The sequence below is a fragment of the Megasphaera micronuciformis F0359 genome (genome assembly GCF_000165735.1).
Classification (GTDB): domain Bacteria; phylum Bacillota; class Negativicutes; order Veillonellales; family Megasphaeraceae; genus Megasphaera; species Megasphaera micronuciformis.
In genome coordinates this window covers 799416-857086 of record NZ_GL538208.1, presented here as the reverse complement: position 1 = coordinate 857086, position 57671 = coordinate 799416, and the positions used below count along the sequence as shown (strand labels likewise).

63 protein-coding genes, 2 tRNA genes, 2 riboswitches and 1 other annotated feature (2 of these 68 cut by a window edge) are annotated in these 57671 nt (G+C 46.0%); of the genes, 52 read left to right on the top strand and 13 right to left on the bottom strand.

The window, feature by feature from the left end; translation table 11 throughout:
* The 25 genes from HMPREF9429_RS07820 to HMPREF9429_RS07700 all read left to right on the top strand — a co-directional run.
* On the top strand, positions 1-604 hold the 3' portion of the coding sequence (locus tag HMPREF9429_RS07820) for a segregation and condensation protein A (protein WP_006942935.1). Its footprint begins 122 nt before the window's first position; the window shows 604 of its 726 coding nt (coding positions 123-726); its start codon lies beyond the left edge, outside the window; it ends in the stop codon at positions 602-604.
* Positions 582-1190 carry an SMC-Scp complex subunit ScpB gene (gene scpB / locus HMPREF9429_RS07815; RefSeq protein ID WP_071585518.1) on the top strand — a complete coding sequence of 203 codons (609 nt, stop codon included), beginning with the start codon at positions 582-584 and terminating at the stop codon, positions 1188-1190. Before HMPREF9429_RS07820 ends, scpB begins: the two co-directional genes overlap by 23 nt.
* A complete protein-coding gene (locus tag HMPREF9429_RS07810) occupies positions 1159-1878 on the top strand; it encodes a pseudouridine synthase (RefSeq protein WP_071585517.1) in 720 nt (239 codons plus the stop codon). Before scpB ends, HMPREF9429_RS07810 begins: the two co-directional genes overlap by 32 nt.
* Before the next feature lie 11 nt (positions 1879-1889).
* Entirely contained in the window at positions 1890-3128 is a 1239-nt protein-coding gene (locus HMPREF9429_RS07805; protein WP_006942913.1) for a BaiN/RdsA family NAD(P)/FAD-dependent oxidoreductase, read from the top strand.
* 3 nt (positions 3129-3131) lie between these two features.
* Positions 3132-3800 carry a (d)CMP kinase gene (gene cmk / locus HMPREF9429_RS07800; RefSeq protein ID WP_006942911.1) on the top strand — a complete coding sequence of 223 codons (669 nt, stop codon included), beginning with the start codon at positions 3132-3134 and terminating at the stop codon, positions 3798-3800.
* On the top strand, positions 3797-4408 hold the full coding sequence (locus HMPREF9429_RS07795) for a lysophospholipid acyltransferase family protein (RefSeq protein ID WP_006942906.1): 612 nt from the start codon (positions 3797-3799) through the stop codon (positions 4406-4408). The genes cmk and HMPREF9429_RS07795 overlap by 4 nt, the downstream gene beginning before the upstream one ends.
* Positions 4405-6387 carry a bifunctional 4-hydroxy-3-methylbut-2-enyl diphosphate reductase/30S ribosomal protein S1 gene (locus HMPREF9429_RS07790; RefSeq protein WP_006942905.1) on the top strand — a complete coding sequence of 661 codons (1983 nt, stop codon included), beginning with the start codon at positions 4405-4407 and terminating at the stop codon, positions 6385-6387. Before HMPREF9429_RS07795 ends, HMPREF9429_RS07790 begins: the two co-directional genes overlap by 4 nt.
* A 49-nt stretch (positions 6388-6436) precedes the next feature.
* Positions 6437-7780 carry a DUF512 domain-containing protein gene (locus tag HMPREF9429_RS07785; protein ID WP_269479174.1) on the top strand — a complete coding sequence of 448 codons (1344 nt, stop codon included), beginning with the start codon at positions 6437-6439 and terminating at the stop codon, positions 7778-7780.
* An 11-nt stretch (positions 7781-7791) separates the two neighbouring features.
* The gene (gene der / locus HMPREF9429_RS07780) at positions 7792-9120 is read left to right on the top strand and encodes a ribosome biogenesis GTPase Der (RefSeq protein WP_006942903.1); all 1329 of its coding nucleotides are present in this window, start codon (positions 7792-7794) and stop codon (positions 9118-9120) included.
* A complete protein-coding gene (plsY, locus tag HMPREF9429_RS07775; RefSeq protein ID WP_006942902.1) occupies positions 9120-9734 on the top strand; it encodes a glycerol-3-phosphate 1-O-acyltransferase PlsY in 615 nt (204 codons plus the stop codon). The genes der and plsY overlap by 1 nt, the downstream gene beginning before the upstream one ends.
* A gap of 85 nt (positions 9735-9819) precedes the next feature.
* Positions 9820-10377 carry a 16S rRNA (guanine(966)-N(2))-methyltransferase RsmD gene (gene rsmD, locus HMPREF9429_RS07770; protein WP_232216659.1) on the top strand — a complete coding sequence of 186 codons (558 nt, stop codon included), beginning with the start codon at positions 9820-9822 and terminating at the stop codon, positions 10375-10377.
* A gap of 2 nt (positions 10378-10379) precedes the next feature.
* Positions 10380-10871, top strand: a complete 492-nt coding sequence (gene coaD / locus HMPREF9429_RS07765) for a pantetheine-phosphate adenylyltransferase (protein WP_040774160.1) — start codon at positions 10380-10382, stop codon at positions 10869-10871.
* A gap of 14 nt (positions 10872-10885) precedes the next feature.
* The gene (locus HMPREF9429_RS07760; protein ID WP_006942897.1) at positions 10886-11350 is read left to right on the top strand and encodes an ATP synthase subunit B family protein; all 465 of its coding nucleotides are present in this window, start codon (positions 10886-10888) and stop codon (positions 11348-11350) included.
* Between the two features lie 82 nt (positions 11351-11432).
* Complete coding sequence (locus tag HMPREF9429_RS07755; protein ID WP_006942895.1) at positions 11433-12248, top strand: TrmH family RNA methyltransferase; 816 nt, start codon at positions 11433-11435, stop codon at positions 12246-12248.
* Positions 12249-12268: 20 nt separating this feature from the next.
* Complete coding sequence (locus tag HMPREF9429_RS07750) at positions 12269-13219, top strand: ribonuclease HIII (protein WP_040774157.1); 951 nt, start codon at positions 12269-12271, stop codon at positions 13217-13219.
* 5 nt (positions 13220-13224) lie between these two features.
* A complete protein-coding gene (locus HMPREF9429_RS07745) occupies positions 13225-14073 on the top strand; it encodes a ChbG/HpnK family deacetylase (protein ID WP_040774154.1) in 849 nt (282 codons plus the stop codon).
* Between the two features lie 21 nt (positions 14074-14094).
* Entirely contained in the window at positions 14095-15027 is a 933-nt protein-coding gene (locus HMPREF9429_RS07740; protein ID WP_006942892.1) for an NAD-dependent epimerase/dehydratase family protein, read from the top strand.
* On the top strand, positions 15020-15472 hold the full coding sequence (locus HMPREF9429_RS07735) for an ACT domain-containing protein (protein ID WP_006942890.1): 453 nt from the start codon (positions 15020-15022) through the stop codon (positions 15470-15472). Before HMPREF9429_RS07740 ends, HMPREF9429_RS07735 begins: the two co-directional genes overlap by 8 nt.
* Positions 15473-15485: 13 nt before the next feature.
* Entirely contained in the window at positions 15486-16772 is a 1287-nt protein-coding gene (locus tag HMPREF9429_RS07730; protein WP_006942888.1) for a homoserine dehydrogenase, read from the top strand.
* A gap of 1 nt (position 16773) precedes the next feature.
* Positions 16774-17703, top strand: a complete 930-nt coding sequence (gene thrB, locus HMPREF9429_RS07725; protein WP_006942886.1) for a homoserine kinase — start codon at positions 16774-16776, stop codon at positions 17701-17703.
* Positions 17700-18521 (top strand): NAD(+) diphosphatase, encoded by an 822-nt coding sequence (gene nudC, locus HMPREF9429_RS07720; protein WP_006942884.1) that lies wholly within the window; start codon positions 17700-17702, stop codon positions 18519-18521. The genes thrB and nudC overlap by 4 nt, the downstream gene beginning before the upstream one ends.
* A gap of 108 nt (positions 18522-18629) precedes the next feature.
* Positions 18630-18837 (top strand) — a binding site (T-box leader).
* A gap of 48 nt (positions 18838-18885) precedes the next feature.
* Entirely contained in the window at positions 18886-21549 is a 2664-nt protein-coding gene (locus HMPREF9429_RS07715) for a valine--tRNA ligase (RefSeq protein ID WP_006942881.1), read from the top strand.
* A gap of 13 nt (positions 21550-21562) precedes the next feature.
* Positions 21563-22876, top strand: coding sequence for a bifunctional folylpolyglutamate synthase/dihydrofolate synthase (locus HMPREF9429_RS07710; protein ID WP_006942880.1), 1314 nt, complete (start codon positions 21563-21565; stop codon positions 22874-22876).
* Positions 22877-22924: 48 nt separating this feature from the next.
* Entirely contained in the window at positions 22925-24169 is a 1245-nt protein-coding gene (locus HMPREF9429_RS07705; protein WP_040774148.1) for an O-antigen ligase family protein, read from the top strand.
* Positions 24170-24252: 83 nt separating this feature from the next.
* Entirely contained in the window at positions 24253-24927 is a 675-nt protein-coding gene (locus HMPREF9429_RS07700; protein WP_006942874.1) for a redox-sensing transcriptional repressor Rex, read from the top strand.
* 76 nt (positions 24928-25003) lie between these two features.
* On the opposite strand, the gene HMPREF9429_RS07695 is transcribed toward HMPREF9429_RS07700, so the two are convergent.
* From HMPREF9429_RS07695 to HMPREF9429_RS07670, 6 genes are all read right to left on the bottom strand, one after another.
* Positions 25004-26662, bottom strand: coding sequence for an acetolactate synthase large subunit (locus HMPREF9429_RS07695; RefSeq protein ID WP_006942873.1), 1659 nt, complete (start codon positions 26660-26662; stop codon positions 25004-25006).
* A gap of 149 nt (positions 26663-26811) precedes the next feature.
* Positions 26812-27189 carry a hypothetical protein gene (locus HMPREF9429_RS07690; RefSeq protein WP_006942867.1) on the bottom strand — a complete coding sequence of 126 codons (378 nt, stop codon included), beginning with the start codon at positions 27187-27189 and terminating at the stop codon, positions 26812-26814.
* A 61-nt stretch (positions 27190-27250) separates the two neighbouring features.
* Complete coding sequence (gene lepB / locus HMPREF9429_RS07685) at positions 27251-27811, bottom strand: signal peptidase I (protein WP_006942866.1); 561 nt, start codon at positions 27809-27811, stop codon at positions 27251-27253.
* A gap of 62 nt (positions 27812-27873) precedes the next feature.
* Positions 27874-28323: a DUF523 domain-containing protein gene (locus tag HMPREF9429_RS07680; protein WP_040774142.1), complete on the bottom strand. Its 450-nt coding sequence runs from the start codon at positions 28321-28323 to the stop codon at positions 27874-27876.
* Between the two features lie 120 nt (positions 28324-28443).
* The gene (locus HMPREF9429_RS07675) at positions 28444-28647 is read right to left on the bottom strand and encodes a hypothetical protein (RefSeq protein ID WP_040774139.1); all 204 of its coding nucleotides are present in this window, start codon (positions 28645-28647) and stop codon (positions 28444-28446) included.
* Positions 28648-28782: 135 nt separating this feature from the next.
* A tRNA-Lys gene (locus HMPREF9429_RS07670) sits at positions 28783-28858 on the bottom strand.
* 171 nt (positions 28859-29029) lie between these two features.
* Between HMPREF9429_RS07670 and HMPREF9429_RS07665 the strand changes: the two genes are divergently transcribed.
* The 16 genes from HMPREF9429_RS07665 (at position 29030) to HMPREF9429_RS07590 (ending at position 41353) form a co-directional block, all read left to right on the top strand.
* Complete coding sequence (locus tag HMPREF9429_RS07665) at positions 29030-30478, top strand: leucyl aminopeptidase family protein (RefSeq protein ID WP_006942863.1); 1449 nt, start codon at positions 29030-29032, stop codon at positions 30476-30478.
* The gene (locus HMPREF9429_RS07660) at positions 30478-31302 is read left to right on the top strand and encodes a PHP domain-containing protein (RefSeq protein ID WP_006942862.1); all 825 of its coding nucleotides are present in this window, start codon (positions 30478-30480) and stop codon (positions 31300-31302) included. Before HMPREF9429_RS07665 ends, HMPREF9429_RS07660 begins: the two co-directional genes overlap by 1 nt.
* A complete protein-coding gene (locus HMPREF9429_RS07655; protein WP_006942861.1) occupies positions 31290-32120 on the top strand; it encodes an Asp23/Gls24 family envelope stress response protein in 831 nt (276 codons plus the stop codon). The genes HMPREF9429_RS07660 and HMPREF9429_RS07655 overlap by 13 nt, the downstream gene beginning before the upstream one ends.
* Positions 32121-32176: 56 nt before the next feature.
* Positions 32177-32256: riboswitch (ZMP/ZTP riboswitch) on the top strand.
* Between the two features lie 47 nt (positions 32257-32303).
* Positions 32304-33479, top strand: a complete 1176-nt coding sequence (locus HMPREF9429_RS07650) for a phosphoribosylaminoimidazolecarboxamide formyltransferase (RefSeq protein WP_006942860.1) — start codon at positions 32304-32306, stop codon at positions 33477-33479.
* 71 nt (positions 33480-33550) lie between these two features.
* Positions 33551-33895 (top strand): YlxM family DNA-binding protein, encoded by a 345-nt coding sequence (gene ylxM / locus HMPREF9429_RS07645; RefSeq protein ID WP_006942859.1) that lies wholly within the window; start codon positions 33551-33553, stop codon positions 33893-33895.
* Positions 33896-33918: 23 nt separating this feature from the next.
* A complete protein-coding gene (gene ffh, locus HMPREF9429_RS07640) occupies positions 33919-35268 on the top strand; it encodes a signal recognition particle protein (protein WP_006942858.1) in 1350 nt (449 codons plus the stop codon).
* Positions 35269-35307: 39 nt separating this feature from the next.
* Entirely contained in the window at positions 35308-35577 is a 270-nt protein-coding gene (gene rpsP, locus HMPREF9429_RS07635) for a 30S ribosomal protein S16 (RefSeq protein WP_006942857.1), read from the top strand.
* A 15-nt stretch (positions 35578-35592) separates the two neighbouring features.
* The gene (locus HMPREF9429_RS07630) at positions 35593-35820 is read left to right on the top strand and encodes a KH domain-containing protein (protein WP_040774426.1); all 228 of its coding nucleotides are present in this window, start codon (positions 35593-35595) and stop codon (positions 35818-35820) included.
* Positions 35821-35829: 9 nt separating this feature from the next.
* A complete protein-coding gene (locus HMPREF9429_RS07625) occupies positions 35830-36237 on the top strand; it encodes a YlqD family protein (protein ID WP_006942855.1) in 408 nt (135 codons plus the stop codon).
* A gap of 4 nt (positions 36238-36241) precedes the next feature.
* Entirely contained in the window at positions 36242-36742 is a 501-nt protein-coding gene (rimM, locus tag HMPREF9429_RS07620; protein ID WP_006942854.1) for a ribosome maturation factor RimM, read from the top strand.
* Complete coding sequence (trmD, locus tag HMPREF9429_RS07615; RefSeq protein WP_040774424.1) at positions 36742-37479, top strand: tRNA (guanosine(37)-N1)-methyltransferase TrmD; 738 nt, start codon at positions 36742-36744, stop codon at positions 37477-37479. The genes rimM and trmD overlap by 1 nt, the downstream gene beginning before the upstream one ends.
* Positions 37476-38048, top strand: coding sequence for an RNA methyltransferase (locus tag HMPREF9429_RS07610; protein ID WP_006942852.1), 573 nt, complete (start codon positions 37476-37478; stop codon positions 38046-38048). Before trmD ends, HMPREF9429_RS07610 begins: the two co-directional genes overlap by 4 nt.
* 14 nt (positions 38049-38062) lie before the next feature.
* A complete protein-coding gene (locus HMPREF9429_RS07605) occupies positions 38063-38803 on the top strand; it encodes a YebC/PmpR family DNA-binding transcriptional regulator (protein ID WP_040774136.1) in 741 nt (246 codons plus the stop codon).
* Positions 38804-38920: 117 nt separating this feature from the next.
* Positions 38921-40450: a methylmalonyl-CoA decarboxylase subunit alpha gene (gene mmdA, locus HMPREF9429_RS07600; RefSeq protein ID WP_006942850.1), complete on the top strand. Its 1530-nt coding sequence runs from the start codon at positions 38921-38923 to the stop codon at positions 40448-40450.
* A 12-nt stretch (positions 40451-40462) separates the two neighbouring features.
* Positions 40463-40915, top strand: coding sequence for a hypothetical protein (locus HMPREF9429_RS07595; RefSeq protein WP_006942849.1), 453 nt, complete (start codon positions 40463-40465; stop codon positions 40913-40915).
* Between the two features lie 27 nt (positions 40916-40942).
* Positions 40943-41353, top strand: coding sequence for a biotin/lipoyl-containing protein (locus HMPREF9429_RS07590; RefSeq protein WP_006942848.1), 411 nt, complete (start codon positions 40943-40945; stop codon positions 41351-41353).
* 20 nt (positions 41354-41373) lie between these two features.
* On the opposite strand, the gene HMPREF9429_RS07585 is transcribed toward HMPREF9429_RS07590, so the two are convergent.
* The 3 genes from HMPREF9429_RS07585 to HMPREF9429_RS07575 form a co-directional block, all read right to left on the bottom strand.
* Complete coding sequence (locus tag HMPREF9429_RS07585; RefSeq protein ID WP_040774133.1) at positions 41374-42015, bottom strand: YigZ family protein; 642 nt, start codon at positions 42013-42015, stop codon at positions 41374-41376.
* 57 nt (positions 42016-42072) lie between these two features.
* A tRNA-Val gene (locus tag HMPREF9429_RS07580) sits at positions 42073-42149 on the bottom strand.
* A 74-nt stretch (positions 42150-42223) separates the two neighbouring features.
* Positions 42224-43099: a DMT family transporter gene (locus HMPREF9429_RS07575; protein ID WP_232216666.1), complete on the bottom strand. Its 876-nt coding sequence runs from the start codon at positions 43097-43099 to the stop codon at positions 42224-42226.
* Positions 43100-43332: 233 nt separating this feature from the next.
* Here HMPREF9429_RS07575 and HMPREF9429_RS07570 point away from each other — a divergent pair, with 233 nt between their 5' ends.
* A complete protein-coding gene (locus tag HMPREF9429_RS07570) occupies positions 43333-44784 on the top strand; it encodes a nicotinate phosphoribosyltransferase (protein ID WP_006942845.1) in 1452 nt (483 codons plus the stop codon).
* 48 nt (positions 44785-44832) lie between these two features.
* Here HMPREF9429_RS07570 and HMPREF9429_RS07565 read toward each other — a convergent pair whose 3' ends face one another.
* Entirely contained in the window at positions 44833-46026 is a 1194-nt protein-coding gene (locus HMPREF9429_RS07565) for a tRNA(Met) cytidine acetate ligase (RefSeq protein ID WP_040774129.1), read from the bottom strand.
* Positions 46027-46212: 186 nt separating this feature from the next.
* Between HMPREF9429_RS07565 and HMPREF9429_RS07560 the strand changes: the two genes are divergently transcribed.
* Genes HMPREF9429_RS07560 through HMPREF9429_RS07550 form a run of 3 tightly spaced genes read left to right on the top strand, consistent with a single transcriptional unit; the run spans position 46213 to position 48715 of the window.
* Positions 46213-46758: a hypothetical protein gene (locus HMPREF9429_RS07560; RefSeq protein ID WP_156780741.1), complete on the top strand. Its 546-nt coding sequence runs from the start codon at positions 46213-46215 to the stop codon at positions 46756-46758.
* Between the two features lie 17 nt (positions 46759-46775).
* Positions 46776-47972 carry an acetate/propionate family kinase gene (locus tag HMPREF9429_RS07555; RefSeq protein ID WP_040774127.1) on the top strand — a complete coding sequence of 399 codons (1197 nt, stop codon included), beginning with the start codon at positions 46776-46778 and terminating at the stop codon, positions 47970-47972.
* A 59-nt stretch (positions 47973-48031) separates the two neighbouring features.
* Positions 48032-48715 carry an HAD family hydrolase gene (locus HMPREF9429_RS07550; RefSeq protein WP_006942841.1) on the top strand — a complete coding sequence of 228 codons (684 nt, stop codon included), beginning with the start codon at positions 48032-48034 and terminating at the stop codon, positions 48713-48715.
* A 40-nt stretch (positions 48716-48755) separates the two neighbouring features.
* On the opposite strand, the gene HMPREF9429_RS07545 is transcribed toward HMPREF9429_RS07550, so the two are convergent.
* On the bottom strand, positions 48756-49079 hold the full coding sequence (locus HMPREF9429_RS07545) for a YnfA family protein (protein ID WP_006942840.1): 324 nt from the start codon (positions 49077-49079) through the stop codon (positions 48756-48758).
* A gap of 205 nt (positions 49080-49284) precedes the next feature.
* Between HMPREF9429_RS07545 and HMPREF9429_RS07540 the strand changes: the two genes are divergently transcribed.
* The 6 genes from HMPREF9429_RS07540 to HMPREF9429_RS07515 all read left to right on the top strand — a co-directional run bounded on the left by HMPREF9429_RS07540 (position 49285) and on the right by HMPREF9429_RS07515 (position 54802).
* Positions 49285-50241, top strand: coding sequence for a glycosyltransferase family 2 protein (locus HMPREF9429_RS07540; RefSeq protein WP_232216658.1), 957 nt, complete (start codon positions 49285-49287; stop codon positions 50239-50241).
* Positions 50240-50371: riboswitch (cyclic di-AMP (ydaO/yuaA leader) on the top strand. (Overlaps the previous gene by 2 nt.)
* The gene (locus HMPREF9429_RS07535; RefSeq protein WP_006942838.1) at positions 50370-51119 is read left to right on the top strand and encodes a C40 family peptidase; all 750 of its coding nucleotides are present in this window, start codon (positions 50370-50372) and stop codon (positions 51117-51119) included. Its footprint overlaps the riboswitch before it by 2 nt.
* A gap of 89 nt (positions 51120-51208) precedes the next feature.
* Positions 51209-53806: an alanine--tRNA ligase gene (gene alaS / locus HMPREF9429_RS07530; RefSeq protein WP_198005705.1), complete on the top strand. Its 2598-nt coding sequence runs from the start codon at positions 51209-51211 to the stop codon at positions 53804-53806.
* Positions 53807-53841: 35 nt separating this feature from the next.
* Positions 53842-54099 (top strand): IreB family regulatory phosphoprotein, encoded by a 258-nt coding sequence (locus tag HMPREF9429_RS07525; protein ID WP_006942836.1) that lies wholly within the window; start codon positions 53842-53844, stop codon positions 54097-54099.
* 3 nt (positions 54100-54102) lie between these two features.
* Positions 54103-54519: a Holliday junction resolvase RuvX gene (ruvX, locus tag HMPREF9429_RS07520; protein ID WP_006942835.1), complete on the top strand. Its 417-nt coding sequence runs from the start codon at positions 54103-54105 to the stop codon at positions 54517-54519.
* A gap of 1 nt (position 54520) precedes the next feature.
* Positions 54521-54802, top strand: coding sequence for a DUF1292 domain-containing protein (locus HMPREF9429_RS07515; RefSeq protein WP_040774125.1), 282 nt, complete (start codon positions 54521-54523; stop codon positions 54800-54802).
* 100 nt (positions 54803-54902) lie between these two features.
* Here HMPREF9429_RS07515 and HMPREF9429_RS07510 read toward each other — a convergent pair whose 3' ends face one another.
* Together HMPREF9429_RS07510 and HMPREF9429_RS07505 are read right to left on the bottom strand one after the other, a co-directional pair.
* A complete protein-coding gene (locus tag HMPREF9429_RS07510) occupies positions 54903-55286 on the bottom strand; it encodes a hypothetical protein (RefSeq protein WP_006942833.1) in 384 nt (127 codons plus the stop codon).
* Positions 55279-56190, bottom strand: coding sequence for a LysR substrate-binding domain-containing protein (locus HMPREF9429_RS07505; protein WP_006942832.1), 912 nt, complete (start codon positions 56188-56190; stop codon positions 55279-55281). Before HMPREF9429_RS07505 ends, HMPREF9429_RS07510 begins: the two co-directional genes overlap by 8 nt.
* A gap of 435 nt (positions 56191-56625) precedes the next feature.
* Between HMPREF9429_RS07505 and nifJ the strand changes: the two genes are divergently transcribed.
* Positions 56626-57671, top strand: partial view of a pyruvate:ferredoxin (flavodoxin) oxidoreductase gene (nifJ, locus tag HMPREF9429_RS07500; RefSeq protein WP_006942831.1) — the 5' end (the start) only. The gene runs 2473 nt beyond the window's last position; the window shows 1046 of its 3519 coding nt (coding positions 1-1046); its start codon is at positions 56626-56628; its stop codon lies off the right edge, out of view.

Below are 57671 nucleotides of genomic sequence, written 5' to 3'. Positions count from 1 at the left end.
TAATGAATATGTAGCACAAATTGATTTCTTTGATGTTAACTACGGCAGCAAATTTTTTCTCATGGCCGCCGCGTTGTTGCAAATCAAATCGCGACGCCTTTTACCGAAGGTCAATGCGACGGAAGCAGAGGAAGAAGAGGACGATCCGGAAGAAGTATTGGTACGACAACTTCTTGAGTATAAGCACATGAAGGAAGCTTCCTCCGTTATGGCCAAGTTGTGGGAAGAAAGAAGCCTTATGCTCAGTCGAAAAAGGACGCCCTTTGCATACGAACCGAAATTTTCGGGAACCCTTGAAAAAGAAGCTCTTTTTCGTGCTTTTCAAACGATTTGCAAGGCCGTAGCGGATAAGGAAGCGGCAGCAAAGCCGGTGCGAATTGAAAGAGAAATATACAGTGTCGATGAATGTATGAATCGTGTTGTCGATTATTTGCAAGAAGTAGGCGGCCCTGCGGCCGTGACTGCCGTGTTCAGCCGGTGTGAAAGTCGGTTGGAATTGGTCATCACGTTTTTGGCCGTACTTGAATTGTTAAAGACCGGTCGGTGTCGTACCGTCTCGGCAGGAGAGGAAGGAAACGCACTTGCCTTACAGTACATCCGTTAATGATGACGTTTTGTTGGAGGGGCTCCTTTTTTTAAGCGGTGGGCCTATGAGTGTTGCGGCTTTAAATAAGCACACGGGGTGGTCCAATGACCGGATCGAGACGGCAGCGGAAGTTCTTGAAGAGAGACTGGCGGCCACCGCAGGTGCCCTGGTTCTCTTACGTGTCGGTGGCGGTTATCAGTTGGCGACGCGCAAGGACTTGTATGAGGTTCTGCACTGGGAAAGGGAAAAAATTGATACTCTGTCGGCCATGGCTATGGAAGTATTGGCTATTATCGCCTTTAAACAGCCGGTGACTCGGGCGGATGTAGAGAAGATACGAGGGGTTTCATCGGAACGATTGATTTCCGCCTTGTTACAACAGAATCTGATTGTCGACTTAGGGAGAAAAGATAGTCCCGGTCGGCCGATTTTATACGGCACGTCTCCTTATTTTCTGGAATGTTTGGGTATCGACTCTGTCGATGATTTGGCGGAACGCATGCCGAAAGAGGTAGAACCTGAAGGGGAGATTACGGAGTCCGAGGCCTTGCCGCCGGATGAGGAGGAACATGATGACAGAACGCTTACAAAAGATAATGAGTAATTGCGGGGTCGCTTCGCGAAGAGCGTCGGAAGAAATGATAGCAGCCGGTCGTGTACGCGTAAACGGTGTGATTGTAAAAACGCCGGGCGTCAAGGTGGACTTGCAAAAGGATATTATTGTCGTAGACGGGAAACGACTGGAAAAACCGGCTAAGCAATATTATCTTTTTAATAAGCCCAAAGGGGTTCTGACAACGGTTAAAGACGATAGAGAAAGAAATACGGTTATGGACTATTTTAAGAACGTAAAAGACCGTATTTACCCTGTAGGTAGACTCGATCAGAACACGGAAGGGTTACTGATAATGACCAATGACGGCGCCTTGGCCAATATTCTGATGCACCCCAGTAAGTTGGTAGACAAGACATACAATGTACGCATTAAAGGACGGATTACGGATGCCGTATTGGAAAAGCTTGCACAAGGAGTACCCTTGAAAGACGGAATGACGGCTCCGGCAGTTGTTGTCTATGTAGGGTATGACGGGGCGACGAATATAACGGAAGTTGAAATTACCATTCATGAAGGGCGGAATCGACAGGTTCGACGTATGTTCGAATACTTCGGTTTCCAGGTACATAATTTGCGGCGCACACAATATGCTTTCCTTACGCTCAGCGGGGTCAAACGCGGTGCTTACCGCCGTCTGACCCGTGAAGAAGTGGCCGGATTATATAAGTATAAATAAGGGGATTATTTATGAATTCCGTAGGAATTATCGGTGCCGGCGCAGCCGGGATTATGGCTGCTCTGGCAGCTGCCGAAGCGGGTGCCGATGTATCATTGTTTGAAAAAAACAATATTGTGGGAAAGAAAATGGGGATTACGGGCAAGGGCCGCTGTAACTTGACGAATGCGGCTCCTATTACCGACTTCATAGGTTCTACGCCGGGAAACGGTAAGTTTTTGTACAGCGTTTACCAACGTTTTACAAATGAAGATTTACTGGAATGCCTGCATTCGTGGGGCCTGGAAACCAAGGTGGAACGGGGCGGTCGCGTATTTCCTCAATCGGACAGTGCCGTAGAAGTACGCAAACTCCTGTATTTTAAATTGAAGGACTTCGGTGTACACTTACATTTAGAAGAAGGTGTTACGGCCGTAGCCGTTCATGACGGTCGCCCCCGTATCACTACCGCTAAAGGCCGGTATTTTTTTGATAAACTCATTATTGCTACGGGCGGTATGTCTTATCCCGTTACGGGGTCTACCGGGGACGGTTATACTTTTGCGGCCGGTCTGGGACACACGATTCATGAACCTAGACCTTCGCTTATACCCTTCGTTTCGCCCGATACATGGGTACATGAACTGACAGGTCTGGCATTGAAAAATGTAGATGTTACCCTGTGGAAGGGGAAGAAGAAAATCGCATCCCGTTTCGGAGAAATGCTTTTTACGCACTTCGGTATATCCGGCCCCGCCGTTTTAATGCTCAGTACGGCGGCTGTTCACAGTAAAAAAGCCGTTTATCCAATGGAAGTCGTTATTAATTTAAAGCCGGCTTTATCGGAAGAAAAGTTGTATAAGCGGTTGGAGAGAGATTTTGAGTTGTACGACCGTAAACAGGCGGAAAACGCCATGAAGGATTTATTGCCGAAACGGCTGATTCCCGCTGTTTTGCGCCAGGCGGAAGTGGCGGCGGATGCACCGGTTCACACCCTGTCGGCAGCGGCTCGCTTACGGATTGTTCAGGCTTTGCAAAATTTGCAACTTACCGTTACGGGGGTACGACCCTTGGCGGAAGCTATCGTGACGGCCGGCGGTGTGTCGGTCAGGGAAATCAATCCTAAGACGATGGAATCCAAGATGGTTCCCAATATATATTTTGCCGGAGAAGTTACGGATATCGATGCTTATACGGGCGGATATAATCTGCAGGCCGCTTTTTCTACCGGTTATGCAGCCGGCGTAGAAGCGGCCGGAGGGAGTGAATAGGAAATGAAAAAAATCAGTGTCGCCATAGACGGTCCGGCAGGGGCGGGTAAGAGCAGTGTTGCCAAAGCAGTAGCCAAGCGGGCGGGATACTTATATTTGGATACGGGTGCTATGTACAGAGCTTTGACATGGGCCGTTTTACAGGCCAACGTCGATTTGGCGGATGAAAAAGCTTTAAAGAGCCTTATCAATACAGCAGATATATATATGGAGCCGGGCGAAACGGATCGGGTATTTGTAAACGGTACGGATGTAACGGCGCCTATTCGCAGTGCCGAAGTGACCGGACATGTATCGGCGGTAGCGGCCTTGCCGGCTGTAAGGGAAAAGCTGGTGGATTTACAGCGGCAGATTGCCGCCCGCGGCGGTGTCATTTTAGACGGACGGGATATCGGAACCGTCGTTTTGCCGAAGGCGGAGCTTAAGGTTTTTTTAACGGCTTCCGTTGAAGCTCGTGCGGCAAGACGTTGTGCTCAGTTGGCGGAAAAAGGTGAAAATGTATCGCTTGAAAAGGTCAAGGCCGATATTACGGCACGTGACAAGGCCGATAGTGAACGCCGTGTTTCACCCCTGCGCGAAGCCGATGATGCGGTACATGTGGACAACAGCCGGTTGACGGCCGAAGAAACGGCCGATCTTTTATATAAACTTATAAAGGAAAGGGAAATATGAAAGCTTTCTGGTATTCCGTAATACGCCATATTTTTAATATTATTACATACGGTTTGTTTCGTATGAAGGTATACGGCCGTGAACGTATACCTGAAAAAGGGGCTTTTATTGTAGCGGCCAACCATGCGAGTTATTTTGATCCGCCTTTACTGGGGACCGCCATGAGTACAAGACTTATTCATTTTATGGCCAAGGAAGAATTGTTTAAAAACCCCCTTATGGGGCGATTTCTGAGATATGTCCATACATTTCCCGTACGTCGCGGTCATTTGGATCGAAAGGCTATTATCGAGGCCATGCGTGTGCTTCGGGACGGACATGTGCTCGGTATTTATCCTGAAGGAACGACTCAAAACTCGGGAAAACTCGGACGTTTTCACGAAGGGATGGCGGCCATGGCTTTGCGAGCCAAGGCACCTATCTTACCGGCAGCCATTACCAATTCTCGTACCTTGCCGAAAAAAAGCGGCCCCGTGTGTGTGGCATTCGGAGAACTCATAATGCCTGAAGGAGATGCATCGAATAAGGATGACGTAGCGGCATTGACTGAAGCCGTACGTAATTCCGTAGCCGCTCTTTTGGACGAATACGGAGGCGAAAGCCGATGAGAGTGCATATAGCCGAAGCTTGCGGCTTTTGCTACGGCGTCAGACGAGCCGTAGAATTGGCATCGACAGCTGAAAAAGGAACACATACCCTGGGGCCAATAATACATAATCCGCAATTAGTGAATTCTCTAAGCGCAAGAGGTGTTTCTCCGGTGGACAGTTTACAAGATGTGGCAGACGGTTCGAAAGTGCTCATCAGGTCACACGGTGTCGGACCTCACGTCTATGAAGAAGCGGAAGCCAAGCATCTCGATGTAGTGGACGCAACATGCCCCCATGTAAAAAAGGCACAACAAGATGCCCGAAAAGTCATAAATGATAAAAAAGCATTGATAATAGTAGGTGAAAAGGACCATCCTGAAGTAATTAGCATTTCACAATGGGGGTGCAATCGTGCTATTATTATAGATAAGGTTGAAGAAGCGAAAGAAATTCCCTATTGTGAGCATATGGGAGTTGTAGTGCAGACAACGTTTTCTCAGTCGCGGTTTAAACAGATAGAGTCTGTATTGGCCGAGAAGACGGATGACTTGGATGTGTACATGACTATCTGCACGGCTACGCGGCAGCGGCAGGAGGCGGCTGTCGAATTGGCGAAAAAAGTGGATGCCATGATCGTTATCGGCGGCAAAAACAGTGCCAATACGGGCCGGTTAGCACAGGTGTGTGCCGAACAAGGGTGTCCTACATATCATGTCGAAACGGCATCCGAATTGAATGTGGCTGATTTTCGAGGTATGAGCGACATTGGCGTTACTGCCGGTGCTTCAACACCGGATTGGATAATACAGGAGGTTGTTAAGATGATGGAAGATTTGCAAGCTGAAGGCACAGAGGTAATGAGTGAAGAGTTATTGGATCAGTACGACTACGAAGAAAATCCTAAGAAGGGCGACGTGGTAACCGGTACGGTTATTTCTGTGAATGATGATGCGGCCTATGTTTCCATCGGTACGAAAGCCGAAGCCGTTTTGCCTAAGAAGGAAATGGCTGTTCCGGCTCCCGAAAAGGCGAGCGATTTCGTTCAAGTCGGGCAAGAACTGACTGTAGAAATTGCTAACAACATCAAAGAAGAAGGATCGATTGTCGTATCTCTCGTACGCATGAAGAAAGTCGAAGATTGGAAAGAAGTACGTGCCGCATTCGAAGCGGATGAACTTGTCGAATGCGTAGGTAAAGAAACGAACAAAGCCGGTCTTGTCGTAGCTATCAAATCGTTGCGCGGCTTTATTCCCCTTTCGCAAGGTGATGTTCGTTTTGTTAAGTCCCTGGACTACCTCGTAGGCGAAACCTTTACGGTTAAGGTTATCGATATGGATGAACACAAAAATCGTCTCGTCCTTTCCCGTAAGGCCGTTCTTGAAGTAGAGAGAGAAAAGAAACGCGCTGAAGTATTGAAAACCATTGAAGAAGGTTCGGTTGTAGAAGGTACGGTTGTTAAAGTTATGCCCTACGGTGCATTTATCGACTTGGGCGGTGTAGAAGGGTTACTCCACATTTCCGATATTTCGTGGAAACGTATTAATGCCGTAGAAGATGTGTTGGAAGTAGGCGAAAAAGTGGAAGTTCTCGTTCAGAAATTCGACGAAGAACGCAACCGTATTTCTCTTTCTATGAAAGCTTTGCAGAAGAACCCCTGGATTGTGGCTGTTGAAAAATTCGAAGTGGGCGATGTGGTTAAAGGGGAAGTTAAGAAGTTGTTACCCTTCGGTGCTATTCTTGCCATTGACCCGGAATTGCAAGGCCTTCTCCATGTTTCGGAACTGACGGATAAACGCGGAGCCGTTGTTAAAGATTTGATTGCAGTCGGCGATGTGCTGGATGTAAAGATTATCGGTATCGATACGGATAAGAAGAAAATTTCCTTGAGCGTTGTTGCCATCGAAGAAGATGAAACGGCTCGTGAAATTAACGACTATCTGGAAAACCATCAGGAAACTGAAAACGGCACTATCGGAGATGCTGTAGAAGAAAACTAATAACGAAGCTGGAGGGTAATCGGCTGTACGATTACCCTCTTTTTCGTATCTGGGGGATTGTATGGAAAAGCAAGAGACAAAGGCCGTCATTGCCGCTATTGAAGAAGGCAGTAAGGCACAACGTCAGGGGTTGCACGTAGGCGATACAATTGTTTCCGTTAACGGACAAAAGGTGGAGGATCTGATTGATCTCAACTTTGCTCTTGCCGATGAAGAAGTGCGTCTTGTCGTAAAAGAAGGCGACACGCTGAAAGAGTGTTATTTCCAAAAGAGATTTGGGGAAGACATCGGCATTACGATGGAGTCGGCCGTATTCGACCATATTCGTCAGTGCCATAATAATTGTATATTTTGTTTTATTGCGCAAATGCCCAAAGGAATGAGACCGTCCTTATACGTGAAGGACGACGACTATCGCATGTCCTTTTTGACGGGCAGTTTTATCACCTTGTCCAATATGACGGAAGATGACTTGCGACGTATTGTACAATTCCATTTATCGCCTTTACACGTATCCGTCCATACGACGAACGGAGAGTTGCGCAAAAAGATGATGCGCCAAGAAAAGACGGGCGATATTCTTGAAAGACTGCGTCGTTTGACGGATAATGATATAGACTTGTATTGCCAAATCGTTCTCGTTCCGGGGTATAATGACGGCGACGAGTTCACGAAGACTTTGACGGATCTGTCCGGATTGGGATCGAATATTCTCGGCGTAGCCGTCGTGCCGTTGGGAACTACGAAGTTTCGTATGGACTGTGAAGAATTACAGCCTGTTACGCCTGAAATTGCCGCCGATATTATTAAGCGATCTCGCCCGTTTATAGATCAGGGACGCAAAGACGGTCGCGGCAGTTTTGTATATTTGGCTGACGAATTCTTTTTGAAAGCTTCGGTTCCCGTGCCGGACAATGAATATTATGACGGATACGGGCAGATAGAAGACGGCGTAGGCATGCTCCGCTTTTTTGAACAGGAGTGGCACGGTTGGAAGGGTGAAGTTCGAAAGTCATATGATAAGCCTTTGAAGCTGGCTCTTTTTACGGGGACCTTGGCATATGATTTTTTAAAAGAGCTGATTGCCGAAGTATCGGTAGAGAATCTGATCGTTCATGTGATTGCCGTAGAAAATCATTATTTCGGCACGCAAATTAATGTGGCCGGCTTACTGACGGCTCAAGATATGGAACGGGCTTTTAAGGAATTGGACGGAACGTATGACGGTCTGATTGTGCCCGGAACGGCATTGCGTAAGGGCGAAGATATTTTCTTGGACGACATCACGTTAAAAGAATTTTCGGCATCTGTCGGCGTGCCTGTCGAGGTCAGTGAGTTTGCTCCTCAGTTAAAGGAGTTACTCTATCATTGGCCTGCACAATATGATGAATAGAGGATAAGCATATGTATAAACCTTTGGTAGCCGTCGTCGGACGGCCTAACGTAGGAAAATCGACGCTTTTTAACGCCATTGTCAAAAAACGTATTTCTATTGTAGAAGACTTACCCGGAGTAACTCGCGATCGTATTTATTTCGATGCAGAATGGCTCGGTAGGGAATTTACACTCATTGATACGGGCGGCATCGAATTTGTCGACTCGGACAACAATATTTTTACGTCCATGCGTTATCAGGCCGAGCTGGCTATTCACGAGGCGGATGTCATCTTATATGTTGTTGACGGTAAGACCGGTATCCAGCCGCAGGACCAGGAAATTGCGGCTATGTTGAGAGCGTCGGGAAAACCGGTCATTCTTGTTGTCAATAAAATTGACAGTGTAGAACAGGAAGTTAATATTTACGAATTTTACGGGCTCGGCTTGGGTGACCCTATCGGTGTTTCGGCTGTTAACCTTATGAATCTCGGTGATTTGCTGGATGAGGTGCTCAGTCATATTAAAGAGGTTCCCGTGCAGGAAGACGACGAAAGTGTCGTCCATATTGCCCTCGTAGGTCGTCCCAATGTAGGTAAATCGTCATTGACCAACGCCCTTCTCGGAAAAGAACGAGTCATTGTCAGCGATATGGCCGGAACGACTCGAGATTCCATTGATACACATTGGAAACATGACGGTACGGAATTCGTTTTAATCGATACGGCAGGGATGCGGCGTAAGGGAAAAATCGACTTACCTGTAGAACGCTACAGTGTTGTTCGCGCCTTGCGGGCTATTGACCGTTCCGACGTGGCCGTTCTTGTCTTGGACGGTGTAGAAGGCGTAACGGAACAGGATAAGAAGATTGCCGGCTATATTCATGAGTCAGGTAAGGGCTGTATTATTATTGTCAATAAGTGGGATCTGGTAACCAAGGACAGTAAGACATCCTTGCGCTATACGGAAGATATACGCCGCGAGTTGGCCTTTTTGCAATATGCTCCCGTTCTCTATGCCTCGGCTCTTACGCACCAACGTGTGGATCGACTGGCCGATTTGGTTAAATACGTTTCGGAACAGCAGCACATGCGTGTATCGACGAGTATCTTAAACGAGCTCATGGCCGATGCTCAACTTACCAACCCGCCGCCTACCAAGGGTGGCCGACCGTTGAAAATTTATTATTTGACTCAAGCCTCCGTAGCGCCGCCGACCTTTGTTCTGTTTGTCAACGATCCGGCTTTGCTCCACTTTTCGTACAAACGGTATATAGAAAACCGATTGCGCGAAACCTTCGGTTTTGAAGGTACGCCTGTGAGGATTATTACGCGCGGCAAAAAAGGAGAGGATGAATAGTGTATCCCTTTTTACTGCTTTTAGTTGCCTATGTCATCGGTTCCGTTCCCAGCGGACTCATTGTAGGGCGGGTATTTTTCAATACGGATTTACGAGACTACGGCAGTAAGAATATAGGAGCTACCAATGCGTATCGTGTCTTGGGAGCTCCCGCCGGGTTATGTGTACTCATAGCTGATGTAGGTAAGGGGGTTCTGGGCGTATATCTCGGTCAAACGGCCGGAAATATTTATGATCCCGCACTTACCGTATACTGTATGATTATGGGCGGATTATTGGCTCTTATCGGACATTCGGCATCTGTATTTTTACACTTTAAGGGCGGTAAAGGCGTGGCTACGGGTCTGGGTATTATTTTGTATCTGGCTCCTGTTGAGACGACCATTGTTTTTTTCGTCTGGTGCGTTATCGTCGGCTTGACTCGACTGGTGTCTCTCGGTTCGGTAGTGGCGGCCTTGCTTGTACCCTTGACGTTGTGGTATTTTAAGGAACCTTGGCCCGTTTTTATTTTCGGGACCGTAGCGGCACTTATTGTCATTGTAAGGCATAAGGATAATCTCATTCGGTTGTCACAAGGCAAGGAATTGAAGGTTGAACGGATTGAGAAAAAGTAAGTTTACGGAAGGTCGAGCAATCGGTTAAATTCGGTTGATATACGAAAAAAATCGTGTATAATTGATTATGTACAAGCAGGTGGTCATGGTGAGGATTATCTCCGGCAGTGCACGGGGACGTATTCTGAAATCGCCGCAGGGTATGGCGACGCGACCGACATTGGATCGGACGCGGGAGAGTCTTTTTAATATTTTGGCAACTTCATCTTTCTATGAAAAGCGCGTGTTGGATATTTTTGCCGGCACCGGTGCCTTGGGGTTGGAAGCCATGAGTCGCGGTGCGTCGGAAGGCGTTTTTATCGACGTTCGCACGGCTTCTCTCATTAAGAAAAATGCCGAATTATGTAAAGTCTCCGAGCGTTGCAAGGTATTGCCTTTGAATCATAAAAATGCCTTACAACATCTGGAAGGGCAAACGTTCGATTATATCTTTGCAGATCCGCCGTATGATAAAGACTTTGTCAATGAGACGATTTCAACGGTTATGAATTACGGGCTCTTGTCCGACACGGGCCTGCTTATTATGGAGCACTCCGCTCGTGAAGATATTATGCCGAGCGAGTCATACACGGTTGTACGGGAGAAGAAATACGGGAAGGAAACGCGTATCTCTTTTATCGTCAAACGTAGAAATGGGGAATAATTTTGCGTATCGGTATCTGTCCGGGCAGTTTCGACCCTGTGACAAACGGCCATGTTGATGTTTTTGAACGCAGTGCCAAGTTAGTAGATAAGCTTATTATCGCGATTTTTGCAAATCCCGGTAAACACCCGCTTTTTTCTATGGAAGAACGGGAAGAGTTGTTACGGCAAGCCGTAGGGCATATTCCCAATGTTGAAGTCGTCAGTTTCCAAGGCCTCTTGAACGAATATGCCGTTGAACGAGGGGCTACCGTTATTATTCGCGGTTTACGGGCCGTTACGGATTTTGAATACGAGTTTCAGCGCGCTCTGTTAATGAAGCAGTTGGAACCGACTTTGGAAACCGTATTTATTATGTCGAATACGAACTATTCGTATCTCAGCTCTTCGGGCATACGGGAGCTCGCCTGTTTCGGCGGCAAACTGGACGGTCTCGTCCCGGATTTCACGGCTAAGCGCCTGAAAGAAAAGTTCAAGGATAAATATCAGATATAGGGGTGTGGAATCAGATGAACTCGGAAAAATTATTGGAAGATTTGGAAAGTATTGTAGTGAATGCATCCAAGATGCCTTTTACAAATAAAAAGGTCGTCGATGAAGAAGAGTTATTGGCTATTGTGGACGAATTGAAAGGGGCAATGCCTGATGAAGTAGAACAGGCACGTAAAGTCTTGGCTGAACGGGATAAAATCATTGCCGATGCACAGCGTCATGCAGACAGCATGGTAGCACAGGCTAAGGATTATATTGCCAAATTGACTGAAGAAAGCGAAATCGTGCGTCAGTCACAAGAACATGCCAACCAAATTATTCAAAATGCCAATCATTCTTCCGAAGATTTGCGAAACAGTTCTGTAACCTATGCCGGACAAGTTTTGCAGTACGTTGAATCCACGTTGGAAAAAACGTTGGCAAGCGTTCGTCAAAATCGCGAAGGCCTGGTTCAGTCCAATCGTCAAGAATCGAATAAATAAGAGCTCGTTAATTATAGGGGATGTAGCAAAGCGGCGATCCGTTTTGTCACATCCCCTTACTGACTATAGGGCAGGAGAAAAGATGAAAGAAATTACGTCGCGTGACAATCGTCTGGTAAAGCTGGCTGTACGGTTGCAGCAAAAAAAATACAGATATGAAGAACGGCGCCTTATTGCCGAAGGATTTCGCATTGTAGAAGATGCGGTACATATGGGTATTACGGACGGTATCTGTTTGGTAGCGGCCGAGATCGTTGAGCGGCCGGAGCTTCAGAATCTTCAAGCCGAGTCGGAGAAAGTCGGCTGGGAGTGGTATTTGTTGCCCGACCGGATATATGAGAAGGTGAAAGAAACGCATTCGTCTCAGGGAATTACGGCGATTTTACCTTTCTTTGAATATACTTTCAAAAACTTGCCGGAAGTGGCAAATGAACGACCTATTCTATATTTAGAAGCCATACAGGACCCGGGAAATTTGGGAACCATCTTGCGAACGGCGGCTGCTGCCAATGTAGGAGCTGTTTTTTTAAGTCCCGATTGCGTGGACTTATATAACGGGAAGACGGTCCGTTCCGCTATGGGTGCCATTTTTAAGGTTCCTGTCGTACAGAATGTTTCACTTGAACGGATAAGTGCTTTTTGCGACGAGAAAAAACGTATTTTGACGGGAACCTTGCTCGGTGCGAATAAGCTGTATACTCAGGTTGATTGGCGACAACCGACTGTCATCGCCTTCGGAAATGAGGGAAACGGTCTGTCTCAAGCGTGTGCGGAGGCTTGCCGGCAGGCGTTGACCATACCCATGAAGAGTCATACGGAATCGTTGAATTTAGCTACGTCCGTTGCCGTAGTCCTTTATAAAGCTTGGGAAGAGGCCGGGTTTGCGGACAAAACATAGGTCACGGAAAGAGGATGCGTATGGACAGTGTTTTAGCTCAAGTTATTGCAAGTACACGCGAGCGTTTACAAGCTGAAGGGTTTGAGGTTACTGCAGGAAATATCAATTACGGTTGGAAGTTGACTGTAAGCTCGGGAAATGAATGCATACACATAGCCATATATAAAGGGAAAAAGGGGATTTCTTTTGTCGTTCAAGGGAAGGCCGGCGATTTGAAGAAAAGAGTGGAGATACTGTGCTCTGAAAACCGTATTACGCCCGATAAAAAATTTTTGAAGAAAGAAAAGCCGGCTATTATGAAGGGACAAGATTTATGTCCCGACGGGACGCCTTGTTGGATCGGTGCTGATGAATCGGGCAAAGGCGACGTCTTCGGACCTTTAGTGACAGCAGCCTGCTTAGTAACTAGGGCGGAAGCGGCAACACTTCGTTCATGGGGTGTCACCGATAGCAAAGCGTTGACGGATAAACGCATACTCGAATTGGCGGGTCCTTTAAAAGACTTATTAGGCGACAGGGCGTGTGTAACCGTATTGATGCCTGAATCGTATAATTATGAATACAACAAGATGGAAGAAAGAGGAAAAAATCTTAATCATCTTTTAGGAAATTTACACGGAAAGAACATTAAGTGCCTATTGTTAAAGTACAAATGTCCGTGTATAATAGTCGATAAGTTCGGTAAGGATGAATATGTGTTAACGGCTCTGGGCTCTGTAGCCGCGGGAAAGACAATCATACAAGTGACCAAAGGTGAACGGGATACGGCTGTAGCCTCTGCATCCGTTTTAGCACGAGCCGCCTTCATAGAAAGTATAAATGAATTGGAAGACCGTTTTCATATGTCCTTCCCTAAGGGAGCTTTTGCCGGTATAGAAACGGCACTTAACGCTTTTTGCGGGACTTATGGGAATAAAGAATTATACAAAGTAGGTAAATTAAATTTTAAGACTTTTGATTCTTTGCGGTGATAAGGGTGAACAGATTAATTATTAATGCCGATGATTTCGGTATTCATGAAGCTGTGAATGAAGGTATATATAGTGCTTACGGTCAAGGGGTTCTGACCAGTACAAGCCTTTTGGCACAGGGCCCCGCTTTTGATGATGCCGTGCGTATGTCAAAGGAATGTAACCGCTTGGGCATAGGCATTCATTTATGTCTGGTAGGGAGTCTGCCTACCGTATTATCACCTCGAGAGGTGCCGTCTCTGGTTGAGTCGGACGGGTTATTGCCGTATAATTATATGACCTTTATTAAGCGGGTTTATACGGGGAAAATCGATTTTTCTCAAGTGTATGCGGAATTATCGGCTCAAATAGAGAAAATTTTAGACTCAGGTATACGCGTTACGCATATAGACAGTCACCAGCATTTACATGTCTTACCGCCTGTGTGGAAAATAACGGTGGCATTAATGAAGAAATACGGAATTCATCGCGTTCGTATACCGCGGGAAGCTTCGACCTTTAAGATGTTGACGGCATCTCCCGCTCGTGTTTTCGGTCGGGACGGTTTGACCGTATTAGCCGGGCGAGCTGCACGTGAAGCCGAGCGGCTCGGCTTTTCTCTTACCGATTACTTTTGGGGAATGGTTGACGGCGGCAATATGACGGAGGTCAGTTTGCAATATATATTGCGACGATTGCCCTTCGGGATACATGAGATTATGATGCACCCCGGCAAGAGCGATGATTTATTGGGGCATACCTTCGCATGGGGCTATCATTGGCAGGAAGAACTACAGGCTTTGGTTAGTGTAAGGACACGGGAAATTATTGCGTCTAAGAAGATAGAACTCATTAATTACGGCGATTTGCTATAGACGCCATTGGGGGGATTCAGTGTGAAAATTTTGGTAACTGGCGGAGCCGGATTTATCGGTTCACATATTGTCGATATGTTGGTAGACCGTGGTGATGAAGTCGTGGTCATAGACAATCTCAGTACGGGTGTTAAGGAGAATGTGAATGATAAGGCGCGATTGTTGTGCTTTGATATACGGGACAGAGATCGCCTTTTGCAGGTATGCGAAGAGGAAAAGTTCGATGCCGTCTTTCATGAAGCGGCACAAACTCAGGTTCCTTATTCACAGGAACATCCTTATGAAGACAGTGATGAAAATGTAATGGGTCTTTTATCCGTCTTGGAGGGTGCTCGTAAGACGGGAGTGAAAAAAGTAGTTTTCTCATCATCTGCAGCCGTATACGGAGACAATGATAATCTTCCCTTAAAAGAAGACGAACCGTTGACTCCTACCTCTTTTTACGGATTGTCTAAGGTCATATCGGAACGATATTTGGAAATGTACTATAAAGTATTCGGGTTGCCTTATGTTGTTTTGCGTTATGCCAATGTTTACGGTGAACGTCAGGGCGTTCACGGTGAAGGCGGTGTCGTCTTCGTCTTTGCACATGCATTGACGCATGGTGAAGATTTAACTATTTACGGTGACGGGGAACAGACGCGGGATTTTGTTTATGTTAAAGACGTGGCGGCTGCCAATGTAGCGGCCTTGCAAGACGAGGTAAAGCCCGGCATTTATAATATCAGCACGACCATTGAAACGACGGTAAACGCCTTGAAAGAGATACTCTTCCACTTAAGCGGTATACGCAAGGACGTACATTACGAGGATGAGCGGACCGGAGATATCGTTCGCTCCGCCTTGGATAATCATAAGGCCAAGGAATTTTTAAAATGGCGCCCGAAGGAAAAGATTATATCCGGATTGGCATCAACGTATGAATATTTCGTACAGGAGGCTGAACGTGAATAAGAAAGATAAGGACTTTAAATTTTATCTTGTTCGGGAAGATATTCTTCCGGAAGCCATAAAAAAGACGATAAGGGTCAAAGAAATTCTTAAACGCGGAGAGGTACGAACTATTCATGATGCCGTACGCATGATGGATTTAAGCCGTAGTGCATATTATAAGTATAAAGATTTCGTTTTACCTTTTTATGATGTTACTCAGGGTAAACTCGTTACCTTGTCCATTATTTTGTCCGACCGTCCCGGAAAGTTATCACAAGTATTGAATACCGTAGCCGACAGTAACGGCAGTATTTTGACCATTAATCAGGGCATTCCTTTGCAAGGGTCGGCAGATGTCAGTATTTCCATTGAAACGAAAGAAATGGAAATTACGGTGGAAACTCTTGTGGAACGGTTGGGTGCTTTATCGGGTGTACAAAGTGTACGCATAATCGGGCAAGTATAAGGAGGATGTTATATTGAAAAACGTATCGATTGCATTACTCGGTTGCGGAACTGTCGGCAAGGGCGTCGTCGATTTACTGCAAATGAACGGCCATCTTATTTCGGAGCAGACGGATACTCACATTCATATAAAGCATGTTCTCGTAAGAGATATAGAAAAATATAAGAATGTCGGGTTGGATGAAAACCTTCATTTGACGGATAATTTTAAAGATATTATCGAAGACGACGAGGTGGAAATTGTCGTTGAAGTTATGGGCAGTGCCGATTTTGCCAAGGCTTGTATCGAAGAGTGCTTTAGGCGCGGTAAGAGTGTTGTCAGTGCTAATAAGGATGTCATCGCCGATTGCGGTATCGGTTTATTGAAACTGGCTCAGGAGAACGGGGCGGATTTTCAGTTTGAAGCCAGTGTAGCCGGCGGGATTCCTATTATTCGGCCCATGTACTCTTCGTTAAATGCCAACCAGATTGAAGAAATTATCGGCATTATGAACGGTACGACAAATTATATTCTGACCAATATGACCGACCGGGGACTGACTTATGAAGAGGCCTTAAAAGAAGCGCAGGAAAAAGGTTATGCCGAGGCGGATCCGACCAGCGACGTAGGCGGTTTTGATGCGGCCAGAAAAATCGCCATCTTGGCTAAACTGGGTTTTCATGCATACGTCAACGTTAAGGATGTATCTATTGAAGGCATTGAAGGCGTTACGAAAGAAGACATTGCCCATGCTACCGCTATGGGGTATGCCATTAAGCTTCTCGCCGTAGCGGAGAAGAATACGGACGGGATATCCTTGGCAGTTCATCCCGCTTTTGTTCCTAAAGACCATCCTTTGGCCAATGTAGGCGGAGCCTATAATGCCGTATATGTGCGCGGTAATTGTGTAGGTGATGTCATGCTTTACGGACAGGGAGCCGGATCTCTGCCTACGGCCAGTGCTGTTGTCAGCGATATTATGAATGTTATTCAGCATATTAATACGGAAATGACGGGGAAACGCCCTTATTTGTGGCATGAAACGGCGGTGAAGGATGCAGCTGAAAACAAGGCACCTTATTATATTCGCTTAATTGCCGCTAACGCTCCGGGTGTATTGGCCAACATGTCCGGTGTTTTTGCAAAGCACGGCATCAGTATTCGGTCACTTATTCAAAAGGATGAAACTAAGGAAGCGGCTGAAATCGTAATCTTAGTAGACAGTACACCTTGTAAAACCGTGCGGTTTGCTTTGAACGAAATAGAGCAACTGACCTGTATTCATCGCATTTGCAACGCCATTCGCGTCATTGAGGTGTAATATGAGCCAAGACATTACAGTAAAAGTTCCGGCTACGTCGGCTAATATCGGATCCGGTTTTGACGCCTTGGGGTTGGCTCTTTCCTTGTATAACGAAGTCTCCTTTCGTAAAACGGACGAAGGAGGATTGAGCCTTGTCGTAGAAGGACTGGGACAAGGGAAAATTACGACTGATTTTGAAAGAAACCTTGTGGGTCAAGCTATGTTACGGGCAGCACTTGTCAACGGTAAGGCCTTGCCGAAAAACGGAGTGATTACGCTCTTTAATCGCATTCCCTTAGCACGCGGTTTAGGGAGCAGCTCCGCAGCTGTAGTGGGCGGACTTCTCTTAGGCAATGAATTGACCGGGCGAGGTATGGATGAGACTCAAATACTTCATGAAGCCACTCTTATGGAAGGGCATCCCGACAATGCGGCTCCTGCTCTTTTAGGCGGACTGTGCATGTCCGTTACGGATGAAAAAAAGAAGGTATCGGTTCAGACGTTTGCCTTGGATGAGGGGTTGTCGTTTATTACCGTAAGTCCCGATAAGGAAGTAAGAACAGCCGATGCTCGCGCCGTCCTGCCACAGACTATTGATTATCATGCCGCGGTCTTTAATGTAGCCCATGTCGCTTTTTTGGTCGGGGCTTTTATCGGGAAGCGTTATGATTTGTTGCGTACGGGTCTTCAGGATAAACTGCACATGCCTTATCGATTGCCCTTAATTCCCGGTGGAGCGGAAGCCTTGGCAGCTGCGGAAAAAGCCGGGGCTGTGGGGGCTACGGTCAGCGGCTCGGGATCGACTCTTATTGCCTTTGCCGTAAAAGGGGAAGAACAGATAGCTCAAGCTATGAAAGACGTTTTTAAAAGTGTCGGATTGGCATCTGTACACCACATATTGAAAGCTTGTAACGACGGGGCTCAAATTGTCCGTGAGGATAAAAGATGATTCATGATATAAAACCTTGCGTATATGATAATTCGTACACACCCGTGGCGCCTGAAGGGCATAACTATGTTCTTTTATGTAAAGGGCAAGAAGCGGTTTGCAAGATTGGACACGACGGTACTCTCTTATTGCCGCGTGTAAAGGATTTCGAGTCATGTCAGTACAGGTATTTATTTTCTATTGACGAAGATGCATTTTTTATGCCGACGGGCGGGGATATAAAGCTGCCTGTCGGTTTTTCCTTTGAGTCTTTACGGACCATGCGTACGGCACGGCCGAGAAAACTGGCCTTTGCCGTCGTGACGGCGGCGTCTCTTACCAGATGGTATGATCTCAACTGTTATTGCGGACGTTGTCGTACCGCTATGGAAGAAAGTAAGTCGGAACGGGCCTTAGTTTGTCCTTCATGTGAAAATACCGTCTATCCTCGAATCAATCCGGCAGTTATCGTCGCTGTACGTGACGGGGAACGTCTTTTGGTCACTCGGTATGCCGGCAGACCTTATAAGAACTATGCCTTAATTGCCGGATTTGCCGAAACGGGAGAAACGATTGAAGAGACGGTTTTACGAGAAGTAAAGGAAGAAACGGGTATCACCGTCAAAAACCTGGAGTTTTATAAAAGCCAGCCCTGGGGCTTTTCCGACTCTCTCCTTTTCGGCTTCTTTTGCGATCTTGACGGAACGGACGAGCTGATTGTGGATAAGACGGAACTGGCAACGGCTCTTTGGGTGCAGCGCGAAGACTTGCCGGACGACGAGGAAACGGTAAGTCTGACCATGGAGATGATGACTCTCTTAAAAAAAGGAGATAAATAAAATTTACAAACAAGATTTATTTTAACGAAAATTAGAAACTTATAAGAGAAAAAAATTTCAATTTTTAGGTCTTGACAGAAATAGGTAAACTTGATACGATAATTTCCGATAAATGCGATGACCGGAAGAAGTCCGATATTCTTTGTGTCAGAGAGATGCCCAAGCGGTGAGAGGGCGTTCATAAAGAAGCGGGCGAGTCACCCGTGAGCCGGCAGAAGGAAAGGTCTGCCCGGATGCAGCCGTTATCTGTCAATGAGAGGTCGTCTAGGCGACAAATCGGGTGGTACCGCGGAAGATACGCTCTTTCGTCCCAAGTCTTTACTTGAGACGAAAGAGCGTTTTTTGTATAAAAGGAGGAGTACATATGAAGTGGGACAAGGAAAAACTCGAAGGATATAATCCCGGAGAAATTGAAGCGAAATGGTACGATTTTTGGGAGAAAGAAGGGTACTTTCATCAAGATCCCGATTCGTCTCGTGAGCCGTACAGTATTGTTATGCCTCCTCCGAATGTTACGGGGCAGTTGCACATGGGTCATGCACTGGATAATACGTTGCAGGATATTCTCATTCGCTTTAAGCGCATGTCGGGGTACAACGTAGTCTGGATTCCCGGTACGGACCATGCGGGGATTGCAACACAGGTTAAGGTTGAAGAACAGCTGGCAAAAGAAGAAGGAAAGACTCGTTACGATATCGGTCGTGAAGAGTTTTTAAAGCGGGTTTGGGCGTGGAAGGAAAAGTACGGCAATCGCATTGAACAACAGGTTCGTCGACTCGGTTCATCTTGTGACTGGTCGCGGAAACGTTTTACCATGGACGATATTTGTGCCCGTGCCGTTCGTGAAGTATTCGTGGCTCTGTATGAAAAGGGTCTTATTTACCAGGGGCATCGTATTACGAACTGGTGCCCCCACTGCCATACGGCTTTGAGCGATATTGAAGTAGACCACAAGGATGAAGCAGGCCATTTGTGGTACGTCAAGTATCCCGTTATCGGTGAAGACGACTACATTATGATTGCTACTACTCGTCCCGAAACGATTATGGGCGATACGGCCGTTGCCGTAAATCCCGAAGATGAACGAATGAAGAAGTATATCGGCAAGAAGGTTCTCGTTCCTCTCGTAAACAGAGAAGTAGAAGTTATTGCCGATGACTATGTAGATATTGAATTCGGTACGGGTGCCGTCAAAATTACGCCGGCTCACGACCCGAATGACTTTGAAATGGGTGAGCGCCATAATCTGGAATCGATTATGATTATGAACCTCGACGGTACGATGAATGCCGCCGCCGGTAAGGAATTCGACGGTATGACCTTGAAAGAATGCCGTAAGGCCGTTGTTGCCGACTTGGAAAAATTAGGCCTTCTCGATCACGTAGAAGAACTCAATCATGCCGTCGGTCATTGCTCACGTTGTAAGACGACAGTAGAACCTTTGTCGACAAAACAATGGTTCGTAAAGATGAAACCCTTGGCTGAAGAAGCCTTGGCAGCCGTCGATCGGGGCGATACGAAGTTTATTCCCGGACGGTTTACGAAAATTTACGACCATTGGCTGGAAAATATTCAGGACTGGTGCATTTCCCGTCAGCTTTGGTGGGGACATCAGATTCCCGTTTGGTATTGCGATGACTGCGGTGAAGTTAGTGCCAGCCGTACGGATTTGACGGAATGCCCCCATTGCCACAGCAAGCATATTCATCAGGATCCGGACGTTCTCGACACGTGGTTCAGCTCGGCATTATGGCCTTTCTCGACCATGGGTTGGCCCGATAAGACTCCCGACTTGCAGCACTTCTTCCCGACGAGCGTTCTCGTAACGGGCTATGATATTATCTTTTTCTGGGTAGCCCGTATGATGTTTGCTACTTGCGAATTTATGAAGGAAGTTCCCTTTAAAGACGTATTCATTCACGGACTTGTGCGTGACAGCCAGGGGCGCAAGATGAGTAAGTCCCTCGGTAACGGCATCGATCCCCTGGAAGTAAGCGATATGTACGGGGCCGATGCTTTGCGATTCACCCTTGTTACGGGTAATACGCCGGGAAACGACATGCGTTTTTACATGGAACGGGTAGAAGCGAACCGTAATTTTGCCAATAAGATTTGGAATGCGTCCAAGTTCGTCATTATGAATCTGGAAGATTATGATCCCGAATTTGTTCCGACTACGGACGATTTTACCTTGGCGGATCGCTGGATTCTGACATCATTCAACCAGGTAGTACGCCAGGTTACGAAGGGCCTCGACTCGTATGAATTGGGAGATGCGGCTGCTACGGTGTACGACTTTACGTGGAACTCGTTCTGCGACTGGTACATTGAATTGGCTAAACAGCGCCTGTACAAATCCGATGACAAGCGCAGCCGTCAAACGGCTCAGTATGTCTTGGTTCGCGTACTGACCGGTGCCTTAGCGCTCTTACATCCCTTTATGCCCTTCGTTACAGAACACCTGTGGCAGCACTTGCCGCATGAAGGCGAAAGCCTGATTGTCGCACCGTGGCCGACTGTTGATGAAGCCTTAGATTTTGCCGAAGATGCGGCTACGATGAATATTATGATGGAAGCTGTTAAAGCTATTCGGAATATGCGTGCCGAAGCTAATGTGCCGATGGGCAAGAAAGCTCCCGTTACGCTCGTACCGGCGGATGAGGCAATGGCAGAAGTACTTCATACCTACGAAACGTATTTTAAGACCTTAGCCTTTGTCGATGAAGTTCATATTCTCAAAACAACGGATGCTAAGCCGGAAAATGCCGTTGTGACAGTCGTTCCTCGCATCGAAGTGTACTTGCTCTTAAAAGATTTGATTGACGTTGAAAAAGAAACGGCTCGTGTTGCGAAGGAACAGGAAAAGACTCGCAGTGAAATCGAACGACTTGAAAAGAAATTGTCCAACAAGGGCTTTACGGATAAGGCACCTGAAGCGGTTGTAGCTAAGGAGAAAGAAAAATTGGCTGCTTATCGGGAAAAAGCCGAAGCTTTAAATAAACGAATGGAAGATTTAAAACATTTATAAGAGGACAGGGCAGATGACATACGAAGAAGCTATAGCTTATTTGGAAGATGCCTGCACGTTCGGAATAAAACCGGGGCTCATGAGAATTCATGAGCTCCTGGTTCGTTTAGGTAACCCACATGAAACCTATAAGACAGTGCATATAACGGGAACGAACGGCAAAGGGTCGGTTACAGCCGTCATAGCCAATGCACTTACAGCGGCGGGTCGCAAAACGGGGCGCTATACGTCTCCTCATTTAGAAGAATATACGGAGAGAATGAGTATAGACGGCCATTTAATTACAAAAGAAGAGTTTGCAATCATTACGGAAGAAGTAAAAGACGCTACGGAAGGTATGAAAGCCGACGGTTTCGAGCAACCGACAGAGTTTGAAATGCTGACGGCCGCCGCTTTTTTATATTTTTGCAGGCAACAGGTTGAGTATGCGGTTATCGAAGTCGGTCTTGGAGGACTGCTGGATTCGACCAATGTTATTACGCCGCAGGTTTCCGCTATTACCAATGTGGCCGTCGACCACACGGCTTATTGCGGTCCGACGGTAGAAGATATAGCCGTTCATAAGGCAGGGATTATTAAAGAAGGAATACCTGTTGTTACGGCGGCAACCGGTACGGCTTTGGAAATTATTGAAAAAACGGCTCGGAGTAAAAAGGCTCCCTTATATGTTGTTGATAAAGAAATAGTGATTCAGAATAGGGCCCTTATTCACGTGCGTGACGGTACGGTTCGTCAAAAAATATGTATCGAAGGTCCCGAACTGATGCGAACAGAAGTTGATACGCCTCTGGTAGGTGCTCATCAGGCCGTAAACGCTGCGGTAGCCGTAGGAGTCCTGCGACTTTTGGGTAAAACGGACGGGGCTGTAAGAGATTTAGCGATTATGAAGGGCTTTCATACCGTATATTGGCCCGGGCGTTTTCAAATCCTTTCCGTTTCGGGAAAGACAATGATCATTGACGGAGCGCATAATCCGGCGGGGGTTGAAAGTTTTTGTCGCACATACGAAGAAGTATTCGGAAAAAGACGACGCGTTTTCGTTTTTTCAGTTTTAGCCGATAAGGAGTACGATAAAATTGTAAGACGACTTTTCCGGGCGAATGATGCGGTCTTTTGTGCACCTGCACCGACTCCTCGCACGGCGGATCCGAAAGTCATGGCTGATTTAATCGGAGAGGGGGCAAAGGCCTGCCCATCCGTGTCAGCGGCTATCGATACGGCGCTAAAAGAGACGACGGAAAAGGACGTTTGCGTTGTTGTAGGCTCCTTGTACATACAAGGAGAAGTGCGAAGGCACTTGAGAGAGTACTATGGGGCCTTTGTATAGACAAGAAGTGCGTCGAACCGTATAATGGAAGTCAAAAGGAGTATCTCTATGAACCTCTTGACTTCGCTAAAAGACAGTCCCGAGGAAAAAGCGAGAATACGGGTAGTATACCTGCTTTTGGGGACTGTTTTTTTTATGCCTTTACAATTGTATATAGCCGAGGGATTGTTAGCTCTCACCGTTATTTTTTCTTTGTACTTTATCTATCGATACGGTATACATGAGTATAAGCCGGGCCCTTTAGCCGTACCCATTGCAATCTTTACGGGGGCGACGCTTATTTCCTTAGCCGGTTCTACACAAGCTTTTTGGAATACCGCTTTTTGGTTTTTTACGGTCTTTCAGTACGTACTTTTGTTTATGCTTGTACAAGTGTTTATCAAAACGGAAGAGGAGCGCCTTTTAATAGTACACACTCTGTTGGCTTCGGCATTTTTTGTGGCCGTCTACGGTGTATATCAATATGTACATATGTGGGCTCTCGGTGAAACGGAGTGGGTTGATACGTCTGTCTTTCCCATGTTGCGCCGTCGCATGTATTCGACTTTGTACAATCCTAACCTTTTTTCCTGCTACTTATTGTCTATCATGTCGCTTACAGGGGCCTATGCTTTGTGGACGAAGGACAGAATACGACGTTTTCTCACGGCCGCTTTGTTCGTTCTTCTATCTTTGTGCCTTGTGCTCACATACTCGCGTGGGGCATGGATCAGTGCAGCCGTCCTGGTCTTTGTTTTCGGCCTTGTTAAAGACAAGCGCTTTTGGTTTGCACTACTTCTTGTACCGATTATACTGGTCTTTTATCACGGCGGTATAGCCGATCGATTTATGTCTATTTTTTCACATAGAGAGGCGGATACGTCTTTTGCCATGCGCCTTGATATGTGGAACGATGCCTTAAGTATGTGGGCGGACCGACCTTTCTTCGGTATCGGTTGGGGAGCTTTTAAGTTTACCTATCCGGCATATAATGAACTCATACAAAAAGCGGGTATTACTATTTTTCATTGTCATAATTTATTTTTGAATATACTTGCAGAAACAGGACTGGCAGGATTTACGTCTTTCTTTGCCTACTGGTTCGGACATCTCGTCTTTGTACGGCGTGTTCTTACAGACAGAATGTCAGATTCTCTGATATATATGCTCAGTTTGGCTACGGCGGCCATGGTAGCATCCGTATCTGTCAGTGGCATAAGTGATGATAATTTATTCAGTACACAGGTATCGTTAATGTGTTGGACGATTAGTGCTCTCTTTTGTAATACGTATACGGCATATAAGAAGCAATGAAAACAGTTTGCGAAAATATTCACAATAATATATAATAATTACGGATTACAAGTTAATATTCAGTTTTAACTTTATGGAAGGGTATGGTTCATTCGGAGGGGATGACGATGAAACAAAAGAAAGCTATATCCGATGCGGTTATAGAAAGACTGCCATTATATTATAGAGATTTACTGCTATTGCAAGATGCGGGAATCGATATTATTTCGTCTGAAAAGCTGGGTGAACGCTTAGGCATAACGCCCGAACAAATCCGTAAGGACTTGACTTGCTTCGGTGCCTTCGGTAAAAAAGGTGTAGGCTATTATGTCAGTGAACTCAGCCAACAAATTGTGGAAATTATCGGGCTACAACAGCATTGGAAAGTTTGCATTGCAGGCATCGGGCACTTGGGATGGGCTTTGGCCAATTATAAGACCTTCGGTCGACTCGGATTTCGAACGACCGGTCTTTTTGATGTAGACCATCGGATTATCGGTCAAAACGTAGGCGGTATTATAGTTATGTCGGCGACGGAGATGGAAGAAACTATTCGTCGGGAAGGTGTTCAAATAGGGATTATTACGACTCCCGCATCGGTGGCTCAACAAGTAGCCGATCAAATGGTGGCCGGAGGCGTGCGGGGAATTTTTTCTTTCGCACCCATTCGCTTGGCTGTGCCGCCGCATGTCTACGTGTTCCGTGAAGATTTGTCTATCGGCTTGAGCCGTATTTCATACTACTTGACGAACCGCACGGATGGCATGATGAATAACTAGTTAACGTACTCATTCATACTTTATAAAAAAGGACCTCTCATGTTTATATGAGAGGTCCTTTTATTAAGATATTGGTTTATAAGGTTTTTACGAGTTCTTCCAAGTGCTTTGTCAATTTCATGTTTTCGCTGTAATCTACAGGGCAATCAATGACGACCGGCTTGGTTTGTTCAAAGGCTTTCTTTAAGGTAGGCAAGAGGTCTTCTGCCTTTGTAATACGATATCCGATAGCCCCCATGCTTTCTGCAAGTTTGACGAAGTCGGGGTTTGTAAAGTCGACGTATGCCGGGTGTCCGTAATGCATTTCTTGTTTCCACTTAATCAGGCCGTAACTGCTGTCGTTGAAAATAAGGGTGACAAAGTGAGAACCCAAGCGATGAGCCGTTTCAAATTCCTGACAATTCATTAAGAAACCGGCATCACCCGTAATAGCCAATACTTTGCGGTCCGGATGGACCAAGTTGGCGGCAATGGCTCCGGGAACGGCAATGCCCATGGTGGCGAAGCCGTTGGAAATAATGCATGTATTGGGTTTATAGCAGTTGTAATGGCGAGCCGTCCATACCTTGTTGGCTCCTACGTCGGTAATAACAATGTCATCAGGTCCCATGACTTCACGTGCGTCAATGAGGACTTTTTGGGGCTTCATGGGAAAGGATGTATCATTGCGATACTGTTCGTGTTCGGCAACCATTTTTTCACGAATCTTTAAGGCGTATGTCGGCTCAAGAAGACGAGCCGCCTTACTTATAATGCGATCGAGGGAATCGGTTATCTCGCCGACTACTTCCACTTCGGGTTGGTAGGTCTTATTAATGTCGGCCGGTAAGGAGTCGATATGAATAATATCGGCGTTATTGAGGTGCCATTTATTAGGGGCGTATTCAATAATATCGTAGCCTATACAAATGACCAAGCTGGCATTTTCCAGAACCTTTGTCTGATAGTCCTCCATAGGTATGCCGACTGTCCAGAGAGAATAAGGATTATCAAAGGGAATGGCTCCTTTAGCCATCATCGTGTTAATGACGGGCAGCTTCAACTTTTCAGCGAACTCCGTTAACTTACGGGCCGCCTTGTTACGGATAACGCCGCTACCGGCCAGGATGACGGGATTGCGAGCGTAGGAAATGAGTTTTGCCGCTTCTTCAATGGAGTATTCCGAAGCTGTTTCAGGCTTAATGGATTTATGGTGTAGCGGTCGTTCATTGTCGTCTACAGGCATCATCCCGATATTGACGGGCAAGTCGATAAAGGTAGCACCCGGTTTTTCGCGTTCCGCGTATTTAAAAGCCAAGCGCGTGATTTCGGCAATAGTATCGGGACGAACAACTGTATAAGCACGCCTCGTAATAGGTTCGAACATGGAACGCAGGTCAAGATACTGATGGGCCGTAATATGCATCTTATCCGTGCTGACCTGGCCGGAAATTGCTACTAAAGGGGCTCCGTCGCTGTCTGCATCGGCGACACCCGTAATCAGGTTTGTTGCACCGGGGCCCAAGGTAGCCATGCAGACGCCGGCTTGGCCTGTTAAACGACCGTATACATCGGCCATAAAGGATGCACCCTGTTCATGGCGTACTGTTATAAATTCGATCTTAGAGTGTTCCAAGGCATTCATGACAGCCAGATTTTCTTCACCGGGAATGCCGAAAATATAATGAACACCTTCTTCTTCCAGACATTCAACCAATAAATCGGCTGTATTTCTTTGTTTCTTTTTATCTGTCATTGTGGGGCTCCTTTACGTTTTCCAGTTATGAAAATATTCCTTTTGATTATAGTACGCATAAGAGGGTTTGGCAATTTCGCAATATGAAAACAACATTCTTCATAAGAAGACAAAAGAAAAAGACCGTCAATGACGGTCTTTCTTTGCTCTTATCTGTACTGAAGTTTTTGTAATACTAAATCGGCCATGTGAGCACGGCCCTTGACAACATCATTACCCTTAGCAACCGATTGGGGGTAAAAGTGCTGTTTAAATTTCTTTTTGCCTATCTTCGATACGAGTTCTTTAAGCTGAATGGTTTGTTCGTCTACGTTATAAACGTATGTACATTGGTCTGTAGCGTCGCCGAAGGTTTCTTTGGTCTGGAAGGTGAGGATTCTCATACCGTTTTCCGTAGTAACCTTAGCGGAACTCATGTTAATAGCAATATTTTGGTTATATTGCCAAATCGCATCTTTTGCTGCGCAAACGGATACGGACATAGCTGCCGCCATGGTCAGAGAAAGAAGAATTTTTTTTGCTTTCACGTGAAAACACCGCCTTTTTTATATGCTTATGCGTATTATATCATGGAAGGGAAGTACGAGGCTACCAAATGACTTTCCCTAATACATGGTCCAAGGGAACGGGACCGATGAAACGACTGTCCGTACTGTGATTACGGTTGTCACCCATGCAAAAGACGTAGCCTTGAGGGATAACTACTTCGCCTTCACGGCTGTAGTCCATAGTTCCGTTTATATACGGTTCATCGAGCGGCTTACCGTTGCGCCAAACTTTGCCGTCGTGAAAGGCGAGTGTATCGCCGCCGCGACCGATGACTCTTTTAACCCATACATTACGAGTCTGCATGTTTTTATCAAAAAAAGCCAGATAGTTGTGCAAAGGTTCGACTGCATCGTCCATCCAAGTGCGGTCGTAGAGAACTCGGCTATCGATAATTACGATATCGCCGTAATCAGGTTCGCGGCCCAGAATATGATCCCATTTTTCGACGACCAGATACTCGCCGTTATGCAGGGTGGGCACCATGGATTCGCCGGACACTCGTGTCGGTTGGACCACAAAAATATGAATAACCATGGCAATAGCCAAGGCAATGACTATAGAATAAATCCATTCGTAAATTTCCCGTATTAGCGTGTTCAATATAATACCTCCTTGCGTTCCGTTTCATTGTAGCAGAGGGCAGAAACAAAGTAAATGACCGATTAGGGTAAGAGCGAGCCGGTCAGGATATCAATTTCCGATTCACCGTAAATACGAACCCCCATATCGGATAAGGCTTGAGCCGTAACGCCCGAACGATTGGTTAAAGTGCCGCTGAAGGTACCGTCGTAAATACGTTTGAAGCCGCAAGAAGGTGATTTTTCTTTTAAAACAGCATAAGAGCAATTGTATAATTCAGCCAGTCTGCACGCCGTGCGGGCACCGACCTCAAATTGTTCGGTTACATTTCGGCCGTCGCAAGTCCTCACTTGCTGACCGCAACGCTCTGCCGCCATGCGCGGTGTGGGCAAACCGCCGGCCTGCTCGGGGCAACAGGGAATAAGTGTAATATCGGGTCTGTTAAAAAGCTTTGATATGGCGGGATAGTCCTTTATCTTTCCGTCGTACCGGCAATACAGTCCTATGAGACAGGCACTGATGAGAATGTTCATAAACCCTCCTTGGTATGAAATCTCTTTAATAACATTATCATAGCACAAGATATGAGGAAAAGAATAAAACAAAAAAACGGCTTCAAGCATTAACTTGAAAAGCCGTCTGAAATGGTAGCATCAGCGTAATTCTACAGCCGCAATATTATCGCCGTCAATGGAGACTGTATTATCTCCTGTAAAAATATAATTTTTATGTCCGAAAAAGCAGGCGGAAAAATCGGTTGTTTCACTTATAGATGTATTGCCTTGTTTGCTCTTAATGGATTTCAAATTGGTAACGATAAGTTGAGGCCCGTTTTTTATGTAAATATAGGCATTCACAATATTCTCCTCCCTTCCGAAACAGTATATCATGACTGCCCGCTTCTTACGTGACGGTAAATAAACAGTACCATTACAAATATGTGTCAAAAAAGGCCGAGAAAAAAGCGGCTGTCATAAAGACAACCGCTTCTGTGGTGGACCATCAGGGGATCGAACCCTGGACACCCTGATTAAGAGTCAGGTGCTCTGCCAGCTGAGCTAATGGTCCATATTACGTGAACAAGTCACATGAGCTATATTACACTATGGACGGTTAAAAATCAAGAGGAAGAAAAAATTTTTGCAAACAGAAGGAGAATCTCGTCTTATTGATTTGGCAAGGTATAAAACAGTATAATAATAAATACGGTTTTTATTTCGCAGTAGGGAGGCAGAATGTATGATTACATGTAACGGAAGCGGAAATCCCGATGCCGTCGTTCTAGGCACGGACCGTCGTTTACGTGCTTTATCGTTGGTAACGGAAGAAGAAGGAGCTTTAATTCGTGCTTATACGGATAAACATCCTTCGGCTATGAAGGTCGGTAATGTGAGTGTTTTGCGTGCTCTTCAAGGCGATACGATAAAAACATATTTTCTTGCCGGAACGGAAGATGACTCTAAAGAACGCGGTACTTTTCGTGAATTCGACAGGGCTAAAAAGATTATGGCGGCGGCAATGAAAGAAGATGTAGGTGAGCTGGCCGTTTATATCGACACCCTTGATATGGATGTGGAAACTCTTATTGACGGATTGTTGTACGGTAATTATGAGTACAATCAATATAAGACCAAGTCGAAGTCGAAGGTACTGAAAAACATCAATCTCATTACGTCCAGTTTAAAAAGTAAAGACTTTAATACCCTTTGTTATGTATATTCGTCCATTTATGAAGGTATTTATTTTGCCCGCGATCTGGTTAATATGCCGCCTAACGACATGACGCCCCGCAAGTTTGTAGATACGGCTACGGCCGTATGTACGGGTGACAACATTTTTGTCGAAGTGCTGAATAAGTGGAATTTGGAAAAACGCAATATGGGCGGTATTGTATCTGTCGGTAAGGGCAGTATGAATCCGCCGCAGCTATTGTCCGTAGCCTATACGGGGGATCCCGAAAGCCGTGATGTGCTTGCCGTTGTCGGCAAGGGTATTACGTATGATTCGGGCGGCCTATCCTTGAAAACCAGGGCGGGGCAGTTAAACATGAAGTCCGACATGGCCGGTGCGGCAACGGCTTTGGGTATTATCCGGGCGCTCATGTTGCTGAAATATCCGGTCAATGTTCTGGCGGTTATGCCTTTGGCCGAAAATATTCCTTCAGGAATGTCTTATCATGTAGATGACGTGATTACCATGTTTGACGGTACGACAGTGGAAGTAAAGAATACGGATGCCGAAGGACGACTTGTCTTGGCTGATGCCGTCTCTTACGCTCAGTCCAAAGGGGCTAAGCGAATTATCGACTTGGCTACTTTGACGGGAGCCTGTGTAACGGCGTTAGGTTCGGTCAGAACCGGTATGATCGGCAATGATCAGGAATTTATGAACCGCTTTTTTGCCGCCGCCGCACAGGTAAATGAAAAAGTATGGCAGTTGCCGGCAGACGAAGAGTATGAACGACAATTGAAGAGCCGGGTCGCCGATATTTCCAATGTAGGCGGTCCTGAAGCGGGAGCGATTACGGCGGGACTGTTTATAAAACACTTTATTCAAGAAAATACGTCATGGATTCATTTGGACATTGCCGGGACGGCTTTTCGCGATAAAAAGGATGAAAACGGCTTCTACGGGGCGACGGGTGTCGGCATTAAATCCGTATTAAGACTCTTGCGAGGCGATAAATAATGTTTGTCGACTTACATGTACATACTGATTGTTCCGACGGTGTTTATTCACCTGAAGAGGTGACGGAAAAGGCCGCACGTGCCGGTCTTTCGGTCATTTCTCTGACTGATCATGATACGTTAGCGGCTTATGACGGCACACATCGTTTAAATCCCGATATCCGCATTATTCCGGGTATTGAAATGAGTTCCGAATATGCCGACAGTGATGTTCATATTTTGGGCTATTATATTGATACGAAGAACGAAGAGTTACTTGAATATTGTCGTGACTTTTCTCTAAGACGGTTGAACAGAGCCGTACTTATGGCTCAAAAATGCTGTGAAGCCGGATATGATATTGACCCATGCGAGGTTCGGACTTATGTTCAAAAGGGAGGTACGGTCGGACGCCCTCATTTGGCGCGTATGCTCATCAAAAAAGGGTATTTTACCGATATAAAGTCCGTTTTCGACACTCTTTTGTATCGTGGCGGACCGGCCTATGTACCTTATGAACGAAAAACTATAAATGAATGTATAAATCTGATTCATAAGGCCGGCGGTTGTGCCGTTTTGGCTCATCCGTCTCTGGTAAAAAAAGGATTGGCAGACGTGGAAGCACAGCCTTTTGACGGAATTGAAGTATACCATCCGAAAAACAAGGGTCGGTATGATGAATTTACGGCTTTGGCTGAAGACCGCGGGCTTCTTATAAGCGGCGGCTCGGACTTCCACGGCACGGCGGGACGGTTTCCGGAGGAATTGGGGCTGTTTACCGTGCCGGCCGGAAAAGTAACGAATTTACTTGCGTATGAAGGGACTTGCAAAGCATGCAAACCATAGGATTTGTCGGACCGAGCGGCACGGGAAAAAGTCATCACGCTCTGGTTGTAGCATATGACAGAAAAATAGAGGCTATTATTGATGACGGTCTTCTTATCTATCGTAATCGAATTGTAGCAGGTCATTCGGCTAAGGACGATTCCAATCGTATGAAGGCTGTGCGGACGGCTATTTTCTCCGAAAAGGCGGATGCACAGGTCATGCGACGGGCACTGGCTCGAATCGAGACGGAGAAATTGCTTGTTTTAGGTACGTCGAAGCATATGATTGAACGAATTTGTGATGCTTTGAACCTGCCTTTTCCCGAAGAGTATATTCGTATTGAAGAAGTGTCGACACCGGAAGATATGGCCATAGCCAAAGAGCAACGTATGAAAGAGGGTCGGCATATCATTCCCGTACCGACTATGGAATTAAAAACTCATTTTCACGGATATTTACTGGATTCTGTGCGATCTTTATTTCGCCGCAACGGTGCCAAAGAAGAAACGGAATTTGAACACTCTGTGGTACGGCCCGTTTTCAGTTATTACGGGAAGTTGATTTTTTCCGACAAGGTTTTGTTGACGCTTGTACGCCATACTGTAAAAGAAGAGACGGGCATAGTAAAGCTTAATAAGTTGCGTATTCGTAAACACAAAGAGGAAGAAACGAACGGTCTTTCAGTTGATATGGCGTTGACGGTGCGTTATGGTGAGAATTTGAAAAGTTTGACATCCCGATTACAAAAAGCCGTAGAAAAAGAAATATCTTATACGACCGGCATGTCTGTGGAAGTATTGAAAATCACCGTCCGGGATGTGGCCGTAGAATCGTGAAAAACGAGTCGGACCTTTCGTTGACAAGGGTTCGACCCGTTCTGTATAATAAATAAGGAAAGTCATGTGACTGACGGAAAGTGGAGTTAACCACGGGGAGCATGACCGATTACAGCCGACCGTCTGGGCATTTGGTTCCGGAGGTGTCGGTTTTTTTGTTTGTCTATTAAACGGGAGGTACAGATGAAAGAAATGACGTTGAAATACGGGTGTAACCCTAATCAAGGCGGTGCTCGTATTTATATGAACGACGGCAGTGATTTACCGATTGAGGTGATGAACGGACGACCGGGATATATTAATCTTCTCGATGCCTTCAACAGTTGGCAGTTGGTTAAAGAATTAAAAGAGGCTACTGGTTTACCGGCAGCGGCTTCTTTTAAGCATGTCAGCCCTGCCGGAGCAGCAGTGGCAACAGATATGAGTGATACGCTGAAAAAAATATATTATGTCGATGACCTCGAACTGTCACCCTTGGCAACGGCTTATGCCTGTGCGCGAGGTGCCGATCGCATGAGTTCATACGGCGATTTCGTAGCCTTATCCGACGAGTGTGACGCCCAAACGGCTACCTTGTTAAAGCGGGAAGTGTCGGACGGTGTCATTGCACCGGCATATACGGATGAAGCCTTGCGTATATTAAAGGAAAAAAGAAAGGGGACGTATTGTGTCCTGAAAATAGATCCTGCGTATGTGCCGGCTGAAACGGAACACAAGGAAGTATTCGGCATCATGTTTGAACAGCATCGCAATAATGCGGTAATAACGACTGATTTGTTTAAGAATAGGCCGACAAAAAATAAAGATATCCCTGAAAAGGCACAAAGAGATTTACTTATTGCACTTATTACTCTTAAATATACGCAATCCAACTCGGTATGTTATGTTAAAGACGGCATGACTATCGGTGTAGGCGCAGGCCAGCAATCGCGAGTTCATTGCACTCGTTTGGCGGGTAATAAGGCGGATATTTGGTGGTTGCGTCAACACCCCAAGGTATTGGCCCTGCCGTTTCGTGATGACGTTCGCCGTCCCGACAGAGACAATACGATTGACATATATATTTCCGATGATTACGAAGACGTGTTGGCAGACGGTCTGTGGCAAAATGTCTTCACGACTTGCCCCGAACCGTTGACGAGGGAAGAAAAGAAAGCTTGGCTAAGGGAATTGCACGGCGTATCTCTCGGTAGTGATGCGTTCTTTCCTTTCGGAGACAATATCGAACGGGCTCATCGCAGCGGGGTAGATTACATTGCCCAGGCAGGCGGTTCCATTCGCGATGACCATGTTATCGATACCTGCGATAAGTACGGGATTGCCATGGCCATGACAGGTCTCCGTCTCTTCCACCATTAGAAATAAAGAGTTCACACCTGACAAGTAGTAATACTTGACAGGCGTGAACTCTTCGTATATACTGAGCGAGTATGAACGACAAGGACGGTGATACGGTGATAGAAGACGTAGTCCGCATGGGACGCTTACTGGATGTTTACGGACCTTTATTAACGGATAGACAAAAGCGTTGCATGGAACTGTATTTTTACGACGACCTGTCCTTGGCCGAAATCGGAGAGGAACTTTCCATTTCGCGACAAGGCGTTCATGACTTGTTGCAACGTGCTTCACAGGCGTTGGAACATTATGAAATAAAATTGGGAGTGTCCCGCAAAAATGAGCGCATACAGGCTACTGTAGATGAGGCTCAGGCCTTATTAAAGCAGGGGCGTGCCGAGGATGCGGAGCGAATTTTGGGAACACTCGATATATAAAAACCCGGAAAAGGAGGAGCTGTATGCCATTCGAAAATCTGTCCGAACGATTTCAGGCGGCATTTAAAAAGCTTCGCGGCAAGGGGAAACTGACGGAAGAGGATGTCAATGAAGCGCTTAAAGAGATGAGACGCGCTTTGTTGGAAGCGGATGTCAATTTTGCCGTAACTAAGGACTTCATTAAACGCGTACGGGAAAAGGCTGTAGGTGAAGAAGTCTTCAGTACGTTGAATGCAGCCCAAACGGTTATTAAAATCGTGCGGGATGAATTGACGGACTTGTTAGGCGGCACACAAAGTCGTATCACTATTTCATCAAGACCGCCTACCGTCGTTATGTTGGCCGGTTTGCAAGGGGCCGGTAAGACGACGACGGCAGCCAAGTTGGCGAAAAGATTCGTGCGTCAGGGCAAACATCCTTTGTTGGTTGCCTGTGACGTATACCGTCCGGCCGCTATTGAACAACTTCGTGTACTCGGTAAGGAATTAAATATCCCTGTTTACTCTGAAGACGACAGTAAGGATCCCGTAGCTATTGCAGAACGTGCCGTTCCCTATGCTACGAGTCACTTGTGCGATGTAGTAATTGTCGACACGGCAGGTCGGTTGCATATTGACGAAGACCTCATGGGTGAGCTGGTTCGTATTAAAGAGGACATTCATCCTCATGAAATCTTACTCGTTGTCGATGCTATGACGGGTCAGGATGCCGTTACGGCGGCCGAAGCCTTTGATAAGGCTTTGGGCATTGACGGTGTTATTATGACCAAGCTCGACGGTGATGCTCGCGGCGGCGCAGCCCTGTCCGTTAAAGCCGTAACGGGTAAGCCTATTAAATTTATCGGTGTCAGTGAAAAAACGGACGGACTGGAAGAATTCCATCCCGACAGATATGCGTCCCGTATCCTTGACTTGGGAGACGTAGCGACGATTATCGATAAGGCGAAAGAAGCTTTCGATGCCGAATCGCTCCAAGACATGGAGCGGACCATGAAGAGCAATTCCTTCACTTTTGAAGATTTTCTTAAGCAGTTGCAAATGATTAAGAAAATGGGGAATCTCGGCGGGATTTTGGGACTTATTCCGGGTATCGGCAAGTACAAGAAGGAATTGGATAAGGTTGATATGGACGGTAAGGAATTCAAGCATATTGAAGCGATTATTACGTCCATGACACGCAAGGAAAGAACGAGTTCCAATCCGAAAATGTTGATTAAGGACAGCCGCAAGCGACGTATCGCTCAAGGCAGCGGCACGCGAGTCCAGGATGTAAACCGGCTGTTGAAGCAGTTTACGGAATTTCAGAAAATGATGAAACAGGCGCAGAAATCCCAAAAAAAGGGACGTAAATTTATGCCGCGCCTTCCCTTTTAAAGATAGTCGTAAGGGATACCAAAATAAGGAGGTGAAATTATGATTAAAATTCGTTTGGCTCGTTTGGGAGCTAAAAAGAAACCGATTTATCGCGTAGTCGTAGCAGACGTCCGTAATGCACGTAACAACGGTCGCCCTATTGCTACTATCGGCCAGTACGATCCTGCAAAGGAAACGGCACAGGCTTTGACTGTCGACACTCAGGCTGCCTTGGAATGGCTCGGAAAAGGAGCACAGCCGACCGATACAATTCGTTCTCTCTTCAAGAAAGCCGGCATTATGGCTCAGTTTGAAGCATCCAAGAAGTAAGTGAGGTTGGATATGATGGAAGAATTGATTTCATGCATTGCCAAGGAGTTGGTTACTCAGCCCGAAGCAGTGACGGTTACTAAGATTCAGAAAGCAGACCTCGAGGTCTACAGACTTCATGTGGCTCCCGATGATATGGGTAAGGTTATTGGCAAGCAAGGTAAAATAGCGAGAGCTTTACGCCTTGTTGTCAAAGCCGCAGCCGTACGGGCCGACGTGAAGGTTGCAGTAGACATCGTGTAAGGAGGATCTATGGATCAAATTACACTTCGTATTCCCGTAACGGTAAAATCAAAAGTTACGCAGGAATTGAAAGACAAAATCCTGAAAGAGACGGAACAGATTCTGGCAGACATTGACCGGGAAATGCAAAATCTCGAATTTCAGACACAGCGCATGATGAGTGAGCAGGCAAAATTGGATTTGCAAGGGCTGACGTCTTTGCGCGCTCAGGTTGAAGATCAGAAACAGCGGCTTACCAATGCGAAAGCGAAGGCTCAGAGCGATCACGACCAAGCGGCACAATTGGAAATCGGCTCGGAAATTACGCAAGGCCAGTTGGAACAGACCGTAACGGTTAAAGTCGGCGACGACTTGAACAAGCTTATGGGGTTGGAAATTTTATTGGAAGACGGCAAAGTAGCCGCATTCCGCCAATAAAATCATGGCCGAAACGGAATTTTTCACAATAGGACAAATCGTTGCCCCGCACGGTGTGCGGGGTGACGTTCGTGTTTATCCGGATACGGATTTTCCCGAGCGGTTTTTAACGATGAAATACGCCTATATTGACGGCGTTAAATATGAAATTACGGACGCCCGTTTTCATAAACGGGTCGTTTTGATGAAATTTGTCGGTATTCATGACCGAAACGGCGTCGAACCGCTTTTACACAAAGAGCTGCAAGTGACGCGGCAAGATTTGATGCCGTTGGAAGAAGGACAGCATTATGTTTTCGATATCATAGGTTGTCGCGTATTTGATAAGGAAAATAACGTCTTGGGTACAGTGACGGATATTTTAAAGACCGGCAGTAACGATGTGTATATTGTTACCGATGAAGACGGCAAAGAATTACTTTTAGCCGTTATTCCGCAAGTCATCTTGTCCGTGGACACGGATACCAAGACGATTATTGCCGATCCGCCGGAGTGGACGGAATGATGCGCATAGATATTATTTCGCTTTTTCCCGAATTCATACAGGCTTTTTATAGTCACAGTATTATCGGCCGCGCCGTAAAAGCCGGACTTCTCGATTTGGATGTGACCAATCCGCGAAATTTTACGTATGATCGGCATCGCATGGCTGACGATACGGTATATGGCGGCGGTTGCGGCATGTTGATGAAGGCTCAACCCGTATTTTCGGCTGTTGAGTCAGTACGTCGCGGCGTGGAAAAACGACGTATTATTTTTATGGGACCTGCCGGAGAACGATTTACGCAGGCTAAGGCCCGACAGTTAGCTGAATATGAGCAGATAATACTGATTTGCGGCCATTATGAGGGTGTCGATTATCGCATCGAATCTCAGTTGGCCGATGAAACTGTATCTGTTGGTGACTATATTCTTACGGGCGGCGAATTGCCGGCTATGATTGTGACCGATGCGGTAGCACGCATGATACCGGGTGTACTCGGAGCGTCGGCGGGAGCGGCTGACGATTCGTTTGCCATGTCGTTGTTGGAGTGCCCCCAGTACACGAAACCGGCCGATTTTCGCGGGTATGTCGTACCGGAAGTGTTGCGTAACGGCGATCATGCCAAAATAGAGGCTTGGAGAAGAAAAGCTTCTCTTGCAAGGACACTGGCGTTACGGCCCGACTTATTGGCCGCCGCCGAACTTTCAACACGGGACTTACAAATTCTCGACGACTTGAAACGGGAGATGACCGTATGAAGGCACCTTTGTACGTAGGCTTAGTTCATTATCCTATGTATGATAAAAACTTTAATATCGTTGCCACGGCTGTAACGAACTATGACTTGCATGATATTTCCCGATCGTCAAAGACGTTCGGTGTTAAAAAATATTTTATTATTCATCATGTAGAAGGTCAGCTGGATATGATTCATAAAATTCTGGCTTTCTGGCGCAGTAAAGTCGGCAGAAATTATAATTCGTATCGCACGGAGGCATTCGATATTGTGGAAACACTGCTCGATACGGATGCGGTCATCAAAGCCGTAGAAGAAGTGGAAGGCTGTCGACCCTATGTGGTAACGACGGATGCACGCACGTATGCCGATACGATTTCGTATAAGGAGTTGCGAGCTTTGGGCGAAACGGGTGACCGACCGATTTTGTTGCTGTTCGGGACCGGATACGGCATGACCGAAGAAATGATGAAGAAATTCGATTATATACTCGAACCCGTATACGGTCCGGGAGAGTACAATCACCTTTCCGTCCGTTCGGCAGTAGCTATTATTCTGGATAGGCTTGCCGGCGAGGCATGGTGGAAGTAAAAGGGGGACATAAGATGTCTGGACATTCAAAATGGGCCAATATTAAACGAAAAAAAGGTAAGAATGATGCCGTCCGCGGCAAGATCACGACAAAAATCAGTCGTGAAATTACGATTGCCGTCCGCATGGGCGGTGCCGATCCGACTGGAAATATGCGTTTGAAACTGGCTTTGCAAAAAGCTAAAGAAAACAATATACCGAAGGAAAATATTAACCGTGCTATTCAAAAGGGCGCAGGTACCTTGGAAGGGCAAAGTTATGAAGAAATCGTCTATGAAGGTTACGGTCCGGCAGGCGTTGCTTTAACGGTTAATGTCTTGACGGACAACCGTAATCGGGCAGCTGCCGACGTACGTCATCTCTTTTCTAAACACGGCGGCAATATGGGTGAAACCGGATGCGTATCATGGATGTTTAAGAATCTGGGACTTTTTGTCGTTGCTAAAGATGCGGTAGACGAAGACAAGTTGATGGAAGTAGCTCTCGATGCGGGTGCCGACGATATCCGCACGGAAGGCGACGAGTATGAAATTGTTACGACGCCTGAAGCTTACGATACCGTTGAACAGGCCTTGGCTGATCATAATATTCCTACGGAACACGCACAGATTACCATGGTTCCCGATACGACGATTGCACTGTCTCCGGAAGATGCACAAAAGTTAGAAAATATGATTGATGCATTTGACGATTTAGATGATGTACAGGATGTATATCACAACGGGGAATTCCCTGACGATATGGACGGAGAATAACAGGAAAGGGTTACGACTTTTAGAGGGCGTAACCCTTTTTCAATGAGTCGAAATGTACTATAATAAATAGCAGTAATAACAAGTATTACTTGTAAAGAATGGTAACGGAGGTAAGAGATGGCTACGGTTCAGGAAAAAATCGATCGCTTTCATGAGAAGCTTGCTAAAATCGAAATGGGCGGCGGTCAAGATAAAATCGATAAGCAGCACGAGAAGGGGAAACAAACGGCTCGTGAACGCTTGAATAAATTATTTGATGCCGGCAGCTTTACGGAAATAAGTCAATTTATTCGTCATCGCAGTACAAACTTTAATATGCAGGAAAAGGAGATTCCCGGTGACGGCGTTGTGACCGGGTACGGTACGGTAGACGGAAGACTTGTATACGCTTATGCCGAAGACTTTACGGTCGAAGGCGGTTCTTTGGGTGAAATGCACGCTCATAAAATATGTCAGGTGCAGGAAATGGCTCTAAAAATGGGAGCTCCCTGTATCGGTATTAATGACTCCGGAGGTGCCAGAATTCAAGAAGGCGTTGATGCGCTGGCCGGGTTCGGACGGATTTTCATGAATAATACGTCCGCATCGGGGGTCATTCCTCAAATATCCGTCATTATGGGACCTTGTGCCGGCGGTGCCGTATACAGTCCGGCTTTAACGGATTTTATCTTTATGGTCAAGAATACGAGCAATATGTTCATTACCGGTCCGGCAGTTATTAAGTCCGTAACGGCTGAAGAAGTAACGGCCGAAGAGTTGGGAGGCGCCGTTACGCACCATACCGTTTCGGGTGTGGCACACTTTGCTTGTGAAACGGAAGATGACTGTATTGCACAAATTAAGCGACTGCTTTCATATTTGCCGAGCAATAATATGGAAGAGCCGCCGATGACGGAAACCGATGACGATCCCAATCGTACGGATGAAGGCCTTAACAGTATCGTCCCCGATAACAGTAATATGCCGTATGATATGCTTGATGTTATCAAATCGACAGTTGACGACGGCGATGTATACGAAGTTCTCAAAAATTATGCACAAAATATCATCACCTGCTTCGCCCGCTATGACGGACAGACTGTCGGTATTATTGCCAATCAGCCGAAGTTTTTAGCCGGTTGTCTCGATATTAACGCATCGGATAAAGCGGCTCGTTTTATTCGCATGTGTGACAGCTTCAACATTCCTTTGGTTACTTTTGTGGATGTCCCCGGCTTTTTACCGGGAACAACTCAGGAATTCGGCGGTATTATTCGTCACGGCGCAAAGATGCTTTATGCGTATTGTGAAGCGACGGTGCCGAAGGTTACGGTCGTCGTACGCAAGGCTTACGGCGGAGCATACATTGCTATGTGTTGCCGTCAGTTGGGAGCCGATATGGTCTTTGCCTGGCCGTCGGCGGAAATTGCCGTTATGGGTCCTGACGGAGCAGCCAATATTATTTTTAAACGAGACGAAGATAAGGAAGCCAAAAAACAGGCTTATGTGGAAGAATTTGCCACTCCTTACAAGGCGGCGGAACACGGTTATGTGGATTGTATTATCGAGCCTAAGGAAACACGACCTCGCGTTATCGATGCCCTTGCTATGTTATACAGCAAGCGGGAAGAACGGCCGGCTAAAAAGCACGGCAATATTCCCTTGTAAGGAGGCGTCTTGATGGATATATGGAATCTGTTCAGCCCTACTATAACTAATATTGTTCTTGTCATTGCTTTGGTTTGCATTATTTCAAATCAGAGACATATTAGAAGACTGGAAGCTCAACTGGAGGCTCTAAAAGAGAAGAAGGTTGAGGAAGAGTCCGTTCCCGCTATAGAACCTGCCATACCTACGGAAGCGGAGGCTAAAACCAATGAAAAAGCTTTGGTTAAAGCTGAAAATGAACGACCTTTAGCCCTTATAAAAACAAATCATGAAAAAGTGAGCGAGAGTGAAAAGAGCTCGTCAGGACCTATAGTGGAAGACGGCATTGATGAAGAAACCGTAGCCGTTATTGCGGCTGCCGTAGTTGCATGCGGTTATGTGCCTCTGGCTGTTCGCAAGGCACATCGCCATAAGCGGCGACATACCCAATGGGTTATGGCCGGCCGTTTGGCAGGCATGAGATAAGAGAATAATCAGACCGTGGAGGATAGAATGAAAAAATTTAAGGTAACTGTAAACGGAAAATCGTACGAAGTAGATGTAGAAGAATTGGGTACGGCCGCACCGGCCGCTCCCGTGACCCCCGCACCGGCTCCCGTAGCGGCGGCATCCCCGGCACCGACTCCGGCACCGGTATCGGCAGCCTCGCCTGTGGCTCAAGCAGCACCCAAGGGACCGATTCCCGACTCGGCTGTCGTTGTTAAGGCGCCCATGCCCGGAAAAATTTCGGCTGTTAAGCAGGAAAGCGGCTCAGTAACACGAGGATCCGTGCTCCTCGTGTTGGAAGCCATGAAGATGCAGAATGATATTCCTGCACCGCAAGACGGCACGCTGACGGAAGTTCGTGTAGCCGTAGGCGATAATGTAAAAACGGGCGATGTTTTGGCCGTTATTATGCCGTAAGAAAATAAAAATCGTACCTCTTATTCAGGCCGAATATGAGGTACGATTTTTTTATCTTTTTCCCTAACCGTAAGGGTACCGTTTGTTTTGTCACGTAAGGCGAGGAGACATTCGTCAGCCTTATCTTCCGGAACTTCAACGGTCAGGCCTACGAAGTCCGCGAAGTTGCGCTTCGTAATAACAGCCTCGAAGTCCGGGAGCAGTCGTTCTGTTGCAGATAAAAAGGAATAATCGGTTTGTAAATATAAGATGCGACAGTTGATATAATCTTCAATGATCGCATTATCAAGGGCTGCAACGGCCGCTGTGCCGTAAGCTCGAATAAGGCCGCCGGTCCCCAATTTAATCCCGCCGAAATAACGGGTAACAACAATAAGCGTATTGGTGAGGCCCTTATTTTTTAATACTTCCAATATAGGCTTTCCGGCAGTTCCCGACGGCTCACCGTCATCAGAGGATTTTTGCTTTTCGAAATTCATCCCCAGCTGGTAGGCGTAGCAGTTATGACGGGCATCCCAGTATTGTTTTTTACCGTCTCGTAAATAGGCTTGAGCCTCTTCTTCCGTTGTTATATGAACGGCTCTGGCAATGAATTTGGACTTTTTAATGACATACTCGGCGTAAGACTCGCCCCGGACTGAAGACATGACAGGTGTGGGCATACAACCTCCGTAGAAAAGAAAAAACATCCGACGATGAGTCGACGGATGTTTTTATTATGGTGGTCGGTAATGGATTCGAACCATCGACCCCCTCGATGTCAACGAGATACTCTAACCAACTGAGCTAACCGACCGTGTTAATACTGTACCAGTATACTAAAGGCGGTCGGACCCTGTCAAGTTGACGAGGAACGATGAAATATTTACGCTAAGCCTTTCTTGAATAAATAACACGACTTGACAGTTGAGCCGATACAATGCCGACAGACATGAGTACGGCACCGAGAATTTCCGATGATGTCAGAGTTTCACCCAAGAAGAGACAGCCGGCAATGAGTCCGAAGACCATCTCCAGGCTACAAATAAGAGAGGCTTCCGTAGGCGGCACTCCTTTTTGTCCCAGAATTTGGAAGGTAAAGGCGATTCCCGTTGAAAAAATGGCGCAGTATAAAACGGGAAGTAAGGCGTTTAGAAAAATGGAAACCGTTAACGATTCGCCGGCCGGATACATGGCCAAGAAGTTAAAGAGACCGCAGAAGAAAAATTGCCCTATGGCCAACTTTACGCCGTCATAATAGCGGACGAAGCGAGACACGGATACGATGTGCAGAGTCCAGAAAAGAACACTTGCCAAGGTTAAAATATCGCCTATATTGGCGTCATCGAACCCTCCGTGGAAGGAGAGAAAATATACACCTATGAGAGCCACAACACAACCGAACAGGTGGGAAAGCCTTAGGGGATTATAAAATAAAAGGCTGACGACAGGTACAAATACTATGTATAAAGACGTGATAAATCCCGCCTTGCCGGCCGTTGTATAAATAATCCCGATTTGTTGAAGTGCAGCTCCCGTGAATAGTAAGAAGCCCAGAGTTAAGGTGGCCGTGAGCAATGAATAGGGAGGCTTTTCCGATTTGGGAATGGAACGTATACGCGTTTTAAGCAAACAATAGGCAGGGACAATAGCCAGACCGCCGAGCCAAAAACGCAACCCGTTAAAGGCAAAGGGTCCGATAAGTTCCGTGCTGACTCGTTGTGCTACTAAAGCAAAGCCCCAAAAGAGGGCTGTTGTTAAAAGCAGTAATCTATATTTCAGAGAAATACCCTCCTTCCGGGATAAGAATAAAATATTATAAGTATAAAGGCTTAAGCCGTATTATACCATTTCTTTGTAAAAAAATATGCCATAATGAATTATAAACATCACCTCATATCAAGTGATGTTTATAATATATAAGGTGACCGGAAATTTTATTTTTACTTACTATTCAATTGGAGTATAATATAAAAAATGCATAACATGGAGGCGGCAACATGTATACAGATGTGCTTTTAACGGACTTATATCAGCTTACTATGATGCAAGGCTTGTATTTTGAAGGCAAGCATGAACAGCGCTGTGTTTTTGATCGGTACTATCGCAAGAATCCCTTTTCGGGCGGGTATACGGTAGTAGCCGGGTTGGAACACTTGATTGACTATGTTGAAAATCTTCATTTTAACGAAGATGATATGGCTTATCTTGCCGGTACGGGAATATTTAAACCCGAGTTTCTCGACTATTTAAAAGATATTCGCTTTACCGGTGATATATATGCCATGCCTGAAGGAACGGTGGCCTTTCCGCAGGAAGTTCTCTTACGGGTAGAAACTAAAAAGGCTGAGGCCTTGCTGTTGGAAACGTGCATGTCCATGATTATGAATCATGAAAGTTTGATTGCTACAAAGGCGAGACGGGTAAGAACCGTGGCGGGAAATGATGTGCTCATGGAATTCGGTTTGCGTCGGGCTCAAGGCAAATCTGCCGGGGTATATGGAGCCAGAGCGGCTTTTATCGGCGGATTTAACGGGACCAGTAATGTTTATGCCGGAGCCTGTTTCGGCATACCCGTTTTCGGGACCATGGCTCATAGTTGGATTATGAGCTTTCCTACGGAATTGGATGCTTTTCGAGCTTATGCTCGTCAATACGATGATAACCTCATCCTTCTTGCCGATACATACAATACACTGAAACAAGGTGTTCCCGATGCCATTACGGTTTTTAAGGAATTGCGTGATGCCGGGAAGTTGCCGGCCCGATACGGCATTCGTTTGGATAGCGGTGACTTGGCTTATTTGTCCAAGGAAGCGGGGAAAATGTTTGCCGCTGCGGGATTTGACGATGCTATTATTTCAGCGTCCAACGATTTGGATGAAAACTTGATTAGCGGTTTGAAATTACAGGGAAGCCTGATTAATTCCTGGGGTGTAGGTACAAATTTGATTACATCTAAAGACAGTCCGTCCATGGGCGGCGTCTTTAAACTTGTCGGCCAGTATGAAGGAGATACCTTTGTGCCGAAAATCAAGCTGAGTGACAATGCGGAAAAAATTTCCAACCCGGGCCGCAAGAATGTATTTCGCCTGTATGATAAAGATACGGGTAAGATGAAGGCGGATATTATTGCCCTAGAGGGCGAAACAATCAGTACGGATACAGCTTTTCACCTTGTGGCCGACAGCATGCCGTGGCGGTATCGTACCGTTCCCGCCGGGTCCTTTACGGTTCGGACTATGCTTGAACCTATATTCCGTAACGGAAAATTGGTTTATAAAAAGCCGTCATTATCGGAAATTTGCGACTATGCGAAACGGGAAATCGAAACACTCTGGCCTGAGTACTTACGTCTTATCAATCCTGAGGAAATGCGCGTGCAGCGCAGTGCGAAGCTGTCTGAATTGCGACAGGACGTATTACGTAAAGAATCGGCTAACTTTTTATAAAATAAAGCTTATAAGAAAAGAGACTCGACATGTCGAGTCTCTTTGTTGTTAAGTCATGACGGGAGGCGTTTTCCAGTCGGCTAACCCGTTTCGTGCTGCAGGATTGTGAAAAAGAAAATGTTGAATATCTGTCGATTTGGCATCGAGCCTGAGTAATTCCTTGTAAGGTGCCTCAAAATCGGCGTCGGCAAATTTCGTGATGACGGGAATTTGTCCGGATTTTCGACGATTATTCAACACTTCTCGCCCTCGACAGGAAGCTCCCAACAGACGGGCGTAAGGCGGTGCTTCGTATAAGTAGTCGGTTGCCGTTTCTTTTTCGATACCCAAGAGAGTATAAGCGGCCATTCGACGGAGCCTGCTGTACATATAGCGTTTAGTTTTGACTGCCTTTAAGCTCTCGGTCAGGGAAGTCGCGTTCTTCATAGCCTTATGCCAACGATTTTCCAGGCCTTCCGTAAATGCGGCCAAAGATTGTAAGTCACTTTCCGTCAGCAATCGTCCTTGTAACAAGACGGCATCGTCATAGCGTTCATAATTTATATATTTTCCGTTTTTTATGAGATCGGAAAAGAGGGTGCGGCAAGAAGGCGGAATAAACGACAGACAGTCTTCGGCATTCTTTCTTTCGGAGCAAATTTTACGCAGCTGTGAAGCCGAAGTATATATGTCGGGACGGGCCGTGTTTCTGTAGACGACTTCCAGCTTTTCAGGTAGAGAATATTTCCTTATGGCTGCAGCATAAGAAAAGGCCAGTATTCCGTTGGGTGTTGCAAGAAGAGGAGCTGACGAGGCGTCGTCGGCCTGTAACGCCGTCAGTAAAGCCTGACCATACGAAATACGGTGATTCAGTGCTTCTTTTAGGCGTGTTTGCACAAACTGCGATTCGGCTTGTCGAGCTAATTTTTCATACAAGGAGCCGCTGCCCTGCTCGCTACCGCAGACGAGGGTCGATACTCCCACGGAAGCAGCCAGTCGAGCGGCACCGGCGGCGAAGGTCGAAGCATATGACAGGGCGTAAAGGGTCGGTAATTCGAAGACTAGATCACAACCGCACGATAAGGCGAAGGTCGTACGGTCGAACTTATCGAAAAAAGCCGGTTCACCCCGTTGGACGAAAGAGCCGCTCATAATGACTGTAATGACGGCCTCTTTTCCGTAGCGTTCTCGCACTGTGCGGATGAGATGAGCATGACCCGTGTGGAGGGGATTGAATTCTGCAATAATACCGATTTGGTTCATAATCTTTCTCCTTATCATGAATATTATATAGGCAGTTACCCGGTTCTGACTACCGTTTCTCCGAATTTGTTGCAAAAGGCGGCTATTAAGGGACTTATCTATAACGGATTCGGGTAAAACCATAGTATAGGTACAAAGAATGTGATATAATGACTCCAGTCTGTTAGAAAGCTTGTAGGTGATATGATGAAGTCGCTGAAGTTCATAAGTACGGTTCTTTTAACGGCATCCGTGTTGTCTCTTTCCGGGTGCGGCAAAACGAGTATTGCTGAAGAATATAGCTTTGGGAATGCTACTTTGCGTGCAGGAAATACACAACTCATGTTGTTTACACCTTTTGATCTCGTTTCGGAGACGATTAAGGGAACGGACCGGACTGTATACGGGAATCAAGATGCGCATGTCAGTATAGTTGTTACGTATGATCCCGCTACGGGTCTAACGCTTGACAAGGTGACGGATAATGCCATAGCAGAACTTTCAGGCCATTCGGAAATTACGATTACAGGTAAGGAAACGAAGGCCGCTGTCGTAGAAGGCAGTAAAGGAAAAATTTGCACGGTTGACTATACGCTTACGGCTAAAGGACAGCAGGTGGCCGTTGTTGAACAGATACTCGTGTTCGAACATGAGGGCTATATCTGGACCGTTCGCTACACGTATCGCCAAGATGATGAAACGGCTAAAGAAGTGACGGACTATATTTTTAAACGCTTCGGTAACCAATATTAATGAAAGAAGGTACATTCATGATCGTATTAGTTGTAAACTGCGGCAGTTCATCTTTGAAATATCAATTGGTGAACATGGATAATGAAGAAGTAATGGCAAAGGGGCTTGTTGAAAAGATTACCCTTCCCGATGCTCAATTGACACATAAGTGGGGCGATCAGAAAAAAGAAGTTGTTCAACCTATTCCCGACCACAAAGTTGCCGTTAAATTAGTTCTCGATATTTTGACGGATCCCGAAGTGGGCGTTATTAAGTCCATGGACGAAATCGATGCTGTGGGTCATCGTGTCGTTCACGGCGGTGAAGAATTCGCGGCTTCCACTTTAATTACGGACGAAGTTATGAAAGCCCTTGAAAAGTGCTCCGCTTTTGCACCGCTTCACAATCCTCCCAACATTGTAGGGATTAAAGCTTGCGAAGCTATTATGCCGAATGTACCGCAAGTTGCCGTCTTTGATACTTCTTTCCATCAAACGATGCCGGCAAAAGCTTATATGTACGGCTTGCCTTATGAATACTATGAAAACGACGGAATTCGTCGTTACGGCTTCCACGGCACGAGCCATCGCTATGTAGCCGATAGAATTGCTGAAGTAATGGGTAAGAAAAAAGAAGATTTGCGCATTATCAACTGCCACTTGGGCAACGGTTCTTCCTTGGCGGCTATCCAAAACGGTAAATGTGTTGATACGACGATGGGCTTTACTCCTTTGGCAGGCATGCTTATGGGTCCGCGTTGCGGCGATATTGACCCGGCTATCGTAGTTACGCTCATGGACAAGCATGGTTTCACGACTAAGGAAATGGATACGATTATGAATAAAAAGTCCGGGGTTCTCGGTATTTCCGGCGTTTCCAGCGACTTCCGTGATTTAGGGGAAGCGGCTGCGGCAGGTAATAAACGTGCTCAGCTTGCCTTAGATATGTTCCATTATCAGGTACGTAAGTTAATCGGTGCTTTGGCGGCAGCTATGGGCGGTGTTGATGTTATCACCTTTACGGCAGGCGTCGGCGAAAACGGTATTGAAGACCGTGCCGCTATTTGCAATGGACTTGAATACTTGGGTGCCGTTCTTGATGAAGAACGTAATAATGTACGCGGTAAAGATACGTGCATCAGTACGGATGATTCCACTTGTGCTTTGTACGTAATTCCGACAAATGAAGAAATTATGATTGCCCGCGATACGAAAGACATTGTTTCGGCTCGATAATTATCGAAGACGGCAGCTTCATCGGAAGCTGCCGTCTTTTTTCGCAAGCGGAGGTACGTGTGAAACTCTTATATTGGGATATAGACGGAACGATGATTAATACAGGCATGGCCGGTATGCACGCTATTTACGATGTATTTCATCGACTTATGGGTGACAATACCGCTATTCCGCAGATTTCCGCCGGCGGTCGGACGGACAACTATATTTGTCAGCAACTTTTGTATCAGGCACGAGGTGTCATGCCGACAGATGAGGAAGTCTTTGCCTTTTGTCGTGAATATGAACAAAGTTTGCTTACCTGGTTGAAAAAAACAAGGGAAAGCAGCCGTGTTTTGAAGAATGTAAAGGAAAACCTGGATTATTTTCATCGAGATCCGCAGGTCGTTCAGTTACTGATGACCGGTAACAGTCGATACGGAGCCAAGCTGAAATTGGAAGTTTTCGGGTTGGATAGGTATTTTGATTTTGAACACTCCGGGTTTGCCGAAGAGTTTTACATGCGCGACGATTTGGCACGACATGCCTATGATATTGCCCGCCGTGAGTGGGGTGAGGATATTGAAGCTATATATGTCATCGGCGATACGATTTACGACATTCAATGCGGTAAGGCCATAGGGGCTAAAACGATTTCAGTAGCGACAGGACATTACGACAAGGATGTGTTGGCTGAACAAAAGCCGTGGCGTTTATTTACGCATTTACCGGCTTCTGCGGAAATGACTCGACTCATACACTGAAAGTTAAAAAAAGGGGAAAAGATTTTCTTTTCCCCTTTTTTTACTGACGAGGCGCGTACATAATAAACCAGACACCGATGAGGCACAATAAAGCTCCCAGACAATCGAATCGATCGGGAATATGCCCGTCTACCCAAAGACCCCATAAAAGAGATAAGACGATAAAGACACCGCCGTAAGCGGCGTAGACTTTTTCAAATGAAGCGGGTTGGAAAGTGGGAACAATACCGTATAAAACGAGGACGGCCGCACCGGCAATAAAATAGAATATACCACGTTGTTCACGCAATGAAATCCAAACTAAATAACCGCCGCCTATTTCACAAATACCGGCAATTAGAAAATATAATAAAGAACGTAACATAAAAGGCACCTCCGTAGTATTTTGACTGAATTTATCATATTCTTTTCAGTCTGTATAGGCAAGGCGGGAAAACTGGAAATGAACGGGGCAAAATGATATAATAATAAAATCCGATATTATGCTTATAGATTCATCGGGTGGCATAAGTATCGGTTTTGACAGTATTTTCCGGTGAATGGTATAATTAAGGATGACCTTTTCGGGTATGCAGGGAAAGACGGTTATATCCGTCGTAACTCCCGTTTATAATGAACATTTGAATATCGAAAAGTTCTATGAAGAAGTGACGAAGTATATGTCGGACCTTCCATACGACTATGAAATTATTTTTGTAGACGACGGATCGACCGATGCTACCCCTCTTGTTCTCAGTCGGTTGACACAGCAGGACTTGCATGTGCGTGCCTTGATTTTGGCACGAAATTTCGGTCATCAGCTGGCTATTACATGCGGCATGGACCATGCTTCGGGCGACGCCGTTATTACTATGGACGGAGATTTGCAGCATCCGCCGTCGATGTTACCCGATTTGATTCAAAAGTGGAATGAAGGGTTTGACATTGTCCAGACTGTGCGCTTGGCAACAGACGATGCGGGGATTTTCAAGAAAGTTTCGTCCGGCCTGTACTATACGTTGATAAACGCATTATCACCCGTGTATATTCGACCGGGCGGCTCCGATTTTCGTCTCATAGACAGACGGGTTGCGGAAACATTTAAGCAATTCCGTGAGCATGATCGTTTCATTAGAGGTATGATCGGCGATATCGGATACAAGCAAACCGTTGTCGAGTTTGTGGCGCCAAAACGGTATGCGGGGAAGTCGAAGTTTTCTCTTCATAAAATGTTCAGTTTTGCCTTAGACGGCATTATGGCATATTCGAAAACGCCTTTGCGCATATCATTTTATGCCGGGATTTTCAGCGGCCTGTTAAGTTTGCTTATGATTCTTCATGTGTTATACAGTAAATTGACGGACCAAGTTACACCGGGGTGGACAACGACCATGATTGTCGTGTGTCTTATCGGCGGTTTGCAACTTATCTTTCTGGGAATTATCGGTGAGTATATAGGACGAATTTTTGAAGAAGTAAAGAATCGACCTTTGTATTGGATAAAAACCGAGTTGGGTCGTCATAAGGACGACAGAATTTCACAGTAAAAATGGAGTGCCGAATCTCGATTCATATGGAGTACGGGGGAACCAAGTTTTTGGGGTGAAGCCGCGAAGCGGCGGGCTGCCTTCAAGCCTAACCCGTCAGTTAACCTCGGAGGCGGAGAGGAGTTTTTATGCGGAGATTATTTTCCAAAACGGTTGTTGCCGTTGCACTTATGGCAACATGTACTTTATCGGTGGGGGCTTATTCCGTAGGCTCGCAAGGTTCCGATGTATTATTAATACAGCAAAATCTCGTGAAACGGGGCTATAAAATAGGCATGGACGGTATTTTCGGTAATGACACCCGTCGTGCCGTTGAACGCTTTCAGGCTGACAAAGGCCTGACCATCAGCGGTTCTGTTGATGCTAAAACCTTTAAGACTTTGACGGGTAAGGCTATGCCTCAGGCAGCAGCCCCCCAAAAAGCGGCACCTAAGAAGAAGGCGGCAAAACCCGTAACGATTCATGACTACGGCACGGGTAAGGCCGGCAAAGGTGATGTTAAGCACAATGCTTTCGGCAATAATGTGGTCAGCCAGGCCTATAAATATTTAGGGGTTCCGTATGTATTCGGAGGAAATACGCCCAGCGGTTTTGACTGCTCGGGATTTACAAAATATGTATTTGCTCACAGCGGTGTTTCTTTGCCGCGTATGGCGGATGAACAATATTTAATCGGGGCCAGTGTTTCCAAAGGAAATCTGATTCCGGGTGATCTCGTGTTTTTCTCTACATATGAACCGGGAGTTTCTCATACGGGAATATATGTAGGAAATAATCAATTTATCAGTGCTACTACGAGCAGCGGGATTCACATAGACAGCTTGGACAGTGAATATTGGGGATCGCGGTATATCGGTGCCAAACGCGTTAAGCGCTAAGAGTCGGTCGACAGCCGGTGACAATGGAATATATATTATAAGACCGGCTTTTGACCGGAGTACAAGGAGTGTTACTGCAAATGAAGTACATGACGGGTAATGAAATTCGTAAGGCATACTTGGATTTTTTTGAAAGCAAAAAACATTTAAAATTACACAGTTTTTCCCTCGTGCCGGAAAACGACCCGAGTTTACTTCTTATTGGTGCCGGTATGGCTCCGCTCAAGCCCTATTTTACCGGTAAGTTGGTACCTCCCTCTTATCGCGTGACAACCAGTCAGAAATGTATTCGTACGGGTGACATCGATAATGTCGGTCGTACGGCACGCCATCATACTTTTTTTGAAATGCTCGGCAATTTTTCCTTCGGTGATTATTTCAAGAAGGAAGCTATTACCTGGGCGTGGGAGTTTTTGACTGAAGTTCTTGAGCTTGATACGAATAAACTGTATGTTACCGTTTATCCCGAAGATGAAGAAGCTTATGATATTTGGCATAATATCGTCGGTTTGGCGGATGAACGAATTTTTAAACTGGAAGATAATTTCTGGGAAATCGGTGAAGGCCCTTGCGGACCCGACTCGGAAATTTTCTACGATCTCGGCCCTGAACGGGGATGCGGTAAACCTACTTGCAATGTCGGCTGTGATTGCGACCGCTATTTGGAAATTTGGAATCTCGTTTTCACCCAGTTTAATAAGACAAAAGACGGATCGTATGAACCGTTGGAAAAGAAAAACATTGATACGGGTGCCGGGTTGGAACGATTGGCATCGGTCATTCAGCAGAAAGAATCGAACTTCGAAACGGACTTGCTGTTCCCTATTATGCAAAGGGTCATCGATGTGTGTCACGGTGATTACAATAATAAGGAACAAAAGATTGCCGTCAAGGTTATCGGCGACCATATTCGTGCCGTTACGATGATGATCGGTGACGGTATTTTGCCGTCAAACGAAGGTCGCGGTTACGTACTTCGCCGTATTTTACGTCGTGCCGTTCGCTTCGGCCGTGTCCTCGGCATTGAAGAAGCCTTCCTGGCGGATTTAGTCGATATTGTTATTGACATGTATAAGGAAGCATATCCTGAATTGGCGGAACGTAAAGAGTTGATTAAGACCGTTATTGCAACGGAAGAAGCTCAATTCAGTGCGACTTTGGCACAAGGTTTGGAACTTCTAAACGCCATGATTGAAGATGCCGACGGGACGGGTGTCTTGGCAGGCGAGAAGGTATTCAAACTTTACGATACTTTCGGTTTTCCTGTCGAACTTACGGAAGAAATTGTTCAGGAACACGGAATGACCATTGATCATGATGGTTTCGACAAGGCGATGAAGGCACAACAGGAACGGGCCAGAGCGGCACGGGCCAAGGTGTCCGCCAAGGTAGCCACGCCGGATACGACAGGTCTCGATCAGTCCGCATTGGTTAAAGATGAAAATGCCGTTAACGCACGAGTCGTACTTATCGGTATCGACGGAGCTGCTGTTGAACGGGCTGAAAAAGATACGGCTATAACGATTATTCTCGATAAAACACCCTTCCATGCAGAAGGCGGCGGCCAAATAGGGGATACAGGGTATATTACGGGTCCTTCGGGAAAGGCGGAAGTAACGGATACGAAGTCTTTGGCGAACGGCTTAACCTATATGATTGCTATTGTAACGGAAGGCAGCCTGTCTAGGGGCGATGAAGTCGATATTACGGTCGACAAGGTTCGTAATCTGGATATTGCTCGTAATCATACGGCAACTCATTTATTACAGGCAGCGTTGCGTAAGGTTCTCGGTACACACGTCAACCAGGCCGGTTCTTTGGTAACTCCCGAACGGTTGCGTTTCGACTTCACCCATTTTTCACCTATGACAAATGAAGAGTTGGCGGAAGTAGAAAAAGAAGTTAACCGTCAGATTATGAAGAACGTAGATTTGGAAATTGAAGAAATGCCCGTTGACGATGCTATAAAAAAAGGAGCTATGGCACTTTTCGGTGAAAAGTACGGGGATATCGTTCGTGTTGTCAACGTCCCCGGATTCAGCTGTGAACTCTGCGGCGGATCACACGTCCCCAATACGTCCGTTATCGGTTCCTTCCGTATTGTGGGAGAATCCGGAACGGGTACGGGTATTCGTCGTATAGAAGCCGTTACGGGTAAGGCGGCTCATGAACGGGCTGTAGCCGATGCCGTCTTGTTGCAGGAAGCAGCGACTTTGTTAAAGAGCAAAGAAGCGGATATTCCCGCTAAGATTGAACAATTATTGACAGCTCTTAAAGAAGCGGAAAGGGAAGTAGCTCAACTCAGTCATAAGTTGGCTACCTCATCGCTTGATGATATCTTGGCGGCTAAAGAAGAAATTCACGGAGTATCCGTTACAGCGGCTTCCGTCACTGTTGATTCGGCAGAAGGATTAAGAGATATGGCCGATATGGTCCTGGATAAGGTTGGCGGAATTGTTCTCCTGGGTGCCGTACAGGGGGATAAAGTCAGCTTTGTATGCAAGGTTGACAAGGAACTTACTAAACAGGGCTATCATGCCGGAAAGATTGTAAAAGCAGCGGCCGTAGCAGCCGGCGGCGGAGGCGGCGGACGTCCCGACATGGCACAGGCCGGCGGCAAAGACCCGCAAAAATTGGAAGAAGCGCTCAAGGCCGGTAAAGAGGCGGTACAAGGTGCAGGTAAATAGAACCGCAAAAGCTACTCGAAGGGAGAGTGGGCAAGATGTCAGTAAACGATAAAACGATGGTTGTAAGCAGCAAAGATGATCAAAGTGTTGCTTCCATGATTTTAGAAGATGTATATAATTCGCTAAAGGAAAAGGGCTATAATCCTATCAGTCAAATGGCAGGATATCTCCTTTCCGGAGATCCGACATACATTACGAGTCATAACAACGCTCGCAGCAATATTCGCCGTCTGGAACGGGATGAATTAGTGGAAGAATTGTTAAGTTCGTATGTCAAACATCGGAATCTTTAAATTATGCGAATTTTAGGACTGGATGTAGGCTCTAAAACAATCGGAGTGGCTTGCAGTGACGCCCTGTTGCTGACAGCTCAGGCCGTAGGCACACTGAAACGTCAATCGCGACGTAAAGATTGTCTGGCTCTTGCGGATATATGCAAGGAAAAAGAGGTGCATCGCATTGTTGTCGGAAAGCCTTCTCACATGAACGGTGATAAGAGTGCGAATACGGAAAAAATCGAGCAGTTTGTAGAGAAATTGAAGAAGACGGTACCGCAAACGGAAATCGTTTGGTGGGATGAACGATTGACGACGGTTATGGCGCAGCGGCAGTTGATGGAGGCCGGCGTGCGCAGAGAAAAGCGTAAGGCCGTTGTCGATACGATTGCAGCCGTATTCATATTGCAGAATTATTTAGATGCTCAAGGAGGATAACATGTCTGAAGAATTAATGGACGAATTCGAGTTGATCACCATTACGAGTGAAGACGGAACGGAAGAATTCTTTGCCGAAGCCGATTCTGTGGAATATGAAGGGAAAACCTTCATTCTTCTCGTACCCGTTACGGAAGAAGGAGAGCTTCGTGAAGAGGCGGATCCTATTCTGGCTCGGATCGAAGAAGAAGACGGAGAGGAAATTTTCGTATCTCCTACGGAAGCTGAATTTGATGCCGTCATTGCCGAGTTTGAAAAAGCATCGGCTGAAGAAGAGGAATAATTAATAAGCAAAGAGGGTCATACAGCTTAATGCTGTATGACCCTCTTTGCTTACAAAAAAGAGAACGGAAGCGGAGATTCCGTTCTCTTACATATGAACATTATTGACCTTGCCGTACATGTAATGAATTCTGAGGTGTTGTCGTACCGTCGAGTTTCCACGTATTTTCCAAAACCCTGAAGTTCAGAGATGACCATTGGCGTTGAATCGATGTAATCGTTGCATTAAGAGTATAAAGCATGTGGTTATGTTTATCATAGTCCCGTTCCGTCTGTGCTATACGTGTTTCCTGTGTTCTGACGGTAATAGTCAGTTCCATAATCTGCCATTGCAGGAAGAGAATATAAGCAGCTTCAAAAAGAATGAGGATAAAGGCTGTCAAGACGAAACGTCGAAGAAGTACGTCGTGCTTACCATCCCGGGCAGGGAACGTTTTTATAAAATCTTTCAATTCCGACGTCTTATCCGCAAATTTACTATACATTGGATGAAATGCGCGTTCTGTTTCGTACGAAATCAAGCCATAGTTGAGCCGCATGAGACAGATAATGACCGCGTTTCCAAATAACGTATAATACATGGAGTATTTTGGGCTCAACCAAGGGACGAACGACAACGGATTCGTAGACTCGCGGTGCCGATTCTTTAGTGGGGCAGAGGCGACTGGGTAAAAGTGCAATACCTAAATTGGCGACAACCGTTTGAATCATGAGATCTCGTTGACTCGTTTCAAAAACGATTTTCGGCTGAAAACCGATTTTCTTACAGTTCGTAATAATTTCGTCATGTAAGTTGAAATCGTCGCGATAGAGGACGAGCGATTCGTTAGCTAACTTTTTTAAAGGAATGGTTTTTTCCTTACTGAGCGGATTATCCCGGTGAATGATAACATTCATGGGGTCCTGGTCGAGGAAAAATGATTCAAAATCTTTTTCCTTCGGTTGTGTGCAAACGATACCGAGATCGATTAAACCTTCCTGCACGCTGATGCCGACCTTTTTAGAACCGTGTTCATATAAGTCAAGTTCAATTTGCGGATATTCCTGTTTAAAAGCACCCAACAGGTTGGCAAAGACGGGGGCACCCGTAATAGGAGGCAGACCGATAAGCACTGTTCCTTGTTCCAATTTGAATTCATTTTCGAAATCCGTTTTCAAATGCTCAAACATAAAAACAACCCGTTTGGCATGTGTCAAGAAGATTGCGCCCGCATCAGTCAGCTCGACAGCCTTGGCGTTACGCATAAAGAGAACTACGCCTAACTCGTCTTCCAATGCCTTAATAGTGCGGCTGATGGCTGATTGAGAAATATGTAAAGTCCGTGCTGCCTTGCTGAAGGATTTCTTATCGGCGACTTCAGTGAAATATTTCAAATGATGAAAATCCATCTCAACACCTCCTAGAGTGATAGGATACTAATCAAGTATACGTTTACAAATTTGCACTTTTTAATAGTAAAAACAGCAAGGTCGAGCTATTGAATTTCAAATTTGCAAAGCATATAATGAACGTGAAAAAGTTAGAAAAAACGTTCATGTACTGGTCGAAAACCGCATGAATATTGCCACTTCCGGGCACGTCCATATGTAGTAGTATTATTATTCAGTATATTACATGATCTGTCTGATGGCAATATTTTTTTGGCGGAATTCAGCACCTTCGCGGGCTTTATACAAAAAAAGTATTGCCGCGGCGTATATGTATATAATGTGTAATCTACACGTACATATGAGTGGACTGGACTGGTGGGTTTTTAACTTTGATTTCAATATATTCAATTATATATTGGTCTTTATTCAATAGTTAAAGGAGCGTGTTGTTTAATGAGTAAGTTCAAAACCATGGACGGTAATGAAGCAGCAGGTTGGATATCCTATGCATTTACGGAAGTAGCTGCTATTTACCCGATTACGCCGTCTTCGCCGATGGCTGAACATGTTGATGATTGGCAGGCACAGGGACTGAAAAATATTTTCGGTAACCCTGTAAAAGTTGTTGAAATGCAATCCGAAGCCGGTGCGGCAGGCGCATACCACGGCTCTTTACAGGCCGGTGCATTGACTACCACCTACACGGCCTCTCAAGGGTTCCTCTTGATGATTCCGACCATGTATAAAGTTGCCGGCGAATTGTTACCGGGCGTATTCCATGTTGCTGCTCGTGCCTTGGCTAATCACGCACTCAGCATTTTCGGTGACCATCAGGACGTTATGTCCGCTCGTGCGACAGGTTGCTGTCTTTTGGCGGAATCCAATGTTCAGGAAGTTATGGACCTTTCCGGTGTAGCTCACTTGGCAGCTTTGAAGGGATCCTTGCCGTTTATCAACTTCTTTGACGGTTTCCGCACGTCTCACGAAATTCAAAAAGTTGAAGTTATGGAATTCGACAAACTCCGTGATCTCGTTGATCAGGATGCTCTGAAACGTTTCCGTCAACGTGCACTCAATCCGGATAATCCGGAAATTCGCGGTACTGCCGAAAACCCGGATATTTACTTCCAGCATTGTGAAGCAAACAACAAGTTCTATGACGCAATGCCGGATATCGTAGCTGATTATATGGCTAAGATTTCCGAAATTACGGGCCGTACATACAAACCGTTTAATTATTACGGTGCAGAAGACGCTGAACGCGTTATCGTATCTATGGGTTCCTTGTCCGACGTTGTATACCAGGCAGTTAACTACTTGAACGGCAAAGGCGAAAAAGTCGGCGGTATTAACGTTCATCTCTATCGTCCGTTCTCTGCGAAACATTTACAGGCCGTATTGCCTAAGACGGTTAAGAAGATTGCCGTTATCGACCGTACAAAAGAACCGGGTGCTATGGGTGAACCCTTGTACCTTGATATCGTAAACTTCGCTAAGAC

Coding starts and splice junctions, on each gene's coding strand:
- HMPREF9429_RS07810 (WP_071585517.1), top strand. CDS start 1,159: ATGACAGAACGCTTACAAAAGATAATGAGTAATTGCGGGGTCGCTTCG.
- HMPREF9429_RS07805 (WP_006942913.1), top strand. CDS start 1,890: ATGAATTCCGTAGGAATTATCGGTGCCGGCGCAGCCGGGATTATGGCT.
- cmk (WP_006942911.1), top strand. CDS start 3,132: ATGAAAAAAATCAGTGTCGCCATAGACGGTCCGGCAGGGGCGGGTAAG.
- HMPREF9429_RS07795 (WP_006942906.1), top strand. CDS start 3,797: ATGAAAGCTTTCTGGTATTCCGTAATACGCCATATTTTTAATATTATT.
- HMPREF9429_RS07790 (WP_006942905.1), top strand. CDS start 4,405: ATGAGAGTGCATATAGCCGAAGCTTGCGGCTTTTGCTACGGCGTCAGA.
- der (WP_006942903.1), top strand. CDS start 7,792: ATGTATAAACCTTTGGTAGCCGTCGTCGGACGGCCTAACGTAGGAAAA.
- rsmD (WP_232216659.1), top strand. CDS start 9,820: ATGGTGAGGATTATCTCCGGCAGTGCACGGGGACGTATTCTGAAATCG.
- HMPREF9429_RS07760 (WP_006942897.1), top strand. CDS start 10,886: ATGAACTCGGAAAAATTATTGGAAGATTTGGAAAGTATTGTAGTGAAT.
- HMPREF9429_RS07755 (WP_006942895.1), top strand. CDS start 11,433: ATGAAAGAAATTACGTCGCGTGACAATCGTCTGGTAAAGCTGGCTGTA.
- HMPREF9429_RS07750 (WP_040774157.1), top strand. CDS start 12,269: ATGGACAGTGTTTTAGCTCAAGTTATTGCAAGTACACGCGAGCGTTTA.
- thrB (WP_006942886.1), top strand. CDS start 16,774: ATGAGCCAAGACATTACAGTAAAAGTTCCGGCTACGTCGGCTAATATC.
- nudC (WP_006942884.1), top strand. CDS start 17,700: ATGATTCATGATATAAAACCTTGCGTATATGATAATTCGTACACACCC.
- HMPREF9429_RS07715 (WP_006942881.1), top strand. CDS start 18,886: ATGAAGTGGGACAAGGAAAAACTCGAAGGATATAATCCCGGAGAAATT.
- HMPREF9429_RS07710 (WP_006942880.1), top strand. CDS start 21,563: ATGACATACGAAGAAGCTATAGCTTATTTGGAAGATGCCTGCACGTTC.
- HMPREF9429_RS07705 (WP_040774148.1), top strand. CDS start 22,925: ATGAACCTCTTGACTTCGCTAAAAGACAGTCCCGAGGAAAAAGCGAGA.
- HMPREF9429_RS07700 (WP_006942874.1), top strand. CDS start 24,253: ATGGTTCATTCGGAGGGGATGACGATGAAACAAAAGAAAGCTATATCC.
- HMPREF9429_RS07695 (WP_006942873.1), bottom strand. CDS start 26,662: ATGACAGATAAAAAGAAACAAAGAAATACAGCCGATTTATTGGTTGAA.
- HMPREF9429_RS07680 (WP_040774142.1), bottom strand. CDS start 28,323: ATGAACATTCTCATCAGTGCCTGTCTCATAGGACTGTATTGCCGGTAC.
- HMPREF9429_RS07665 (WP_006942863.1), top strand. CDS start 29,030: ATGATTACATGTAACGGAAGCGGAAATCCCGATGCCGTCGTTCTAGGC.
- HMPREF9429_RS07660 (WP_006942862.1), top strand. CDS start 30,478: ATGTTTGTCGACTTACATGTACATACTGATTGTTCCGACGGTGTTTAT.
- HMPREF9429_RS07655 (WP_006942861.1), top strand. CDS start 31,290: ATGCAAACCATAGGATTTGTCGGACCGAGCGGCACGGGAAAAAGTCAT.
- HMPREF9429_RS07650 (WP_006942860.1), top strand. CDS start 32,304: ATGAAAGAAATGACGTTGAAATACGGGTGTAACCCTAATCAAGGCGGT.
- ylxM (WP_006942859.1), top strand. CDS start 33,551: ATGAACGACAAGGACGGTGATACGGTGATAGAAGACGTAGTCCGCATG.
- ffh (WP_006942858.1), top strand. CDS start 33,919: ATGCCATTCGAAAATCTGTCCGAACGATTTCAGGCGGCATTTAAAAAG.
- rpsP (WP_006942857.1), top strand. CDS start 35,308: ATGATTAAAATTCGTTTGGCTCGTTTGGGAGCTAAAAAGAAACCGATT.
- HMPREF9429_RS07630 (WP_040774426.1), top strand. CDS start 35,593: ATGGAAGAATTGATTTCATGCATTGCCAAGGAGTTGGTTACTCAGCCC.
- HMPREF9429_RS07625 (WP_006942855.1), top strand. CDS start 35,830: ATGGATCAAATTACACTTCGTATTCCCGTAACGGTAAAATCAAAAGTT.
- rimM (WP_006942854.1), top strand. CDS start 36,242: ATGGCCGAAACGGAATTTTTCACAATAGGACAAATCGTTGCCCCGCAC.
- trmD (WP_040774424.1), top strand. CDS start 36,742: ATGCGCATAGATATTATTTCGCTTTTTCCCGAATTCATACAGGCTTTT.
- HMPREF9429_RS07610 (WP_006942852.1), top strand. CDS start 37,476: ATGAAGGCACCTTTGTACGTAGGCTTAGTTCATTATCCTATGTATGAT.
- HMPREF9429_RS07605 (WP_040774136.1), top strand. CDS start 38,063: ATGTCTGGACATTCAAAATGGGCCAATATTAAACGAAAAAAAGGTAAG.
- mmdA (WP_006942850.1), top strand. CDS start 38,921: ATGGCTACGGTTCAGGAAAAAATCGATCGCTTTCATGAGAAGCTTGCT.
- HMPREF9429_RS07595 (WP_006942849.1), top strand. CDS start 40,463: ATGGATATATGGAATCTGTTCAGCCCTACTATAACTAATATTGTTCTT.
- HMPREF9429_RS07590 (WP_006942848.1), top strand. CDS start 40,943: ATGAAAAAATTTAAGGTAACTGTAAACGGAAAATCGTACGAAGTAGAT.
- HMPREF9429_RS07585 (WP_040774133.1), bottom strand. CDS start 42,015: ATGCCCACACCTGTCATGTCTTCAGTCCGGGGCGAGTCTTACGCCGAG.
- HMPREF9429_RS07570 (WP_006942845.1), top strand. CDS start 43,333: ATGTATACAGATGTGCTTTTAACGGACTTATATCAGCTTACTATGATG.
- HMPREF9429_RS07565 (WP_040774129.1), bottom strand. CDS start 46,026: ATGAACCAAATCGGTATTATTGCAGAATTCAATCCCCTCCACACGGGT.
- HMPREF9429_RS07560 (WP_156780741.1), top strand. CDS start 46,213: ATGAAGTCGCTGAAGTTCATAAGTACGGTTCTTTTAACGGCATCCGTG.
- HMPREF9429_RS07555 (WP_040774127.1), top strand. CDS start 46,776: ATGATCGTATTAGTTGTAAACTGCGGCAGTTCATCTTTGAAATATCAA.
- HMPREF9429_RS07545 (WP_006942840.1), bottom strand. CDS start 49,079: ATGTTACGTTCTTTATTATATTTTCTAATTGCCGGTATTTGTGAAATA.
- HMPREF9429_RS07540 (WP_232216658.1), top strand. CDS start 49,285: ATGCAGGGAAAGACGGTTATATCCGTCGTAACTCCCGTTTATAATGAA.
- HMPREF9429_RS07535 (WP_006942838.1), top strand. CDS start 50,370: ATGCGGAGATTATTTTCCAAAACGGTTGTTGCCGTTGCACTTATGGCA.
- alaS (WP_198005705.1), top strand. CDS start 51,209: ATGACGGGTAATGAAATTCGTAAGGCATACTTGGATTTTTTTGAAAGC.
- HMPREF9429_RS07525 (WP_006942836.1), top strand. CDS start 53,842: ATGTCAGTAAACGATAAAACGATGGTTGTAAGCAGCAAAGATGATCAA.
- ruvX (WP_006942835.1), top strand. CDS start 54,103: ATGCGAATTTTAGGACTGGATGTAGGCTCTAAAACAATCGGAGTGGCT.
- HMPREF9429_RS07515 (WP_040774125.1), top strand. CDS start 54,521: ATGTCTGAAGAATTAATGGACGAATTCGAGTTGATCACCATTACGAGT.
- HMPREF9429_RS07510 (WP_006942833.1), bottom strand. CDS start 55,286: ATGTATAGTAAATTTGCGGATAAGACGTCGGAATTGAAAGATTTTATA.
- HMPREF9429_RS07505 (WP_006942832.1), bottom strand. CDS start 56,190: ATGGATTTTCATCATTTGAAATATTTCACTGAAGTCGCCGATAAGAAA.